Raw genomic sequence first — 55,934 nt, 5'->3', positions numbered from 1 at the left:
TCGCTCGTCGAAGCCATGCGCTGGACCGTCGCGCTGGTCGTGCTCGCGCTCGCCTTCGGCGCGCCGCTGGCCCTTGGCCTCGCCATGGGCCGCATCAGCCGCTTTGCCGGCCTGCGCTGGACCATGGCAGCGCTGATCCAGACCATCCAGAGCGTGCCGCTGCTCGGGCTATTGTTCTTCTTCTATTTCGGCATGCCGGTTTTCCTCGGCATCCAGGTGCCCGCGATCATCGCCGTCACCGTCGCCTACACGCTCTACACCGCCGCCTTCCTCGGCGAGATCTGGCGCGGCGGCCTGGAAGCCGTGAAGCAGGCGCAATGGGAGGCCGGTGCCTGCCTCGGCCTCTCCGCCTGGCAGCAGTTCCGCCACATCATCGCGCCGCAGGCGCTACGGCTGTCGCTGCCGCCGACCGTCGGCTTCCTGGTGCAGCTCATCAAGGGCACCTCGCTCGCCTCAATCCTCGGCTTCGTCGAGCTAGCCCGCGCCGGGCAGGTGGTGAGCGCGGCGACGTTCCAGCCGCTGCTCACCTACGCGCTGGTCGCTGCGATCTATTTCGCGCTGTGCCTGCCGCTCACGCTCTGGTCCCGTACTCTGGAGGCCCGCCTCGATGGCTCTCGTTGAAATCCGCGACGTGCACAAGACATTCGGCAAGACCGAGGTGCTCAAGGGCGTCTCGCTCGATGTCGAGGAAGGCGAGATCGTCACCATCATCGGCCGCTCCGGCTCGGGCAAGTCGACGCTGCTTCGCTGCATCAACGCGCTGGAGAGCGTCGACACCGGCGAGATCCGCGTCGAGGGCCAGAAGGTCCACGCCAGGATGCCTGACCTGAAGAAATTCCGTCAGCGCGTCGGCATTGTGTTCCAGGCCTTCAACCTGTTTCCGCATCTGAAAGTCGAGCGCAACATCACGCTGGCCCCGCTCCTTACCGGCCGCATCGACAAAGCGAAAGCACGTGCGCTGGCCGAGGATGTGCTCACCCGTGTCGGCCTTGCCGACAAGATCGATGCCTGGCCGGAGCAGCTCTCCGGCGGCCAGCAGCAGCGCGTCGCGATCGCGCGATGCCTCGCCATGGCCCCTCACCTGATGCTGTTCGACGAGGTGACCTCCGCGCTCGACCCCGAGCTCGTCGGCGAAGTGCTGAAGGTGATGGAGGCGATGGCCAAGCAAGGCATGACCATGATCCTCGTCACTCACGAGATGGGCTTTGCCCGCAACGTCGCCAATCGCATCGTCTTCATGCATCAGGGCCGCGTCTGGGAACAGGGCCCGCCGGCAAAGCTGTTCGCCAACCCTGAAACCCCCGAGCTCGCCAGCTTCATCGCCTCCGCGAAATGATCAACCAGCCATCCGTCACCAGGAGAGAGTCATGAGACAACTGAAGTCCCTCTTTGCGATCGCAGCCACCGCACTCGCCGTCATTGCTGCGCCTAACCTTGCTCACGCCGACAAGCTCCAGGACGTGCTCGGCTCCGGCAAGCTGCGCATCGGCATCCTGACCGACGCCGCGCCCTGGGGCTTCAAGGACGACAAGGGCGAGATCGCAGGTCTCGACGCCGACCTCGCCAAGCTGATCGCCGCCGACATGGGCGTGAAGCTCGAACTGGTCCCAGTCACCGGCGCCGCGCGTATCCCGAGCCTGCTCTCGGACAAGATCGACATTCTTATCGCGGGTCTCGGCGCCACGCCCGAGCGCGCCCAGCAGGTGATGTTCTCGCAGCCATATGCGGTGGTGAATCTCGGCGTCTACGGCGCCAAATCGATTCCGGCCGCCACCGGCAAGAAGCCCGACAATCTCGACGGCCGCAGCGTTGCGGTCGCCAAGGGTTCGACCCTCGACGTCTGGCTCACCGACAACGCGCCGAAGGTGAAGCTGGTGCGCTTCGAGGACACGCCGGCCGCGCTCGCCGCCTACCTCGCGGGACAGGCAGATACGTTCGCGGAGAACAGCGCCATCGCGCTGAAGGTGCAGGACCAGAACCCGACCAAGGAGGTCGAGCTGAAATTCCTCATCCGCCAGTCGCCGGCCCATGTCGGCGTGCGTCAGGGCGAGCAGAACCTGCTCAACTGGATCAACACCGACATCTTCTTCAACAAGCTCAACGGCAAGCTCGGCGCACTTCAGCTGAAATGGTTCAAGGAAGAGCAGACGCTGCCGACCCTGTAAGCTCGCACACGGCTCCCGCATCATACGGGAGCCGACCTTCACGAGGAGAATTGAGATGATCAAACGTTACGTCGTGGGTTCACGCATGAGCCAGGCCGTCGCCGCCGGCGGCATGGTGCACATCGCAGGCCAGGTCGCGGACGACCGCAAGGCCGGCATCGTGTCCCAGACCCAACAGGTGCTCGGCAAGATCGACGCCCTCCTGAAGGAGGCCGGCTCCGACCGCTCCAAGCTGATCGCGGTCAACGTCTTCCTGCCGCACATCACCGATTTCGACACCATGAACTCGGTCTACGACGCGTGGATCGATCCGGCCAATCCGCCGGCGCGCGCCTGCGTCGAGGCCCGCCTCGCCGATCCCGACCTGCGTGTCGAGATGACCGCGGTCGCCTTGCTCTAAAGACTCCGCTCTTCTTCCAACCTTCGGCCGGCGCCGGCGACGGCGCGGCCCCGAGGCAAGCCATGCATACCGGACTTTTCCACGAGATCGATTTCGGGAAGGACCAGAAATGGTCCGGCCATCTCGGCATTCCCTTCTCGATCGATCGCTCGCCCTACTTCCAGCTCAAGATCCCGATCTTCCGGATCAAGAACGGCGCGGGCCCAAAACTTCTCCTGATGGCCGGCAATCACGGCGACGAATATGAGGGCGAGATCACGCTGACGCGGCTGTATCGCAGACTCGATGCCGCCGCCGTGACGGGCGAGATCACCATCCTGCCCTTCGCCAATCTGCCGGCGGTGATGGCGGCGCGGCGCCGCTCGCCGCTCGACGAGGGCAATCTCAACCGCGCCTTTCCGGGCGATGCCTCGGGAACGCCGACGTTCCGCCTGGCGCACTTCCTGGAGCACGAGCTGTTCCCGCGGCACGATGTCGTCTTCGACATCCATTCCGGCGGCACCTCGATGGCGCATGTGCCTTGCGCGTTGATCGAGCGGCAGGGGCCGCCCGAGATGTTCGGCCACGCGCTGCGCCTGATGGAAGGGTTAGGAATGCCCTTCGCCTTCGTCGCCGAGAACGGCGCCACTGCGCCGACCTCGATGGCGGCGGCCGCACGTGCCGGCGCGATCGGACTCTCCGGCGAGTTTGGCGGCGGCGGTACCGTCACGCCGCAGACGATGGCGCTCACCGCACGCGCCGTCGACCGCCTGTTGCTGGCGCTCGGTCTCGTCCAGGCGCCCGTGCTGGGGCCGCATGCGCCGGTCGAGCGCGCCACCGAGCTGCTGGCGTTGCAAAGCCATGCCCAGGCGGTGTTCGCGACCCGTCGCGGCTGGTTCGAGCCTGCGGTCATGGTCGGCGCGCGCGTTGCGGCCGGCGACATCGCCGGCTGGTATCATGATTTCGAGCGCCCGGAGCTGGCCGAAGAGGTGCTGCGCTTCCCCGCCGACGGCATCGTGATCTCGCAGCGGCTGCACACCGACAGCCAGAGCGGCGACTGCCTGGTCCAGGTCGGCCGCGCGCTGTCGCGCGACGAGGTGCCGGCGCGCTGAACTTTGGAGGGCTGACCGACTTCGATTACTCTCGGGATTCGATGACCGATCCGGCAAAGCCGACCTATGACGACGTGGTGCGCATTCCGGCGCCGCCCGGCCGCAGCAGCGCGACCGGGCGTCCGCCGCGCATCGAGGAAGTGGCGGAGCGCGCCGGCGTCGCGCCGATCACGGTGTCGCGGGTGCTGCGCCATCCCGAGAAGGTCAATCGCGAGACGCGCGAGCGCATCCTCGAGGTGATTGAGGCGACCGGCTACGCCTCCAACCCACATGCGCGCGCGCTGCGCTCGGGCCGCTCCAACGTGGTGATGGCCTTCGTCTCCAACATCCTCAGCCAGCAGTTTGGGCTGGCGGTGCGCAGCTTCGCCGCCACGCTGGAGCCTGAGGGCTTCGAGGTGCTGGTCGGCCAGACCTCCTACTCCTATGCCAAGGAAGTGGCGATGATCCAGTCGCTGCGCGGCATCCGGCCGGCGGCCGTGATGTTTACGGGCGTGATCGAGCTCGAGGAGAATCGCGCCGCGCTTGCCGAGCTCGGCATTCCCGTGATCGAGACCTGGGCGTTTCCGCGCGATCCCATCGACATGCTGGTCGGCCTTCCGAATGCGGATGCCGGTGCGATGGCGGCGCGTCGGCTGGCCGAGGCCGGTCATCGCCGCGTCGCCTTCATCGGACGACGCAGCGGTCGTGGCGCGCTCCGCCGCGATGGCTTTCGTGCCGCAGCGGCGCAACTGGGTCTCGAGATCGTCCACGAGATCGGCCTCAGTGAGATCACGGGTCTCGTCGACGGCCGCGCCGCCTTCACTGCCCTGCTCGACCGCGGCGACAAGGTTGACGCCGTATTCTGCGCCAACGATCTGCTCGCAACCGGCGCATTGATCGAGGCCCGCGCTCGCGGCCTGTCGGTGCCGCGCGATCTTGCCCTGCTCGGCTTCGGCGACAATGATGTGGCCGATCAGATCACGCCGGGCCTCACCACCATCTCATTCGATGCGGCGGCTGTGGGGCGGATCGCGGGTGAATTGCTGCTGGCGCGCCTGTCCGGCACCCCGCTCGCCGAACAGCGGCTCGCGGTCGAGCTGTTCATGGTCGAGCGCGGCAGCGTCTGACCGTGCGGCTCAGGCAACGCCCTTCAAATCCTGCTGGATCGCAGCCAGCAACGATTCCAGCGCCGCGCTGTTGACCGGTTTGGCCTCGGTCTTCGCAGGCGGAACACTGGCATGCGAACCACCGGGCTGCGCAGCCCTGACCGGACGCTTCGGAAACGGCGGCGGAGGCGTCGGCATCAAGGGCTGGGTGAAAGCGCCCTCGTCTTCGCTATGCACGAATTTGCCGTGGATCACGTCGTCATGGCGACCCATGACGAACATCGCCGCCCAATAGCCGGCAGCCAAAAGGATTACGCAGAAAATACCGATCTCTAACATCGCAGCACCTAAAATATGCGCGATGATTCAATGCCTTCGCCCAGGCGTCAATGAACCGACGGTCACACCTGCGGGTTTTGCGGGCAAGTGTGGCCGATCGGTGACTCTTTGTTAACCATCGGTGTCCGGGGTGTGACGCCCGTGCAACAAGGCCTCAATCAGGCCTGCAACTAGAGCCCCGTTCCGGGGCTCTAGATTCTCGTTTGGCGCGTTTTCTTCACGCGAACCGGTACCCACTTCGCTTGAAAACGCTTTACGCCTTGTCCGGCCCCACCCGCACCAGCTGCTTGCCGAAATTGGCGCCCTTCAGGAGCCCCATGAAGGCGCCCGGCGCGCTCTCGAGGCCCTCGGTGACGAACTCCTTGTACTTGACCTTGCCGTCCCGCACCCAGCCGGACATGTCGCGCAGGAAGTCGCCGTGACGCGAGGCGAAGTCGGAGACGATGAAGCCGCGGAAGGTCAGCCGCTTGGTCAGGGTCGCGCGCATCATGCTCGCCGCCCATTTCGGCGGCTTGGCCTCGGTGTCGTTGTAATGGGCGATCAGGCCGCAGACCGGCACGCGCGCGAAGGGATTGAGCAGCGGGAACACCGCCTCGAACACGGCGCCGCCGACATTCTCGAAATAGACATCGATGCCCTTCGGGCAAGCGAACTTCAGCTTGGCCGCGAAATCGGTTTCACGATGATCGAGACATTCGTCGAAGCCGAGCTCCTTCACGACGTAGTCGCACTTGTCCTTGCCGCCGGCGATGCCGACCGCGCGTGCGCCCTTGATCTTCGCGATCTGGCCGACGGCCGAGCCGACCGCACCGGAGGCGCCGGCAACGACGACCGTCTCGCCTTCCTGCGGCTTGCCGATGTCGAGCAGGCCGGTATAGGCAGTCATGCCGGGCATGCCGAGCACGCCGATGGAGGTCGAGATCGGCCCGAGCTTCGGATCGACCTTGATCAAGCCCTTGCCGTTCGAGATCGCGTGCGACTGCCAGCCCGAACGAATCCGCACGATGTCGCCCTTGGCGAAATCAGGATTGTTGGAGGCCGCAACCTCGCTGACGGCCTCGCCTTCCATCACGCCGCCGATCGGCACCGGCGCGGCGTAGGACGGTCCCTCGCTCATGCGCCCGCGCATATAGGGATCGAGCGACAGCCAGACCGTGCGCAGCAGAACTTCACCTGCGCCGGGCGTCGGAATCGCGAATTCCTCGATGCGGAAATCAGACGGCTTTGGCTCGCCAACGGGACGCGCGGCCAGAACGATGCGTTTTGCTTGGGACATGATGGCTTCCTCCAATTGTCTTTCGACGCGAACGGAAGCGGAGGGAGCGATGCGCGTCAATACAAAAGCGGTGGAGGCCTCACACTCGCTGTCATCGCCCGACTTGATCGGGCGATCCAGTATTCCAGAGACAGTCGTTATTGAGCCGAGAAGCCGCGGCGTACTGGATGCCCCGCCTTCGCGGGGCATGACGGCGGTGTGTGGAGCGAACTAACCCCCGCCCGGATAGTTCGGGGCTTCGCGCGTGATGGTGACGTCGTGGACGTGGCTTTCGCGAAGGCCTGCGCCCGTGATGCGGACGAACTGGGCCTTGGCGTGCAGATCCTTCATGTCCTTGGCGCCGACATAGCCCATCGCGGCGCGGAGGCCGCCGGCGAGCTGGTGCATGACGTTGCCGACCGGGCCCTTGTAAGGCACCTGGCCCTCGATGCCTTCAGGCACGAGCTTGAGCGTGTCCTTGATGTCCTGCTGGAAGTAGCGGTCGGCAGATCCCCGCGCCATCGCGCCGACCGAGCCCATGCCGCGATAGGCCTTGTAGGAGCGGCCCTGCCACAGGAACACTTCGCCGGGCGTCTCGTCGGTGCCGGCGAGCAGCGAGCCGACCATCGCGATGTCGGCGCCGGCGGCGAGCGCTTTCGCAAGGTCGCCGGAGAACTTGATGCCGCCGTCGGCAATGACGGGAATGTCGGACTTCTTTGCGGCCTCGACCGCATCCATGATCGCGGTGAGCTGGGGCACGCCGACGCCGGCGACGATGCGCGTGGTGCAGATCGAGCCCGGGCCGATGCCGACCTTGATGCAGTCCGCGCCCGCGTCGATCAGCGCCTGGGCGCCCTCGGTGGTGGCGACGTTGCCGGCAACGACCTGCACGGAGTTGGACAGGCGCTTGATGCGGTTCACAGCATGCAGCACGTGGCGGGAATGGCCATGCGCGGTGTCGACGACGACGAGATCGACGCCGGCATCGATCAGCCGCTCTGTGCGCTCGAAACCGGTATCACCCACGGTGGTGGCGGCGGCGACGCGGAGGCGCCCCTGGGCGTCCTTGCAGGCGAGCGGATGGGCGACTGCCTTCTCCATATCCTTGACGGTGATCAGGCCGACGCAGCGATACTCCTCGTCGACCACGAGCAGCTTCTCGATGCGATGCTGGTGCAGCATCCGCCGCGCCTCGTCCTGGCTGACATTCTCGCGCACGGTGACGAGACCTTCGTGCGTCATCAGCTCGGAGACTTTTTGCCGGCGATCGGTCGCAAACCGCACGTCGCGGTTGGTGAGGATGCCGACCAGCTTGCCGGGCGTATTCTTGCCGGCGCCGGTGACGACGGGAATGCCGGAGATGCCGTGATCGCTCATCAGCTTGAGCGCATCGTCGAGCGTGGCCTCGGGGCTGATGGTGAGCGGGTTCACCACCATGCCCGACTCGTAGCGCTTGACCTGCCGCACCTGGGCAGCCTGCCCTTCCGGATCGAAATTGCGGTGGATGACGCCGAGGCCGCCGGCCTGCGCCATGGCGATCGCCATGCGGGCTTCGGTGACGGTGTCCATGGCGGAGGCCATGATCGGGATGTTGAGCGGGATGGCGCGGGTGACGCGGGAGCGGATGTCGACCTCGCCCGGCATGACGTCCGACAGGCCCGGCTTCAACAGCACGTCGTCGAACGTAAAGGCTTCGCGAATGCCTTGAAGTTGCACCGTGGCCATCTGCCAACTCCTTCCTGCGGCCCTGCCGCAAATAGCTATGGATGAGCGCCGCCCTCGGCGTACCTTGCGGCAACGCCGGAGAATCGGAGCCCATCGGTGGGGTTGACGCGGGTCGATAGCACGGCTGCGTGACGAATCAAAGCAAATCGCACCGCTGGCCAGCCATGCACAGGCATTTTAGGCAAATTCGGCGGGGAATGCCCGGCGCGCCGTCGTTCCCGGACGCGACGAAGTCGCGAGCCCGGACTGACGAGGGAGCGAGAGGCCGTGTCCCCTCAGCGAGCGCAGCCGGGGGTCACACCGTTGTTACGCAGGATTTAGGTGCTATGCACCGATCCACAATGGCCCCGGCCGGGTGGCGGTGATAAGCCGCGTTCTCGCCCTTCCTTCTGATTTTCATTACCAATCCGTCATGGTCGACAAGCAACGCGTCATCCCGCTGATCGTGGCCACCGCTCTCTTCATGGAGAACATGGACTCGACGGTGATCGCCACCTCGCTGCCGGCCATCGCGGCCGACATCGGCACGAGCCCGCTGACGCTCAAGCTTGCCATCACCTCCTACCTGCTGTCGCTCGCGGTGTTCATCCCGGCGAGCGGCTGGACCGCGGACCGCTTCGGCGCGCGGATGGTGTTTGCAATCGCGGTCGGCGTGTTCATGGTCGGCTCGGTCGGCTGCGCGCTCTCGACCTCGGTCACCGATTTCGTGTTCGCGCGCATCCTGCAAGGCATGGGCGGCGCGATGATGACGCCGGTCGGGCGCCTGGTGCTGCTGCGCTCGGTCGACAAGAGCGCGCTGGTCAACGCGATGGCATGGGTGACGGTCCCTGCCCTCATAGGCCCGGTGATCGGGCCGCCGCTCGGTGGCTTCATCACGACCTACGCCTCATGGCACTGGATCTTCCTGATCAACATCCCGATCGGGCTGCTCGGCATCTTCATGGCCTTGCGCTTCATCGATCCCATCAAGAGCGAGACGCAGGAGCCGTTCGATCTCTACGGCATGGTGCTCGCGGGCATCGGCCTCGCGGGCATTGCGTTCGGTCTCTCCGTGGCCGGGCTCAACCTGCTGCCCTGGAGCACGGTTGCGGCCCTGGTCGGCGGCGGCGCGATCTCGATGACGCTCTATGTCATGCACGCGCGGCGGACGGGATCGCCGGTGCTGGACTTCTCGCTGCTGAAGCTGCCGACGCTGCGCGCGGCCGTGCTCGGCGGCTTTCTGTTCCGCCTCGGCATCGGCGCGCTGCCGTTCCTGCTGCCGCTGTTGATGCAGATCGGCTTCGGCCTGTCGCCGTTCCATTCCGGCCTCGTCACCTTCGCCTCCTCGCTCGGCGCGATGGGGATGAAGACGCTGGCCGCGCGCATCATCCGCACCTTCGGCTTCCGCAATCTGATGACGGTGAATGCGATCGTCAGCGCGTTCTTCCTCGGAATCTGCGCGCTGTTCACGGTGACGACGCCGCTGCTCATCATCATGGTCATTCTGGTCGTCGGCGGCTTCTTCCGCTCGCTGGAGTTCACCGCGATCAACACGGTGGCCTATGCCGACGTCGAGACCGCGCAAATGAGCCGGGCCACGACGCTGGTCAGCGTCAACCAGCAGCTCGCGGTCTCCGCCGGCGTCGCGGTCGGCGCGGCCACGGTGGAGACGACGATGTGGCTGAGCCATGTCAGCGAGCTCAACGCCACCGTGTTCGCGCCCGCCTTCGTCGTGGTGGCGCTGACCTCGGCGGCCTCGAGCTGGTTCTTCTGGCAGATGCCCGCTGACGCCGGCAGCGAGATCTCGGGCCGCAAGGCGGTGGACATTTCCAGCCGCAAGGGTGCCGCGAAGAGCGCGGCCAGCGCCGCCGTCAAGACGGCGACGGAAGATACCCAGGACGTGCGGGACCAGCGGCTCGGGTGAATACCCGCTCCGTCATTCCGGGGCGATGCGCAGCATCGAGCCCGGAATCCATCGTGCTATTAAGGAGCGGGCATGTCGCGGCTGGCGTCGACATGTCAGCATTCGGCCAATCAGCTGCTGAGGCGCCGACTACAGCGCAAGGGCCGGTCACCTTCTCTTGTTCTGTTGCAAGTCTTGCGTGAGTTGCTCCAGATTTTTAGACGCGTCTCCAACGGTGCTCGCCGCATCCTTGAGCGGACCTGCCAACCCGCGCAGGAAGTCCGCGCCCTTGTCGTCCTGCGGAGCGGAGGCCAAACGCGCGCTCACGCCCTGGGTGAGTTCTTGCGCTCTCCTCAGGTCCTGTGAAACGAAGATCAGCCTGGAAAGATTGTCATTGAGGGCCAACGATCTTTGCGTCAAACTGGCGATCAATTCCTGCTGTTCAGATATTCTCGCCAGCAGCGGCGCGTTCGAGAACTTGTTTGCTCCCCAGGCCAGAAAAGCCACCAAGAGAATCATGCAGACGCCGCCGCTCGCGAACGATATCGTGCGATATTCGGCGGACTTCCCACTTTGTAGCAGCCAGTTCTGCACATGCAGGCCCGCCGCCGCGATGACCCAGCTGGCCAACAGGGCAAATCCAAAATAGGTTGCGTAACCGAGCCAGGGACTTCCGTCGTAGAGAAAGAATCCGCCGATTATTAAGGTCAGCAGCACGAGCGCCTGGCCGACGATGCTGAGGTTCTGCAGGCGCCGAAGCCAAACGCGGCCCGACCATTCGGAGTGCACTTGCCGGTACAATTTGTGCCAAGCGTCAACGGCCTCCTTCTTCCAATTGGCCTCAGGAGCAACAAGCTGCTCTATGGTCCGGAAGGCATAGTAGGCGAAGTCGCTGGAAAGGTACTTTTCATTTGGTATTTCCTTCAGCTGATAGGCCCTGATGCAATCGTAATCGGCGGGGATTACGCCGATCGTGCGGCCGCCGAAAAGTCCTCTCAGTCCGTCGGAAAAGGTTGTGTTCTCTGGAGGGAACGTCACCTTGTTGACGATGAACCCACTGAATTTGGCGCTTAGGTTTTTTGACGAGGCGAATTCCAAAATCGCCTTTTGAAAGCCGTGAACCTGATCGACCGATACCTTGTCCGCCTCGAGCACTATGACGTAGCGGTCGGCGATGACAGCTGGGATCGCACTGCTGAAGTCGTATCCCCCACGCGAGTCGATGATCACGTAGTCATACCGGAGGCGGAACACGTCGCACAACTCACGAAAGCGCTGAAGATACTTATCGATCGACACGTCCGCCGACGTAAAATCGCCGTCGGGACGGCCGCCGCGCCAGAGATCCTGGTTGGACAAGATTAGGTTGATTTCGGACCCGCGCATAACGCGCCGAGGATCGATCTTTGACGTGGGAATGTTCTTAAGAACGATCTCGGCTAGACAGTTCTCATCCTGAACGTCGATATCATGCACAGAACCGAGCAGATATAGAGACAGACCGCGCGTCGAAAAATCGGCGTCGATCGCGATGATCTTTTGGCCGGCTCTCGCGAGAAGATAAGCGGCCGTAGCCGACATAACAGTTTTGCCCGTCCCTCCCTTGGGGCTCACGAAAGCAATGACGGTACCGCGATGCGAGGATTCTGTGCCGGGCGGCGGGCCGTCAGATGATGTTTGCATCATTTCCGTTCCCCAGCAGGTCTGTCACGTCCCGTGCAATCGCTTGCACGAGAGGTCTCGCCTCCAGTGGCACGCTTATGCCTGGGGCTGTGGCGGGTGGAACACGCGCGACGGCCTCAGCAACGAAAGATGTTTCGGCCCTGTCAAGAATCTGCAGGTTCGTTGTTTTCGTGTATAATACAGGAACCCACCAGTCGAACGCGCTATACGGTTGCGTCCGAGAGACCGGTATTGCCCGAACGTAATTTCTCGCCTCGGTAAGGGCGAGATCCAATGTTGAATCTGCTATGGTGCTGAGGGTGGTCCCCAACATGATTTGAGCCGCGTGCGCATCAATCGGGGTCTGTGCACCGATAATGTAGCCGACAGATTTGCTTCGTCGCAGCGTCGAGCCGACGACACTGTTCGAGAAGTCCGTACCTTCATTTACCCAAGCGCTTTCACATGCGCAAAAGAAGCCCAGGCGCAGTGCTCGCTCGACGCCTCCAACGACACTCCATCCAGGACGCGGGTTCTCTGCGTAATTGTGAAAAAAGATGTTCTCCCGTATGGGATCGATGAACACTATATGCCCGATCCTGTCAGCGGAGACCTGACCGTGTCCGATGAAAATGAATCCGAGATTGTCCCCCTTGGCTTTGCGTATCGTGGTTCGATATTTGTCAAACGAAGCCGGATCGACGATCACGAATTTGACATCACGGGTTGAATTCGGCGGTGCGACCGTCCCGAAAAATCTGCCGCTAGGATTAGAAAGCACGAATATGAAATGCAGCGGCGGCTGTAGTGCAGGATAGTCGATCACCCGTGGATTGGGGCCATCCCCATCACAACGAAATACGGACCCACCTTGCGTCGTCGCAATGAAATTGTTCTCAGGGCTCTCCGGATCGCGCAGAACCTCCCATGGAAGCTTGAAGAGACGCTGCGGTAGATGAAGCGCAACGCGCGGCCCGCCTGCGACTGCAATCTTTTTGAATTCCCGATAGACATTGGGAGCCGCCCCGATAAAAGATCGGAACAGCTGCTCGCCGAGCTCCGAACACAGCCTGTCATGGCTCGGCAAGTCGATCTGCAGCCGGCCTAGACCGCGCTCGTAGAGGCTAGCAAGCTTCTCTCTGAAGTCGGCATCGTCCGGACACGCTACGGGCTCCCCGACATCATCCGCTCGGTCGACCCCTACGGAGAAATTCGCCTCTCCAAGGTCTCTGACATACAGATGAAAGACCCCCGACATTTGATGTCACCGCCGCTAAGTGTAACTCACCGTGCACCACTGATTCAGTCCACGCTTGAGCAGCCAGACCGACAAATAAATGACGATGGTCGACACGAAGAACGCAGGGTTGATTGCGGCTACGATGTTGCCAATCACGGATGACAGGGCCGAAATTCCGTCCGTTGTAAGGGCATGGTCCAACAGGCCTTTATAATCGGCTTTGAGTTCCTTTTTTTTGTGGTCGCAAAGCTCCTTGTGAACGGCCAACTTTAGCTTATGGAGCGAGTCCTTAGCCCAATCCGCTGGCCCCAAGTCCTGTCCCGCGACCGCGGCACCAACGCCCTGCGCAGCGAGATCGAGCCGATGTTCGATGCGATCCGTATCTTCCTTCAGTATCCCCGCCTTAGTGATCCTGGAAAGGGTAGCGTCAAAATCAGTTGGCAGACCCATCTTGGCGACTCCTCAACAAATAAAAACAAGAACGGCCACCAAAGCGTGAATGATACCATCTCTTCGCGCTCACAGGGAAAATTTCTGCATTGCCTGCTCGGCAATGTGGCACTCCAGCCTCCCGGTCGAAAAGGTCAGCTTGCAGTACCCAATTGAAACGGCGCCGGGAGCCGAATCTCCGACACAGGGCTTTATCGCCAAGCTGGTCTGCTGCTTTGACTTGCGCCAACGCAATATTTCAGTCGCTTCCAAAGCAAAGGGGCCATCGATGGAGCTGCACTAGTTTAGGATGAATTTGTGTTCTCGGCTTGGACCGCGTCCGGGGACTGCGCGCCGGGCGCACAGGCAGAAACAAGAGTGCATACAGATTGAACGAAGAAGGCAGTGTGCAAAGAGATAGGTGCGCGGCGCGCGAGGCGCACTTTTTAAGAACCCCCTATTTTGAACGGCGAAATGGCGCAGGAGTGCACAGAGCAATGGATTCCGGGCTCGCCTCTTCGAGGAGTTCCGGAATGACGAGGCTACTGCTGCGCCTCGCCCCGAAACCCCGTCGCCAGCACGTAGCGCTCCGACGAGTCCTGCCGGCTCGCCGCGGGCTTGACGTGACGCACCGTTGCAAAATCGCGCTTGAGCTGGGCGAGCAGATCTGCGTCGGCGCCACTCTGGAACGTCTTTGCGAGAAACGTACCGCCGGGCTTGAGCACGTCGCAGGCGAACGCGGCCGCCGTTTCGACCAGGCCGACGATGCGGAGCTGGTCGGTCTTGCGGTGGCCCGTGGTATTCGCGGCCATGTCCGACATCACGACATCGGCGCCGCCCCCGAGCATCGCCGTCAGCTTGTCCGGCGCGTCATTGTCCATGAAATCGAGCTGCGCAAAATCGACGCCGGGAATCTCCGGCATCTCCAGCAGATCGATGGCGACGACCTTGCCCTTGCCTTCCGTGGAGCCGACGCGCCTGGCGGCGATCTGACTCCAGCCGCCGGGCGCGGCGCCGAGGTCGATCACGGCCATACCGGGCTTCAGAAACCGGTGCTTGTCGTCGATCTCGAGCAGCTTGAATGCCGCGCGCGAGCGATAGCCCGCCGCCTTGGCCTTGGCGACGTAGGGATCGTTGAGCTGCCGCTCCAGCCACAGCTTGGACGAGAGCTTGCGCTTGCCGCCGGTCTTGACCTGGACGTGCAAGCGGCCGGTGGTGTCTTTCGCCATCTCACCAGCTCCTGAGCGCGCCGTCTTCGCGCATCATCTCGACCAGCATGCCCTCCCGCAGGCCGCGGTCGGCGACGCGCAGGCGCGGCAGCGGAAAGGCGCGGCGGATAGCATCGAGGATGGCGCAGCCGGCGAGCACCAGATCGGCGCGCTCGACGCTGATGCAGCTGTTGCCGGCGCGCTCCTCGTAGCTCATGCCGAGCAGCTTGCTGATGGTCGCGGTGATGTCGGAATCGTTCATCCAGATGCTGTCGATGCGGCGGCGGTCGTAGCGCGCGAGGTTGAGATGGATGCCGGCGAGCGTCGTCACCGTGCCCGACGTGCCGAGCAGATGCATGTCGGCGAGATCGCGGCCATGTTCCTCGGCGAACGGCGCGACGTGGTTGGCGACCTCCTGCTCCATGGCGGCATAGATCTCCGGCGTGACGTCGCGGCCGCCGAACTGCTCGGCCAGCGTCACGACGCCGAGCGGGATCGACATCCAGGCTTTGATGCGCGGCTCCGGATTCGCGGGATCGCGCTCGATCCGCACCAGCTCGGTCGAGCCGCCGCCAATGTCGAACAGGATCGCGCCCCTGCCCCTGGGGTCCACCAGCGGCGAGCAGCCGAGCACGGCGAGCGCGGCCTCGGTCTCGCGGTTGATCACCTCGAGCTCGATGCCGGTCTCGGCCGCGACGCGGCTGCGGAAACCTTCCGCATTCGAGGCCGCGCGGCAGGCTTCGGTCGCGATCAGCCGCAGGCGCTTGGCTTTGCGCAAATTGATCTTGTCGCGGCAGATGCCCAGCGCCGCGATGGCGCGCTCGATCGCGGCCTCGCTGATGCAGCCCGTCGCCGAGACGCCCTCGCCGAGCCGGATGATGCGCGAGAAGGAATCGACCACGCGAAAGCCGTCGTGGGTCGGACAGGCGATCAGCAGCCTGCAATTGTTGGTGCCGAGGTCCAGCGCCGCATAGACGCCGGTTCCCGCTTGCGCGGGGACGGCCGGTTCGGGGGCCAACGCCACCGCCGCCATCGACCCCTCCAGCTCACCGTGCGGCATATGGCCGTCGCGGAGCCGCGTGTGGTCATTCATACAAACTGTCTTTCCGCGGCCGGTCGGGCCGGTCTGGAATTGATTTTTCGCCTGAAACATTAGCAGCGCGGCGGGTATGCGCAACAACGCATCACATGGGACCATGCCCATTCGTGCGTTGTCGTGAACGGGGTGGTGGGTTATCTCAATGGGGTCCGGTCCCCCGCTGCCGCGAAAATGCGCAAATGCCGGCTTTTCAGGTCATTTCCATGCAAGAACACACCAAATCCTCCACGCTCGAAAACGCTATTGCACTGCAAAAATATGGCGTCGGGCAACCGGTCCGCCGCAAGGAAGACGACACGCTGGTGCGCGGCAAGGGCCGCTACACCGATGATTTCAACCTGCCCGGCCAGGCCCACGCCGTGGTCGTCCGTTCCACCCATGCCCATGGCATCATCCGCGGCGTCGGCACCGATGCCGCCAGGGCGATGCCGGGCGTGCTGGGGGTGTGGACCGGCAAGGACCTCGATGCCGCCGGCTACGGCCCCTTCACCTGCGGCCTGCCGCTGAAGAACCGCGACGGCTCGCCCCTGCTCCAGACCAACCGCCAGCCGCTCGCGACCGACAAGGTCCGCTTCGTCGGCGATCCCGTGGCCTTCGTGGTCGCGGACACGCTGGCGCAGGCGCGCGATGCGGCCGAAGCGGTCGAGCTCGACATCGAACCGCTGCCGGCGGTGACCGATCCCGAGGACGCCACCAAGCCCGGCGCGCCGCAGCTTTACGACCACATCCCGAACAACGTCGCGCTCGACTACCATTATGGCGACGTGGACAAGGTGAACGCGGCCTTCGCCAGCGCCGCCCATGTGACCAAGGTCGACATCGAGAATACCCGCGTCGCCGTGGTCTCGATGGAGCCGCGCGTCGGGCTCGCCTCCTACGACAAGAAGACCGAGCGCTACACGATCCAGATGCCGACGCAGGGCGTTGCGGGCAACCGCGCCAACCTCGCCAAAAACCTGAAAGTGCCGAACGAGAAGGTGCGTATCCTCACCGCCAATGTCGGCGGCTCCTTCGGCATGAAGAACGTCAACTATCCCGAATACATGTGCATCCTGTACGCGGCCAGGGAACTGGGGCGCCCGGTGAAGTGGCTCGACGAGCGCTCGACCGCCTTCCTCTCCGACAGCCACGGCCGTGCGCAGAAAATCCATGCCGAGCTGGCGCTCGATGCCGAAGGGCACTTCCTCGCGGCGAAGCTGTCCGGCTATGGCAATCTCGGCGCCTACATCACCGGTGTTGCGCCGGGGCCGCTATCGCTCAACACCGGCAAGAATTTTTCAAGCGTCTACCGCACGCCGCTGATGGCGGTCGACATCAAGACGGTGCTCACCAACACCACGCTGATGGGCGCCTATCGCGGCGCCGGCCGGCCCGAGGCGAATTACTACATGGAGCGCCTGATCGACCGCGCCGCCGACGAGATGGGCATCAATCGGCTGACGATGCGCAAGCGCAACTTCATCAAGCAGAACCAGATGCCGTTCGCCGCCTCATCCGGCGTCACCTATGACAGCGGCGACTTCCAGGCCGTCTTCAACAAGGCGCTCGACATCTCCGACCACGAGAACTTCGCCAAGCGCAAGAAGGAGAGCAAGAAGGCCGGCAAGCTGCGCGGCATCGCCGTCGGCTCCTATCTCGAGGTCACCGCGCCGCCGAGCCCCGAGCTCGGCAAGATCGTGTTCGACGCTGACGGCTCCGTGCAGCTCATCACCGGCACGCTCGATTACGGCCAGGGCCATGCCACGCCGTTCGCGCAGGTGCTGTGCGAGCAGCTCGGCGTTCCCTTCGAGAGCGTCAAGCTGGTGCAGGGCGACAGCGACATCGTCCACACCGGCAACGGCACCGGCGGTTCGCGCTCGATCACCGCGAGCGGCATGGCGATCGTGGGCGCCGCCAAGCTGGTCATCGAGAAAGGCAAGCGCGCCGCCGCGCATATGCTCGAAGCCTCCGAGGCCGACATCGAGTTCGCCGACGGCAGCTTTACGATCGCCGGCACCGACCGCAGCATCGACATCATGGAGCTCGCCAAGAAGCTGCATGACGGCAAGGTGCCGGAGGGCGTGCCTGACAGCCTCGACGTCGACCATACCAGCGAGCCGGTGCCCTCGGCGTTCCCGAACGGCTGCCACGTCGCCGAGGTCGAGATCGACCCCGACACCGGCGTGGTGCAGATCGTGCGCTACAGCGCCGTCAACGATTTCGGCACGGTGATCAACCCGCTGCTGGTCGCGGGTCAGCTTCATGGCGGCGTCGTCCAGGGCATCGGCCAGGCGCTGATGGAGCACATCCGCTATGACGAGAGCGGCCAGCCGATCACGGGCTCGCTGATGGACTACGCGCTGCCGCGCGCCGAGGACGTGCCGAACATGACGGTCGGCGATCACCCGGTGCCCGCCACGACCAATCCGCTCGGCAGCAAGGGCTGCGGCGAAGCCGGCTGCGCCGGCAGCCTGTCGACGGTGGTGAACGCGGTGGTCGACGCCCTCTCCGACTACGGCATCAAGCACATCGACATGCCTCTGACCCCGGAAAAGGTCTGGCGCGCGATCCAGGACGCAAAGGGCAAGGCCGCGTAGGGGTACCGTTTCGAACGAGATTACCTGATCGCCGTCTCCGCGGCGATCAGCTCTTGTCCCTCCGTGGTCGTGATCGTCAGCCGTATCTTGTCTCCGCCGCGGCCGCCGGCAAGCGCCGTCGAAATGCGATTTCCGTGGTTCGGATCAGCGCGCACGAACTCGCTGAACAGGGCCGTATCGCCCTGTTTCAACGTGACAAGCAACGGGATGGCCGGCTCAGCGCTGAAGAACTCGAGACTAGCGCGAGACGCCTCGGCCGAGAGATTGACCAGGATTTTCTCGTTCGCGTGCGTCACGTTGCTCATGCCGACGGTCGGGCTGTAAGTTTCCGGAATCGACACCTCACCGCGTGCGGGAAAGTCTGCATCGTGGAAAAACTGGTCTGACACGCCCGCCCACAATTCGACATACGGCCGCCACTCGTTCGGATCCTTCCGGGCGTCGGTTTCGGCGGTGAACGAGGCAAACCCCCACGTCCACATTTTCAAGCCCCGAGTGAGGCTATTGTCCGCGATGCGAATGATTCCTTCTGCGTTGTCATGGTTGATGACGCCCCAGAAATTCCCGCCCTGCATATCCGGAGCGGCATAGGCGATGCCCATCTTTGGCCAGTTCTTGAAGTAGCGCAGGCTTTCGAAGCGCCGCCTGCCGATCCCCGCGCTCTCGTCACCGTCTGCCAGATTGGCCGACCAGGCAGGCGTGGTGTAGGTCCGGATCGGCGCGATGATCTCGGCGCCGCCGGTTGCCCTCGGATGGTTCGGCTCCGATCCCGGAGCGAGCGTCGTGCAGGTCCAGTACTCGTATGGAACAGCCTTGTTGTTCGGATTCTTCAGCACCACGCGGGTATCGAGTGCCGCACGATCAGCCTTCAGCGTGACGTAGTAGCTCGCCTCGATGCCGGTCGCGGCCCTGAACTTGCCGGGTCGCGCGGAATAGTCGAAGTCATCCCGGAACGACATCACGACCGTGACTTCGTCGGCGACCTGCTTCACCACCCGGAAAGCCCACGGCTTCAGCCACGTCTTGCCGTGCTCGGCATCGGGGAACGTTGGGAAGATTCCGCCGTACACCATCAGCCAGTCGTAGTAGAAATTTCCGGCCTTCATCCCGTAGGGCACCCCGACCTCCGTTCGATAAAGCTGCTCGTGGCCGGTCGGCTTGTAGATCATGGAGAGGATGCGTCCCCCGAATTCGGGCACGAGCGTCACTTTCAGGTATCGGTTCTCGAGTACGTAGGACCTGAAACGGCGCTCGACGATCGTGTTCTTGTCGAGCGATCCGCTGACAAGGCCATTCTCGGCATCGGTGATGAACTTGACGGTGCTCCATGTCGTCGTCTGCTCGCTAAGCGACACGCGGTCGGGTATTGGCGAAGCGGCATGCACGACGCAAGGCGCATGGAGCGACAAAAGGACTGCTATTCCGAAACAAACGAGGGCGCGCAAGGAAGCCTGAACTGGCATTCAGGCCGCCGCCTGCTCACGCGGCTGGTAGATCGCGGTGTGCTGGCAATGCGCCAATGGCGTCGTGCCGTTGGCGACGACGAGCGCGTCGAACTCGACGAAGCGGTGGCCCTTCTTCTCGTAATTCGCGGTGACCTTTGCCCGCGCGGTGATCTCGTCGCCGGCGCGCGCGGCCGACAGCAGCTGCATGCGGCTGCCGACATGGATCCATGGACCAAGAATCGTGTTGTCGACGAGGACACGGTTCATCACGCGTTGGATCAGGCCGGGATGGCCGAGCCCCTCGCGCGCGAAGATCGGATCGGTCTCCCTGACATCAGTGAGATAGTCGGTCGCGTCCTGCCCGGCCCAGCGGCGGGGCGTCGTGCCCAGCCATTTGCCCATTTCGAACGTCGCCGGGCTGACCGGCTTGCGCTCGGCGACCGCAGGCACCTCGACATAGTCGCTCAATGACACCGCGGGCGTGGTCGTCGGCAGCACAGCCGTCCCCGTGGCGCAGAGCTCGGTGCGGCTGAACACCTCGATCGTCAGCAGGCCGTTGTGCTCGGTCGCGTCGATATCGGCGGTCTCGCCGTCATAAACCGGCTTGATGAAGCGGGCCTCGACCAGCCCGCGGGACAGGAAATCGCGGCCCCAGCGCGCCAACGGCACGTGCATCATGTAGGCGAAGACGTCGACGCCCGGGACCAGCCCGCCGGAGAAGCCGAAGCGGCGCGCCACCGTGTCGTCATGCATCTTGTTTTCGGATTGTTTTGCGGTGTTGTAGGCCTCGACGCGCCAGGTTTCGAGCCGGTTCGGCATGGCTTGGCTTTCCCCAAATTCTTGTTGTTTCGGGCCGATCGTAGGCCCTGAGGAACCAGGGTCAATCCCCTCGCCTTTGCGGCCCGAATGGGGTACCACGCGGCGAATGACTGACACCCCCACCCGCATCTATGTCGACGCCGACGCCTGCCCGGTGAAGGACGAGATCTACCGCGTCGCGCTCCGGCACGGCGTGCCCGTGAGCGTGGTCGCCGGCAATTTCATCCGCGTGCCGCAGGATCCGATGATCGAGCGCATCGCCGCAGGCAGCGGCATGGACGCCGCTGACGACTGGATCGCCGAGCGCGCCCGGCCCGGCGACGTGGTCGTAACCTCCGACATTCCGCTGGCAAGCCGCTGCGTCAAAGCCGGCGCCGACGTGATCGCACCGAACGGCAAACCGTTCACCGAGGAGTCGATCGGGATGACGCTGGCGGTGCGCAACCTGATGACGGATCTGCGCTCGGCCGGCGAGGTCACCGGCGGCCCGCGATCGTTCGCCCCGCGCGACCGCTCGGCCTTCCTCTCGGCGCTCGACCAGACGCTGCGCCGGATCCAGCGCCGCCGCGCAGATCAGCCCGCAACGAACCAAGGCTGACCATGGCGCCGCCGCTGATCCAACTGAAAGACATCAAGCTGACCTTTGGCGGCACGCCGCTGCTGTCAGGCGTCGAGCTCAACGTTGCGCCATCCGAGCGCGTCTGCCTGATCGGCCGCAACGGCTCCGGCAAGTCGACGCTGCTGAAGATCGCGGCCGGCCTCGTCGAGCCCGACGGCGGCACGCGGTTCGTGCAGCCCGGCGCGACCGTCCGCTATCTGCCGCAGGAGCCGGATTTCGGCGAGCACAAGACCACGCTCGCCTACGTCGAAGCTGGACTGGCGCCGGGCGACGATCCGTACCAGGCGCGCTATCTGGTGGAGCAGCTCGGGCTCACCGGCAACGAGAACCCGGCCAATGTCTCCGGCGGCGAGGCCCGCCGTGCCGCGCTGGCACGGGTGCTGGCGCCCTCGCCCGACATTTTGCTGCTGGACGAGCCGACCAACCATCTCGATCTCTCCACCATTGAATGGCTGGAAAAGGAGCTCGACTCCAGGCGCAGTGCGCTCGTGATCATCAGCCACGACCGCCGCTTCCTGACCAATCTCTCGCGCTCGACCGCATGGCTCGACCGCGGCAAGATCAAGCAGATCGACCGCGGCTTTGCCTCGTTCGAGACCTGGCGCGATGAAGTGCTCGCGGAAGAAGAGCGCGACCAGCACAAGCTCGACCGCAAGATCGTCGACGAGGAGCACTGGCTGCGCCACGGCGTCTCCGGCCGTCGCAAGCGCAACGTCAAGCGGCTCGGCAATCTGCATGCGCTGCGCGACCAGCGGCGCAATTATCGCGGCACGGCCGGGACCGCCAGTCTCGCCGCCGCCGAAGCGGAGCAATCCGGCAAGCTGGTGATCGAGGCCAAGGGCGTCACCAAGGCCTATGGCGAGCGCAAGATCGTCGAGAATTTCTCGACCCGCATCCAGCGCGGCGACCGGCTCGGCATCGTCGGACCGAACGGTGCCGGCAAGACCACGCTGGTCAATCTGCTCACCGGCGGCGCGCAGCCCGATTCCGGCATTGTGCGGCTGGGGGCCAATCTGGAGATAGCGACCCTCGATCAGCACCGCGAAAGCCTCGATCCCAAATCGACGCTGGCCGAAGCGCTGACCGGCGGTCGCGGCGACCAGATCATGGTCGGCGGCAAGCCGAAGCATGTCGTCGGCTACATGAAGGACTTCCTGTTCGCGCAGGAGCAGCGCGGTACGCCGGTGGAAGTGCTCTCGGGCGGCGAGCGCGGCCGGCTGATGCTGGCGCGCGCGCTGGCAAAGCCCTCGAACCTCCTCGTGCTGGACGAACCGACCAACGATCTCGACCTCGAAACGCTCGACGTGCTCGAGGACATGCTCGGCGATTACGAGGGTACGGTCATCCTGATCAGCCATGACCGCGACTTCCTCGATCGTATCGTCACCTCGGTGATCGCGCCCGAGGGCAACGGCAAATGGACCGAATATGCCGGCGGCTACAGCGACATGCTGACCCAGCGCGGTGCCGACCTGAAGCGTGAGACGGCGAAGACGCAAGCCGCCCCGGCGGAGAAGAAAGAGGAGCGCGCCGCGGCGCCCGCGTCCGCTTCCAAGCGAAAGCTGAGCTTCAACGAGAAGCACGCGCTGGAAACGCTGCCGAAGAAGATGGAAACGTTGCATGCCGATATCGCCAAGCTGCAACGCGTGCTCGACGATCCCAACCTCTACGCCAAGGACCGCAAGACATTCGACGACACGTCCGCTGCCATCGCCAAGGCGCACGAGGAACTGTCCGCGTCCGAAGAGCGCTGGCTCGAACTTGAAATGCTCCGCGAAGAAATTGAACAGGCATAACCCATGACAACCACCCTCGCCGCAAAGATCGCCCGTGAGTACGGCACGCCCTGCGCCGTCATCGACATGGACAAGGTCGAACGCAACATCGCGCGCATACAGAAGGCCTGCGACGATGCCGGCGTCGCCAACCGTCCGCACATCAAGACGCACAAGAACCCGACCATCGCTAAGATGCAGGTCGCGGCGGGCGCCAAGGGCATCACCTGCCAGAAGCTCGGCGAAGCCGAGATCATGGCCAATGCCGGCATCGACGACATCCTCATCAGCTACAATCTCCTGGGCGAAGAGAAGATGGCGCGTCTCGGCGCGCTTCAGGCGAAGGCCAACATGACGGTGGCCGCCGACAATTCCACCGTCGTCGCCGGTCTGCCCAAGGCCGCCGCGGCGTCGGGCCGTCCGCTCTCGGTCGTCGTCGAATGCGACACCGGGCGCAAGCGCGCGGGCGTCGAGACGCCGGCCGAAGCGATTGCGCTGGCGCGTGAGATCGCCGGATCCAAGGGGCTCGAATTCGCGGGCTTCATGATGTACCCGACCGAAACCGGCTGGGCGGATGCACAGAAATTCTACGATGAAGCGCTGGCCGGCGTACGCGCGCACGGGCTCGATGCAAAGATCGTCTCGACCGGCGGCACGCCGAACCTGAAGAATCTCGGCAAGCTCAAGGGCGGCACCGAGCATCGCTTCGGCACCTATATCTACAACGACCGCATGCAGGTCGCGGCCGGCTCCGCCACCTGGGACGACTGCGCGCTCCACATCTATTCGACGGTGGTGAGCCGCGCCGCGCCCGAGCGCGGCATCCTCGATGCAGGCTCGAAGACGCTGACGACCGACACCGGCGGGCTCGACGGCCACGGCCTGATCCTGGAACATCCCGAAGCCAAGATCGCCAAATTCGCCGAGGAACACGGTTTTCTCGACCTCTCCCGCAGCAACACGCGGCCCAACGTCGGCGACGTGGTGCGGATCGTGCCCAACCACGTCTGCGTCGTCGTCAACATGATGGACGAGGTGGTGATGGTGCGCGGCGAGGAGATCATCGGCACGCTGCCGGTCGCGGCACGCGGGAAGTTGAGGTAGGGGCGCGGTGCTCCCACAGCCGTCATTGCGAGGAGCAAAGCGACGAAGCAATCCAGACTATCTCCGCGGAGGGATCTTGGATTGCTTCGCTGCGCTCGCAATGACGGTGTTTAGCGGTTGAGCCACTTCACCACACCCCGACCCGCGGCAGTCCCCGTCGCAAACGACGCCTGCAGCAGATAGCCGCCGGTCGGCGCTTCCCAGTCCAGCATCTCGCCCGCGGCGAACACGCCGGGCAGCTTGCGGATCATGAAGTCGGCGTCGAGCTCATCGAAGGCAATCCCGCCCGCGGTCGAGATGGCGCGATCGATCGGGGCGACGCCGGTGAGCTGAACCGGAATGGCGTTCACCAGCTGGGCGAGCTCTGCCGGCGAAAGCGCCGCCAGCGTGCGGCCGGATGCAATGGCCGCTTCCTGCATCAGGCCGATGCCGACCGGCGACAATTGCGCCGCCTTGCGCAGAAAATTCGCCAGCGATTGCTTGCCGCGCGTGCCCGACAGGCGCGTGGTCAGCGCGGCGGCATCGAGGTCGGGCCGCAACGCGATCGAAAGTCGCGCCTGCCCGATCCCCAGCACCGCCTCGCGCAGCTCCGCCGACAGCGCATAGATCGCGCCGCCTTCGATGCCGCTTCGGGTAATCATCGCCTCGCCGCGCACCGTGTGCGCGCCGACCGTCAGCGCCACGCCCTTGAGCGGCTGGCCCTCGAACCGATCGCGTAACACATCGGACCATGCGACCGTGAAGCCGGAATTGGCCGGCCGGAGCTTTGAGATGGCAACGCCCCTTGCGGCGAGATAATCGACCCACGCGCCATCCGAGCCGAGCCGCGGCCAGCTTGCGCCGCCAAGTGCGAGCACCGTCGCGCCGGCCGCGATGGCCCGCGCGCCATCTGGCGTTTGAAACTGAAGCCGCCCCTCGCCGTCCCAGCCGGTCCAGCGATGACGGAAGGCAAAGCGCACCCCGGCGGCATCGAGCCGGCGCAGCCAGGCGCGCAACAAGGGCGAGGCCTTGAATGCCTTTGGAAACACCCGCCCGCTGGTGCCGACGAAGGTCGGCTCGCCAAGGGCCTCGCTCCAGGCCCGCAAGCCGTCCGGCGAAAAGGCCTCGATCGCCGCCTGCAGCTTCGGTGCCGCCTCGCGATAGCGCGCCATGAATTGCGGCAGCGGCTCGCTGTGGGTGAGGTTGAGACCGCCGCGGCCGGCCATCAGGAACTTTCGGCCCGCGGACGGCATGGCGTCATACACGGTGACGCGGGCACCGCCCTGCGCCAGCACCTCCGCCGCCATCAGCCCGGCGGGACCGGCGCCGATGACGGCGACGGCTGTCAGAGCTTGATCCCCGCCCGTGCCGCGGCCTGGGCCACGTATTTCTGCGTCTGCTCGAACGCGCCTTGCAGCGCCTTGGCCTTCGACATGTCGCTGATCTCTTCGAAATGTGCAGCAACCGCGTCCGGCGTCCACTCAGCTTCCGGCAGGTTGATGCCTTCGCTCTCCAGGATCTTGATCACGGCAAACGATCCTGCACCGGCGCCCATGATGGTGCGGGTCGGCGCGTCCTCGCTCAGCATGTACTCGACCGCGGGCGTGATCGCGTTCGGCTTCATCAGCTGCAGCGCCTGCGGCGGCAGCAGCTCTTCGGTCATGCGGGTCGCCGCCGTCGGCGAGATGATGTTGACGCGGATGTTGTTCTTGCGGCCCTCCTCGGCCAGCACGTTCATCAGACCGACCATGCCGGATTTCGCCGCGCCGTAATTGGCCTGGCCGAAATTGCCGTAGAGGCCGGAGGACGACGTGGTCAGCACGATGCGACCGTAATTGCGATCGCGCATGCCGGCCCAGGCCGCCTTGCAGCAATAGAAGGTGCCGACGAGGTGCACGTCGAGCACCTTCTGGAAATCGGCCGCTTCCATCTTGCCGAACGACTTGTCGCGCAAAATGCCGGCATTGGCGCACATCAGATCGACGCTGCCCCATTCCTTGGTGGCGCGCGCGACCATGGCGGTGACCTGTTCGAAATTGGAGACGTCGGCGCCGTCGGCCATCGCGGTGCCACCGGCCTTGCGGATCTCCTCGACCACGGCTTCGGCCGGCGACAGCGAGCCGCCGCTGCCGTCACGCGCGCCTCCGAAATCGTTGACGACGACTTTTGCGCCGCGGCTGGCCAGCCCCAGCGCATGCGCGCGTCCGAGGCCATTACCCGCGCCGGTGACGATGGCGACGCGTCCGTCGAACCTGATTGCCATGAGTGAAATTCCTGCTTCTTCTTCCTGCTCCCATTGTGGGAGAAGGTGGCGCGAAGCGCCGGATGAGGGGTTGTCTCTGCGAGCGAGTCCGCGGAGAGAGACCCCTCACCCGGCTTCGCTCCGCGAAGCCACCCTCTCCCACAGGGGGAGAGGGTGAGAAGGCTCCGCGCGAGATTTGGACAGCTTTTGAGCAGTGCTGAACGGCCGGGTCAAGCCCGGCCATGACGGCCCTGTTCAGGCGAAATAGATCAGGCCCAGCCACTCCGCGACCAGCGCGGGCTTGTCCTCGCCTTCGATCTCCACGGTGACGTTGGTGCGGGACTGCAATTCGTTGGGCTTGCGCAGCTTGGCTTCCGCCAGCACGAAACGGCCGCGAACGCGTTTTCCCGAGCGCACCGGCGAGATGAAGCGCAGCTTGTCGAAACCGTAATTGACGCCCATCGTGGTGCCTGCGATCACCGGCATCACCTCGTAGGACATGATCGACAGCAGCGACATCGTGAGAAAGCCGTGCGCGATGGTGGTGCCGAACGCGGTCTCTTTCTTGGCGCGCTCGGGATCGACATGGATGAACTGGTGATCCTCGATCACGTCGGCATAGGTGTCGATGCGGGGCTGATCGACCAGGTGCCACGACGACACGCCGATCTCCTTGCCGACCATGGCCTGATAGGCTTCCAGGGAAATCGGCGGCTTCTTCCAGACTTCGTTCACTTAGGCCTCACTCCGTGTTTTCGGCAGCTCCGGAAAATCCTCCTCACGGAATTCCCGGCCGCGCAGCGGATCGTTGCGATCATCGTCGCGTTCGAGCCTGCGTAGCTGCACCCGGCGGATTTTTCCAGAGATCGTCTTCGGCAGTTCGGTGACGATTTCAAGGCGTCGGATCCGCTTGAACGGCGCAAGGCGCGTGTGCAGATGCTGGAAAATCGACAGCGCCGTCGCCGGCGAGCGCTCCGCGCCCGAAGTCAGCAGCACGAAGGCCTTGGGGATCGCGAGCCGGATCGGATCGGGGCTCGGCACCACGGCGGCCTCGGCGACGAGCTCGTGCTCCAGCAGCACGCTCTCCAGCTCGAACGGGCTGATGCGATAGTCGGAGGACTTGAAGACGTCGTCGGAACGGCCGACGAAGGTGAGATAGCCGTCCTCGTCCTCGAACACGACGTCGCCGCTGCGATAAAGCTCGCCTTCCGCGCCCGACAACTTGCCGTCGTCGCCCTGATAGCCCTGCATCAGGCCGGCGGGGCGGTCAGCGCCCAGCACCAGCGCGACCTCGCCCTCCTTCGCCGGATGGCCGTCGGCATCGCTGACCTGCACGCGATAGCCCGGCAGCGGGCGGCCCATCGAGCCGACCTTGATCTTCTGACCCGGCGAGTTGCCCGCGAGCGCGGTGGTTTCGGTCTGGCCGTAGCCGTCGCGGATGGTGAGGCCCCAGGCGGCCTGCACCTGGTCGATCACTTCAGGATTGAGCGGCTCGCCGGCGCCGCAGACCTCGCGCAAGGCCACCTTGAACGATGCAAGGTTCTCCTGGATGAACAGCCGCCACACCGTCGGCGGCGCGCACAGCGTGGTGACGCCGCAGCGGCCGATGGTGGCAAGCAGGCCCTTGGCATCGAAGCGCGGCTGGTTGACGACGAACACGGTCGCGCCGGCATTCCACGGCGCGAAGAAGCAGCTCCAGGCGTGCTTGGCCCAGCCGGGCGAAGAGATGTTGAGATGGACGTCGCCGGGCTTCAGCCCGATCCAGTACATGGTCGAGAGGTGGCCGACGGGATAGCTGCGCTGGCTGTGCCGCACCAGTTTTGGTTTGGCCGTCGTGCCCGAGGTGAAATAGAGCAGCATCGGGTCGTCGGCGTTGGTCGGGCCGTCGGCCGCAAAACTCTCAGGCGCCTTCGCCGCCTCGTCATAGGCAAGCCAGCCATCGGAGGCCGCGCCGACGACGATGCGGACGATGTTCCCGGCACCGAGGCTTGCGAATTTCGCGACCTGGTCTTCGGCAGCCACCACCACCTTCGCCTTGCCGCGATCGAGCCGATCGCGAAGTTCCTCGGCAGTGAGCAGCGTGGTCGCGGGGATCACGACGACGCCGAGCTTCATCGCAGCCAGCATCGTCTCCCACAGCGGAACCACGTTGCCGAGCAGCAGCAGGAGATGGTCGCCGCGCTTCAGGCCCTGTGCGCGGAGGAAGTTGGCGACCTGATTGGAGCGCTGCGACAGCGCCGCGAAGGACAGTTTTGTCTGCTTGTCCTGGGCGGCATCGACGATCCAGAGCGCGGGCTGGTCCTTAGTTTCCGCATTCGTCGCCAACTCGGCGTCGAACCAGTCAAGCGCCCAGTTGAAGGGAACCGGATCGGGCCAGCGGAAACCTTTGACCGCGGTCTCGTAGTCCGTGCGGTGATGAAGCAGAAACGCGCGCGCTTCCTGAAATGTCGTCATGGTCAGAGCCCGTCGAATTGACCTTCGAGCGTAGCCCGGATGGAGCGAAGCGCAATCCGAGCCGGCTACGCCCTTCGACGAAGCTGTCCCGGATTTCGCTTCGCTCCATCCGGGCTACGAAGCCTCGCTATTTTCCAGCGAGGCCGCGAACGTGCTTGATAATTCCGGAAAAATCCACCCCGCCCTGCCCGGCTGCGTCGAAAGACTGATAGATCTCCTGCGCATGCTTGCCGAGCGGCGTCGCCGCGCCAGCGGCCTTGGCAGCGTCCTGCGCCAGGGTCAGATCTTTCACCATCAGCGCCGAGGCAAAACCCGGCTTGTAGTCGTTGTTGGCCGGCGAGGTCGGCACCGGGCCCGGAACCGGGCAATAGGTCGTCAGCGACCAGCACTGGCCCGATGAGGTCGAGGCGACGTCGAACAGCGCCTGGTGCGAGAGGCCGAGCTTCTCGCCGAGCGCAAACGCCTCGCTCACCGCGATCATGGAGATGCCGAGGATCATGTTGTTGCAGATCTTTGCCGCCTGCCCCGCGCCGGCGCCGCCGCAATGGACGATCTTCTTGCCCATCTTCTCCAGCACGGGCTTGGCCGCCGCGAACGCGTTCTCCTCGCCGCCGCACATGAAGGTGAGCGTCGCGCCCTTGGCGCCGCCGGTGCCACCGGAGACCGGCGCGTCAACCGAGAGAATGCCGTTCTTGGCTGCGAGCGCGTGGGCCTGCCGCGCGCTCTCGACGTCGATGGTGGAGGAGTCGATGATCAGCGCGCCCTTGCTCATGGCGGGAACGACCTCGCTCCAGACGCCCAGCACATGCTTGCCTGCGGGGAGCATGGTGACGACGACATCGGCGCCCTTCACCGCGGCGGGCGCACTGTCGGCAATGCCGGCGCCGTCCGCCTTGGCTTGCGCGCGCGAGGCTTCGACGAGGTCGAAGGCGACGACCTTGTGGCCGGCCTTGACCAGGTTGGCGGCCATCGGGCCGCCCATGTTGCCGAGACCGATGAATGCGATCGTGGCCATCTTCGTTTCCTCCGCTTGGCGTTGTTAGTTGAACTTCAGCTCATCAGTACCGATCCCGGCGAGATACGGCGCAAGCATCTCCGGCGTGACATCCTCGATGCGTGGCGGCGACCAGGTCGGATTGCGGTCCTTGTCGATCACGGCCGCGCGGACGCCCTCGCGGAAATCGTCGCTGCGGAAGACTTCCCGCGCGGCGCGATATTCGCACACCAGACACTCTTCCAGGCTCGACGCCGTGCGCGCCAGCCGCAACAGCTTCAGCGTCACCACCATGCCGCGCGGAGATTTTTCGTTGAGTGTCTTCAGCGTGGCCAGCGCGAATTCGGAGCCGTCGCGCTTGAGCGCGGCGACGATATCCTCCATGCGGTCGAAGCCGAACAATGCGTCGATAGCAGGCTCATTTGCGGCGACGGGCCCCGCGGTCTCGCCCGTCGCATAGCCGTTGACGAGCTTGGTGACCTCGGCCGCAGTCACGTCGGGACGAACCTTGGTCAGCGCCTCGCGCAGCTCGGGCCATTTGGCCGCCGGCACCACGGCGTCCGCGAATTTCGCGTGGATCGCATCGGGGCCGTTCATGGTCTGGCCGGTCAGGCCAAAGTAAGTGCCGATCTCGCCGGGCGAGCGCGATAGCAGCCAGGTGCCGCCAACGTCAGGGAAAAAGCCCAGCCCGACCTCGGGCATCGCGAGCTTGGTTCGATCCGTCACGACACGATGGCTTGCGTGGCCTGATAGCCCTACGCCGCCCCCCATCACGAGACCATCCATGAATGCGACGTACGGCTTCGGGTACTTCGCGATCCGCGCATTCATGATGTATTCCTGGCGCCAGAACCGCGCGCCGAGATCACCGCCTTCGCGCGAGCTCTCCCAGAGGCCGCGGATATCGCCGCCAGCGCAAAGCCCGCGTTCGCCGGAGCCTTCCAGGATGATGACGGCCACTTCCGGATCGCTCTCGAACTTATCGAGCGCCGCGTCTATGCCGATGGACATCTCCAGCGTCATGGCATTGATCGCCTTGGGACGGTTGAGGCGGATTACGCCCGCCGCGCCCTCGCGGCGGACGATGAGATCGCCCTCTTCCACTGAACTCATCGCGCGCCCTCGATCAGTTTGCGCGCCACGATGAGCCGCATGATTTCATTGGTGCCTTCGAGGATCTGGTGCACGCGCAGGTCGCGCACGATCTTCTCGATGCCGTATTCACTGAGGTAACCGTAGCCGCCATGAAGCTGCAGCGCGTGGTTGGCGACCTCGAAACCGACATCGGTGCCGAAGCGTTTTGCCATCGCGCACAGCATGGTGGCGTCAGGATCCTTGCGGTCCAGCGCGGCGGCGGCACGCCACAGGAAGGTGCGCGCGGCCTCCAGCTCGATCGCCATGTCGGCCAGGCGGAATTGCAGCGCCTGGAATTCGTCGAGACGTTTTCCAAACGCCTTGCGTTCCTTCATGTAGGAACGCGCCTTGTCGAGCGCCGTCTGTGCGCCGCCGAGCGAGCACGCCGTGATGTTGAGACGGCCGCCGTCGAGGCCGGCCATCGCGATCTTGAAGCCGACGCCCTCCTCGCCGAGGCGGTTGGCGACCGGCACGCGGGCGTTCTCGAAGATCACGGCGCGGGTTGGCTGCGCGTTCCAGCCCATCTTGCGTTCATTGGCGCCGAACGACACGCCCGGCGTCTTGCCATCGATGACGAGGGTCGAAATGCCGCCCGGGCCATCGCCGCCGGTGCGCACCATCGCGACCAGAAGGTCGGTGCCGCCGGCGCCCGAGATGAACTGCTTCTGGCCGTTGAGCACGTAATGATCGCCGTCGCGCACGGCGCGGGTGCGCAGGGCTGCCGCGTCGGAGCCGGCACCCGGCTCGGTCAGGCAGTAGCTCGCGATCAGCTCCATGATGCAGAGCTTTGGCAGCCATGTGTGGCGCTGGGTGTCGCTGCCATAGGCATCGATCATCCAGCTCGCCATGTTGTGGATGGAGATGAAGGCCGAAGTCGTCGGGCAGCCCGTCGCCAGCGCTTCGAAGATCAGCGCCGCGTCGAACCGCGTCATGGCGGAGCCGCCGACATCCTCGCGGATGTAGATGCCGCCCATGCCGAGCGTCGCGGCTTCGCGCATCACGTCGACGGGGAAATGCTTTTCCTCGTCCCAGCGCAACGCGTGCGGCGCGATCTTTTCCGCCGCAAACGCCAACGCCATGTCGCGAACCGCGACCTGATCCTCGTTCAGAGCGAATTGCATCCCGGCCTCGCTCCTGAGAGGACTACTTCATCAGCGGGATCGAGAACTCCGCACCTTCCTTGACGCCGGACGGCCAGCGCGAGGTCACCGTCTTGGTCTTGGTGTAGAAGCGGACCGAGTCCGGGCCGTGCTGGTTGAGATCGCCGAAGCCCGACTTCTTCCAGCCGCCGAAGGTGTAATAGGCGATCGGCACCGGGATCGGCACGTTGACGCCGACCATGCCGACATTGACCTTGGCCGCGAAGTCGCGCGCGGCGTCGCCGTCGCGGGTGAAGATCGCAACACCGTTGCCATAGTCATGGTCGGACGGCAGCGCCAGCGCCTCCTTGTAGTCGTGCGCACGCACGACCGAGAGCACCGGGCCAAAGATCTCTTCCTTGTAGATCCGCATGTCCTTGGTGACGTTGTCGAACAGCGAACCGCCGAGATAGAAGCCGTTCTCGTAGCCCTGCATCTTGAAGCCGCGGCCGTCGACGGCGAGCGTCGCGCCTTCCTTGATGCCAATGTCGATGTAGCTCTTGACCTTCTCGACCGCCTCGCGGGTCACCAGCGGACCGTAATCGGCCGACGGATCGATCGAGGTGCCGATCTTGAGCGACTCGACGCGCGGGATCAGCTTTTCCATCAGCCGGTCGGCGGTGGACTTGCCGACGGGGACGGCGACGGAGACGGCCATGCAGCGCTCGCCGGCCGAGCCGTAGCCGGCACCGATCAGCGCGTCGACGGCCTGGTCCATGTCCGCGTCGGGCATGATGATGGCGTGGTTCTTGGCGCCGCCGAAACACTGGCAGCGTTTGCCGGTCTGTGCCGCGCGCTCATAGATGTATTGCGCGATCGGCGTGGAGCCGACGAAGCCCACGGCCTTGATATCGGGATCGTCGAGGATGGCGTCGACCGCTTCCTTGTCGCCGTTGACGACGTTGAGGATACCGGCCGGCAGGCCCGCCTCGATCATCAGCTCGGCGAGCAGCATCGGCACGCCGGGGTCGCGCTCGGACGGCTTCAGAATGAAGGCATTGCCGCAGGCGATGGCGGGGGCGAACTTCCACATCGGGATCATCGCCGGGAAGTTGAACGGCGTGATGCCGGCGACGACGCCGAGCGCCTGGCGCATGGAATAGATGTCGATGCCGGGGCCGGCGCCTTCGGTGTACTCGCCCTTCATCAGATGCGGGATGCCGCAGGCGAACTCCGCGACTTCGAGGCCGCGCTGAATGTCGCCCTTGGCGTCCGGCACGGTCTTGCCGTGCTCGCGGGCGAGCAGCTCGGCGAGCTTGTCGTAGTCACGCTGCACCAGCTCGACGAACTTCATCATCACGCGGGCGCGGCGCTGCGGGTTGGTCGCGGCCCATTCCGGCTGGGCGGCACGGGCGTTCTCGATGGCGGCCCGGACCTCGGCCTTGGACGCCAGTGCGACCTTGGCCTGGACGTCACCGGTCATCGGCTCGAAGACGTCCGCCGTCCGGCCCGACGTGCCCTTCACTTCCTTGCCACCGATGAAATGTCCGACTGAACGCATGGAATGATCTCCTTGAGGCCGAGCTTGAACGCTTTGACAAATCCTATCGACCTGCATTTATTGGGATTCAAGTCTGAGATAATGCACCATAGATGTGCGAAAATGCTGGATCAAGGTCACATCGATTGGGACGACTTCCGCTTCGTGCTGGCCATCGTTCGGGGCGGCTCGGTGTCGGCTGCGGCAAAACAGCTCGGGGTCGACCATGCCACGGTGATCCGCCGCGTGGACCGGCTGGAGAAGCACCTTTCGGCCAAGCTGTTTGACCGGCGCAAGACCGGCTATCTCCTCACGGAGGCCGGCCAGCGCGTCGCCGACAGCGCCGAAACGATGGAATCGACCATCGTCGCCAACCAGGAGCAGGTCGGCGGCTCCGTGGCACGGCTGACCGGCACGGTCCGGATCGGTGCGCCCGACGGGTTCGGCACCGCCTTCCTGGCGCCGCGGCTGGCGCCGTTCGCCGACCGCTACCCGGATCTCGACCTGCAACTTGTGGCCACCGCGCGGCTGTTCAGCCTCTCCAAGCGCGAGGCCGATATCGCCATCAGCCTGACCATGCCGAAGGAAGGCCGCATCGTCGGGCGCAAGCTGCTCGACTATCGGCTCGGGCTTTATGCGGCGCCGGCCTATCTCGAACGTTTCCCCGAGATCACGTCGCGCGAGGTGCTGCCGCAGCATCGCTTCGTCGGCTATATCGAGGAACTGCTGTTCACGCCGGAGCTCGACTATCTGCCGCAGGTGTCGCCGCGGATCTCTGCGCGCCTGCGCAGCGCCAATCTGATCGCGCAGCTCAACGCCACGCTCGCGGGCTTCGGCATCGCCGTGCTGCCGCATTTCATGGCGAGCGATTATCCGCAGCTCGTGGCGGTGCTGCCCGAGGAAATCTCGATCACGCGGACATTCTGGATGCTGATGCACGCAGACAGCAAAGACCTCGCGCGGATCAGGGCTGTCGCGGATTACATCTCGGAGATTGTCGAGCGCGAGCGGGCGTTGTTTGCGGGGCGGACTTCGTAGGGTGGGTTAGCCGAAGGCGTAACCCACCGCTTCTGCTTGCACGGAAACCAGCGAGGTGGATTACGCTTCGCTAATCCACCCTACGCATTCAACGGCATCTAGCTCTGCTTCGCCTTCTTCGCCGCTGCCACCTTCGGCTCACGTTTGGTGCCGTCGAGTGCGCTGTCCTTGCCCGCCTTCAGCACCTCGTCCGACAGTTCGCTCGAGCCGGCAATGCGGGCCAGCAGCATGGTACCGGCCATCGTGGCCAACGTCGCAATCGCCTGCTTGCGCGCGGCCTTGCGCGGCACGTCGGGGATAAAGTCCGCCATCATCTCGACCATCTCGTCGAGCTTGCCGGCGAACGCCTTGCGCGTCTTCGGGCTCTCGCGGGCGATCTCGGCGCCCAGCGCGGGGATCGAGCAGCCATGGCCGGGATTGTCCCGGTGCAGCGCCGAGAGATAGGTCTCGACGATCTGGCCAAGCTGCTTCTCGGGCGCGACCTGATCCGATTGCTTGCGCCAATGCTCCATCGAGCGGTCCATGGCGTAGGCGAAGGCCTCGATCACCAGCGCCTCGCGCGAGTCGAAATGCGCATAGAAGCCGCCATGGGTCAGGCCCGCCTCCTTCATGAGGTCGGCGACGCCGATGCCGTGGGCACCCTTTTCGCGCAGCCGCACCGAGGCTTTCTTCACGATGCGGTCGTGGGTTTCCTGCTTGTGTTCCCGGGAATAGCGCATACGGGTCCCATTGAATGTCGGAGATCATCTCATAACACAGAAATGGACCGGACGGTGTATTAATTCACGTTAAGTTATTGCCGATCATTGAAAAGGTTGCAGTTGCATGGACTGCGAGCGCGCCCTTGCCGTCGCGCACGAACCCCTCGGTGTAGCTGGTCTGCCGTCCCAGCTTGATGATCTTGCCCTCCGCTGAAATCAGGCCGGAACGAATCGACAGCGGCCGCAGGAACGTCATTTTCAGGTCGAGCGTCACGGACGATTGCCCCGCCTCCAGCCGCGTCGAAATCGCGCAGCCCATGGCGGTATCGATCAACGCCGCGGCGGTCGCCCCGTGCAGGAGCCCGATGGTATTTTCGAGATCCTCGCGCGGCTCCAGTTCCATGACGATCCGGCCCGGCTCGACCACCGCCATGGTGAAACCGATCAACTTTGCAAATGGTGGCGGCGGCAACCGGCCATCGCGGATGCCCAGCATCGCATCCATGCCTGAAAGGCCCATCGCCACTTTCGCAACCGGCGCAGGTACTTGCCAGTCCACCACGCGCTCGCGGCGTTGCGCCGGCGAAAACAGGTCGAGTTGATCGTTGTCGGTCATGGCCGCCTCTTTGAATGATATTCGTCATACTATGCTGCGGACTTCGTGCTGGCAACTCTGCCTCCCTCGCCCGCTTGACAAGCAATGCGTTTCGGCCCGGAAGTGATGCCGACCGGCGCGCCTCGCGCCTGTCCACGAAACCTTCGAGATGCCACGATGGAAATGCTCAACAATCACTGCGGCGTGGAGCGCGATGCGCGCGGCGTCGTTCATGTCGCGATCTGCAATGCGGGCTCGCTGAACATTCTGGGCTCGCCCGTGACCGACGCGGTGCGCGAGGGACTGCAGCAGCTCGCCTCCGACCGCAGCATCCGCGTCGTGGTGCTGCGCGGCCAGAGCGAAAAGAGCATGATCGGCGGTGCCGACATCAAGGAGATGGCGAAGCTCGACCAGAAATCAGCGGAGGCCTTCATCAGCCGCCTGCGCGATCTCTGCGAGGCCGTGCGCCAGTTCCCCGCCCCCGTGATCGCGCGCATGCCCGGCTGGTGCCTCGGCGGCGGGCTCGAAGTGGCGGCCGCCTGCGATTTCCGGGTTGCGGCGCATGATGCGCATTTCGGCATGCCGGAGGTGCGCGTCGGCATCCCCTCGGTGATCCATGCCGCGCTGCTGCCGCGCCTGATCGGCTGGGCCCGCGCGCGCTGGCTGGTGATGACGGCCGAGAACATCGACGCGCCGACGGCGCTGGCCTGGGGACTGGTCGACAAGGTCGCGCCGGACGGCGGACTGGATGCGGCGGTCGAGCATCTCGTGAACGCCCTGCTCGAATGCGGTCCCGAGGCGCTGCGGTCGCAGAAGGCGCTGCTGCGGCAGTGGGAGGAACTGCCGTTGACGGAGTCGGTCAACCTCAGCGTCAAGGTGTTCGGCGAGTCGTTTTTGACCGACGAGCCGACGCGGCTGATGGGCGCGTTTGTGAACAGGAAGCGGTAGTTTAGAGAGCAGCTCCCTCAAAGACGGTGTCATGCCCCGCCTAGTGCGCAATTGCGCACGGGGGGCGGGGCATCCAGTACGCCGCGGCGCTAGTAGCACGAGCGAGTTCGCCAACGCGGGTCTCTGGAATACTGGATCGCCCGCCCCAGTGCGCAAGTGCGCACAAGGCGGGCGATGACAGGGTTCTGTGTGGCGGCCCCCTCCTCCGATCGAACGACCAAATCTCATCCGAACCACGACATTTTCTCATGCCGGGCGCGGTTGCATTTTTTGCGCCGCATCATATGATGATCATAATCTTACAGATCATCGCAGGGAGTTCTTGTCATGGCCGAAGCCGCCGATCCCGTCGTCATCGTCTCCGCCGCCCGCACCCCGCTCGGCCGCTTCATGGGCGAGTTGTCGCCGCTCCCCGCGCACAAGCTCGGATCCCACGTGATCGGCGCGGCGCTGGAGCGCGCCAGGCTCGCGCCCGAAAGGGTGGACGAGGTGTTCATGGGCTGCGTGCTGCCGGCCGGACAGGGCCAGGCGCCGGCGCGCCAGGCCGCGCGCGCTGCGGGTCTGCCCGATGCCACCGGCGCGACCACCGTCAACAAGGTCTGCGGCTCCGGCATGAAGGCGACCATGCTGGCGCACGACATCATTCGCGCCGGCTCGGCCGAGATCGTCGTCTCCGGCGGCATGGAGAGCATGAGCAACGCGCCCTATCTGCTCGCGAAGGCACGCGGCGGCTATCGCGCTGGCCATGACCGCATCATCGATCACATGATGATGGACGGCCTCGAGGACGCCTACGAGACCGGCCGCTCCATGGGCGATTTCGGCGAGGCCACCGCGGAAGCCTATCAGTTCACGCGCAAGGATCAGGACGCCTATGCGATGGAGACGCTCAGCCGTGCGCGCAAGGCCGTCGAGGGCGGCGCGTTCAAGGCCGAAATCGCGCCGATCACGCTGACCGAGAAAGCGGGCTCGCGCATCGTCGCCAATGACGAGCATCCGCTGAAGGTCGATCCCGCAAAAATTCCCGGGCTGAAGCCGGCATTCCGCGCCAACGGCACCATCACGCCGGCCGCATCCTCCGCGAACGCCGACGGCGCCGCCGCGCTGGTACTGACGAAGCGCTCGCTCGCCGATCGCAATGGGCTACCCGCGATCGCCGAGATCAAGGGTCACGCCACCCACAGCCAGGAGCCGCAATGGTTCACGACGGCGCCGATCCCGGCCATCCGCAAGCTGCTCGACAAGGTCGGCTGGAGCGCCGGCGACGTCGACCTGTTCGAGATCAACGAAGCGTTTGCGGTCGTCGCCATGGCGGCGCAGCGTGACCTCGGCATTCCCCGCGACAAACTCAACATCAACGGCGGCGCCTGTGCGCTCGGCCACCCCATCGGCGCCACCGGCGCGCGGCTGATCGTGACGCTGCTGCATGCGCTCGAGGCCAACAACCTCAAGCGCGGCGTCGCGGCACTCTGCATCGGCGGCGGTGAAGCCACCGCGATCGCGGTGGAGCGGATCGCGCGCTGACACGAAAGTCCGGAAATGAGGGAACTCTGTCATTTCCGACAGACACGTCCCGTGCCATTGTGCAAACTCGCGCAGGTCTCTTGCGATCTGCCCATCAAGATTGAGGCCCAATGATCTCGAACTGGCTCGCGGCAGCGCTCTCCCGCCGCAATATCCACTACGGCTGGGTGATGGTCGGCGTGACCTTCCTCACCGCGCTGATCAGCGCCGGCACGGTCGGCGCCCCCGGCGTGTTCATCGTTCCGCTCCAGCAGGAGTTCGGCTGGAGCACGGCGGAGATCTCCTCCGCGCTGTCGATCCGCTTCATCCTGTTCGGACTGATGGCGCCGTTCGCGGCTGCGCTTCTGAACCGCTACGGCCTGCGCAACGTGACGCTCACCGCGCAGCTCATCGTCGTCTCGGCACTGGTGGCCTCGCTCGGCATGACGCAGGTCTGGCAGCTCGTCGCGCTGTGGGGCGTGGTGATCGGCATCGGCACCGGCATGACGGCGCTGGTGCTGGGCGCGACCATTGCGACGCGCTGGTTCGCGGCGCGGCGCGGCCTCGTCGTCGGCATCATGACGGCGAGCGTCGCCACCGGCCAGCTCGTGTTCCTGCCGCTGCTCGCAAGCCTCACCGAACGTTACGGCTGGCGGCTCGCGCTCGGCTTCGTCTGCATCGCGCTCTGTGTTTCCGCACTCGCCGTGCTGCTCGCGATGCGTGACCGGCCGAGCGACGTCGGCCTGCGCCCGTTCGGCGACGAAGGCACCGCCCCCCTGCCCGCCCCTCCGGTCAGCCACGGCTCGATCACCGGCGTTGCGCTCGGTACGCTGCGCGACGCCTCGAAGTCGCGCGCGTTCTGGATCCTGTTCGCGACCTTCTTCGTCTGCGGTGCCTCCACCAACGGCCTTGTCCAGGTGCACCTGATCCCGATGTGCCTCGATTTCGGCATCCCGCAGGTGCAGGCCGCGAGCCTGCTCGCCGCGATGGGCATCTTCGACTTCTTCGGCACCATCATGTCGGGCTGGCTCTCGGATCGCTACGACAACCGCTACCTCCTGTTCTGGTACTACGGCCTGCGCGGGCTCTCGCTGATCTTCCTGCCCTTCAGTGATTTCTCGTTCTACGGCCTGTCGATCTTCGCGATGTTCTACGGGCTCGACTGGATCGCCACGGTGCCGCCGACGGTGCGCCTGACCGCGCAGAAGTTCGGACCCGAGCGCGCCAATCTGGTGTTCGGCTGGATCTTTGCCGGCCATCAACTCGGCGCGGGCACCGCCGCGTTCGGCGCCGGTTTCTCGCGGACGGTCTATCAGAGCTATCTGCCCGCGTTCTTCATCGCCGGCGCGCTCTGCGTGTTCGCCTCGCTGATCGTGCTGGCGCTGTCGCGGCAGCCGAAGCCGCAATCGAAACCTGCGATGGCCTAGTACCTGATCGTGGTGGTGACGCCGAACACTGCGGCGTCACCGATCCGCGACACGCCGGTCGGATCGCTCGGATTCGGGATGCCGCCGGAAGGCCTGAACACGTATTGGAAGTAAGGCGCGATCAGCCAGCCCGGCTTGATGTGCGCCTCGTAGATCATCTCGATCAGCGTCTCGTTACTGCGCACCGGGCTCTGGATGCCGGTGAAGACCTGCGTGTCGACGTCGAGATTGCGCGCGGTGTTCGAGATCCGCATATAGGCCATCGCCACGCCGAAGCGGTCGAGCGGCCGCCCCGGCGTGAAGCCGACGAAGCCGATGCCGCCGTCGAGATAAAGGTCGATCAGGTTGCGATCCGGCGGACTGTAGGCGATGCGGCCGAAGGCGGTGACGCCAGGGAGCGAGGCCGAGGTCGAGTTGTCCTTGACCTCCGGCGGGCGATACAGCACCTGCTCGATCACGGCGAAGATGCCGTAATTGCCGCGAAGTTTTGCGGGAATACCGCTCCCGCCGGGATCGGCGATCGAGAGCCCCTCGGCCGTAAAACGCTGGCTGTCGAACGCGCCATAATGCTTCCAGGCGCCCGGCGTGAAATTGCCGGCGAGCGGACGTCCGAAATCGATGTCGTAGTTGAAGCGGACCTGCCCGATCAGCCACGGCGGATCGTTGACGCGGAAGGCCAGGCCATGATGGTCGCGCAGCTGCGGATCCTGATCGCCCGGGCCTGACGGATCGCCGTTGAACACCGCGCCGAACGCCGTGATGTTGTCCGTCAGCGCGGCCTTGATGCGGATGCCGGGCACTGCGATCGGCGGTGCCGGACCGCCGGCCGGAAGATTACTCGCCTTGATAGCGGGCCAGCCGAACGTGCCGTTGATGAAGAGGTCGTCGGTCTGGCTGTCGAAGAACTCGACATCGGCGGCCTGCTGGCCGGCCCGGATGTTCAGGCGATCATTGAAGAAGCTCTGCTCGAAATAGGCGTTGTAGAGCCGCTGGTCCGGCAGCGCCTCGATCTCGCTGATGGTCGCGAGATTCATGACGTAGTTGCGGGACAGCCCCTGGCCGTAGATCACGAACGCATTGGCGTAGAAGCGGCCGCCGGTCCAGCCGACCAGCTTGTCGAGATCGGCATCGACCGACAGATCGAGCCGGCCGAAATGGATGGCGCCGCGCTTCACGCCGCCTGAAACGTTGGCGATGTTGTCCGCGATATAGGTCGCGCCGAAATTCAGGCCCTTGTTGGCGAGGCCGTCATGCCACTCGTTGAACCATTTCGGAAACAGCCATTCGGCCGCGCTCTCGTCCTTAGCGCCGGCGAGCGCACGCGTGCTCGCTGTTGCCGAGGCGAGCGCAATCGCGATCGCCAGAGATTTATGGATACTCCAACTCACGATCAACGCACGCTATTTGAAGATGCCCGTGCGCCGCATGAACAGATAGGCCGCGGCGACCGACGAGGCCATCAAGAGCGCCGCCCAGAGAAATCCGCTCTCGACATCGGTCAGCGGCAAGCCCTTGGTGTTCATGCCGAAGATGCCGGTGATCAGGGTCGGCGGCAGCAACAGCGAGGTCACGATCGAGAGCGTGTGGAGGTGGCGGTTGCTCTCCTCCTCGTTCTTGAAGCGCAGCTCCTCCTCGAGCAGGCGGCTGCGTTCGCGGAGCTCGACGATGTCGTGGTCGAGCCCGTCCAGCCGCTGCGCCAGCTTGCCGGCGTGGATGCGCAAGGCCGGCGAGAGATGATCGGTGTTCTTCTGATCGAGGCGGTGGAACAGCACGCGCAGGCCGGTGAGCTGACGATGCAGCCTGACGCAGGTCCGGCGCAGCCGGCCGAGATTGCGGCGCATCTCCGGCTTGGCGTCGTCGGCCAAAATCCGTTCCTCGATGTCGTCGATCTCCTGGCCGAGCTTGTCCGCCATCCGGTCCAGCGTGTCGGCGACCTCGTCGACGATCTTTTCCAGGAGGTGGGCGACATTGTCGACGCGGTAGCCGCCTTCGAGCACCCGGCGCGTCGCATCCGCCGAGCACAGCGCCTGATGGCGGCCACTGACGAGAAGATGCTCGGTCATGGCGAAACGCAGGAACGCGGTCTCCTCCGTTGCGCTGTCGATATCGCGCACGAGATCGGAGAAGACGCCGTAGACGCAGTGGTCGATGACGTGAAGCTGCTGGAACGTGTCGTTGGACAGCAAGAGGTCGCGCGCAAGCGGTGGCAGGCTCGATTCCGCGATCCACGGCCGCACGCGCGCATCGGTCAGGTTGAAATGCAGCCAGAGCCGGCCGTCATGGCTGAACTCGACCGGCCGGTCGATCGGCAGCGGCTCGGCGCTGCCGTCACTGTGCAGGCGGAACGCCCAGACGAGGCCGGGAACGGCAGGCACGGAATCCGATATCGCGCTGACGAGCTTCGCCGGCTCAGCCATGGCCAACCCCAACCGTCAACAGATGCCCCGCTCCGGAAGCTGGCTGACGGCACCTTCCGGACCTCTCAGGTACTCAATTACGGCTTTGTTACAGTTTGATGATGGCGCCTACTCCGCCGCCAGCCCGGTCAAAGCCGCCGCCTCGGCCTCCTTGACATAGTCGTGCACGACACGGCCGAACGGCAGCGTCAGATCGGCGATGTAGTGATGCGCGCCGAGGCAACGGCGAACCGGGAAATCCGCGACCGGCGCATTCACATGCGGCACCAGATGCAGCCGGCCGGGACCCATCCAGGAGCCCTTCGGCACGATGTCGACGAGGTTGATCGCGACGAGCTGGCAGATCTCGAGCCGGCCATCGACGCCGGGGATCATCTTCAGATTGATCTGCGTCTTCGACAGCGTGGCGCGGGTGAGATCGCCGTTGCCGGCCATGCTCTCGTGCTTGTAGCCCATCGTGCCCATGGCGACGAGCTGGCCGGCATATTCCAGCGTGCCCGTCAGCGTGTCCTTGACGATCTCGAGCTTGGGATGAGCGTATTTCTTGGGGAAGCCCCAGATCTCGCGGCCCGCCGCGATCGGCGGATCATCGTCCAGATACATCTGCGAGACGAAATTGACCTCCTCGCCGTTGAGGCGCGCGGGGATGACGAGACCGGACTCGGTGTAGCTGCCGAAGCCGGAGGAATCCGGCATCTTGATCCACTCGTAATGCACGATCGGCTGGTCGATCGGCTCCAGCGGCTCAGGCAGGCCGGCGCGGATCAGCTCCGGATCGGTCTCGTAAGTGATGACGAGGAATTCGCGGTTGACGAAGCGATAAGGCCCGGCCGGATAGCTCGGCCCTGCCGCCGGCATGGACGGAAGTCTCAGCAAATCTTCCCTGCGCATCGCTGGTCTCCTGTGTGATGTCTGTGACGCTCGCTTCAGGCCCGATGCAAATTGCTAGCCGCGGTCATTGACTGCGATGTGAAGGATTTCCGTCAGGCCCGCGAACCCGCCACCATTCTTGCGGCGGTTGACCTGCATGCAGACGATGCATCGGCGCCAACCTTGTCATCACGCCGTCACCACGCGACGCAATCGTTTGGGGATAGGCAGGAGGCATCGCCATGGACGCCCGCACGTCGCAACCGACTTACCAGACCCATCAGCCTCCCGCGCGGGGCTGGCGGCCCGAGCGCTGCGACCGTGTTGCGCTGGTGCTGCAAGGCGGCGGCGCGCTCGGCGCCTACCAGGCCGGCGTCTACCAGGCGCTGCACGAGGCCGGCATCGAGCCCGACTGGGTCTGCGGCGTCTCGATCGGCGCGATCAACTCCGCCATCATCGCCGGCAACAAGCCGGAGAAGCGGCTGGATGCGCTGCGCATCTTCTGGGAGCGCATCACCAACCGCAAGATCTGGCACTACACGCCGGACGGCGACGTCTTCCGCCAGTGGCGCAATCTCTATAGCTCCTGGATGACGTCGGCGATGGGCCAGCCGGGCTTCTTCACGCCGCACCAGGTCAATCCCTGGTTCAGCCCGGTCGGCGCGCGGACCGCGACCAGCTATTACGACACGATGCCTTTGAAGGAGAGCCTGCTGGAGCTCGTCGACTTCGACCTCATCAACGAGAAGAAGGTCCGCTTCGCGGTCGGCGCCGTGAACGTGCTCTCCGGCAACTTCATCTATTTCGACAACGCCCACGACGAGATCGAGCCGGAGCACATCATGGCCTCCGGCGCCCTGCCCCCGGCGCTGCCGATGGTGCGGATCGGCACCGATCATTTCTGGGACGGTGGCATCGTCTCCAACACGCCGCTGCAGCATCTGCTCGACCAGGAGGACGCGCTCAATTCGCTGGTGTTCCAGGTCGACCTGTTCAGCGCGCGCGGCGTGCTGCCGCGCTCGATCCAGGACGTGATGGCCCGCCACAAGGACATCATGTATTCCTCGCGCACGCGCCACAACACCGACGTCTACCGCCGCACGCACAATCTCAAGGTCCTGCTCTACAAGGCCCTGGCGAAGCTGCCGGACGAGCAGCTCTCCGAGGAGGACCGCAAGCTGAAGGCGAGCCTGCGCCGCATGCCGGAGATCGCGATCCTGCATCTTATCTACCAGCAGAAGGCCTATGAGGGCGATGCCAAGGACCACGAATTCTCGGGCACTTCGATGCGCGAGCACTGGACAAGCGGCTACGAGGACACCAAGCGCACCCTGAAGCGCCGCGACTGGATCAAGATGCCCGACGAAGGCATGGGGCTCGTGGTGCACGACGTGCACCGGGAGACGGAGAGCGCGTAAGGCACGCCGCGGGAGGGTGCTCAGGACAAAAGCCGCGAAAACAACCCCATGCACAGTAGACGGGGCTTGGCCGATCAATGACTTAGGACGCGGACTCTTAACGCAGCAATCGTGGAGCCGCGTTCAATGCTCGTAGCGGAAAGTGATTTGCTAAGCTATTCTTGTCGGGTCGTGGGAGCACACGATGTCGAAAGCAATTGCTGTCCTGGGCTCCGCTCTGTTCTTCGTCATTGCACCGTTGGTGCTGGCAGGCTTCATCCCCTGGTGGGTCACGGAGTGGGAATTTCGGCCAGCTTTTTTCGGCGTCGATCTAACCCGCATCCTCGGCGGCATATTGATCATCGTCGGAGTGCCCGGACTTGTGGATTCATTTGCCCGTTTTGCGCTGCAGGGGCTGGGGACGCCCGCCCCGATCGCTCCGACACAAAAGCTCGTAGTGACTGGCCTTTATCGCTACGTGCGAAATCCGATCTACATCGCGGTCGTCGCGGTCATTTTTGGTCAGGCCATTTTGTTTGGTGACTGGCGTCTCCTCTGGTACGGCGCGCTACTCTGGCTCTTTTTTCATCTCTTTGTGGTGATGTACGAAGAACCGACGCTCGAGCAAACATTCGGCACGGAATACGAGAGCTTTCGGACCAATGTGCCGCGCTGGATTCCGCGGTTGACGCCATGGCGAGCCGCATAAAGGAATTTTCGCTGAAGCGAATTTCTCTCAAAATGCCGGACGCAGCAACCTAGCAGCATCCGGTTTGATCAACCGCGTTCCGCGGAGCTAACAGGTCTTCTGCTGCAAGTGCTGCACACAGGTGCAGGTCTTCGCCGCCGGATATTTCACGTCGTAATAGGGAGGAGACAACGTGGTCGGGCCGTTCGTCGAGCAGCGTGGAAACAGGTAATAGCTGTCGGACAGCTTCACCTTGCCGGCGATCGTAAAGCCGAGGTTGGGCGCGTAGTCGTAGGACACCTCGCTCAGGATGAGCGAGATATTGGCATTGCTGGTACCGCCCGGCGCGGTAAAGGACGACAGGGTCATCTGCTCACCGACGGTTCTCTCCCCCGACGTCTTCGTCGACTTGCTCCATTGCACCGTCGCGTTGCCACTGCTGTCGGTCGAGACCTCCGAGACTGTGATCGTCATCAAGGAGGTGGTGCCGTTCATGATGGGATACGGAGCCATGATGGCGGTCGCCGCAGCGAGAATACCGTCCATCTGGGTCGACGTGACGGCCGTGTTCTGCGAGATCATGTCGGCAACGCTGTGCGCGGTCGCGCTGACCTTGACGTTCATCGCCAGCCCGTTCCCGAGTTCGACGCCGCCGACATAGAGCACCAGCATGAATGGCGTCACGATGGCGAACTCCGTCGCTGCAACAGCGCGTACATCGGTCAACATCTGCCGAGCGCGAGACGACAGGGCGGAGATCATCAGGTAGCTCCTGGCTCGTTCTGGAACGCGGCGGATGACATCAGCAGCCGGTTGCCATTGGTAAGGTTCGAGAGATTGAAGCCGAGCGGCCCGAGCACGACCGGCCAGACGTACATGACGCGGAGAACGACGATATCGCCGGCGTCGCCCGGATTGTACTGCCAGGTATTGGTCACATTGCCCTTGCTGTCGAAGGTCAGCGTCGGCGTTGCCGTGTTCGTGGAAGACCAGGACGTCGCGACCTGCATGTCGATCATCAGGCCGTTGCAATTGAACAGGATCACGATCTGATCGCAGACCTTCTGCTTGAAGGTAGCCTGATTCATCTGCGCCGACTGAACCTGCCCCGTCAAGACGAGGCGCGCCGACTGGCGCACCACGGATTCGAGCATCTGCTGGGCAAAGAAAACCAGAAACGTCTGAATGAGCGCGATGATGAGGGCGAGGAACGGCGCAGCGACGAGCGCGAATTCGACGGCGGTGGCTCCGCTGTCATTGCCGGCGAACGCGGCGCAGCGGTTGCGGCGTCTTTTCGTTGTTGCGGCGGATCCGAGCATGGCCCCTTCCTTACTGCACGAGGCTGGCCGTGCTGGACGCAACCTTGATGAAGAGGTTGGTCAGCGCCGCGGAAATGTCGCCACCTGTCTGCACGCTCGCATAAAGGCCGGGCGATGCGCAGGATTGCAGCCGCGTCGCGATCGTGCCGGTCGACGAGGACGGGCTGTTGAATTGCGCGATGCGGGTGTTGTACCAGCTTTCGGTCGGCAGCGGCAGATACTCGGTGTAGAGGACCGCGATGCGAATGCCGCGGTTCTTGATCGTCGTGCAGATCGCCGTGTCGAGCGGCTGCTGGCATCGCAAGGTCGTCGAGTTGGCCGTCGGAAGCGCATAGGTGGCATTGGCGTCGCAGGTGCCGCCCGACTTCGGGATGAGCTTGTCCTCGACGCCGTCGGTGACGAGGAAGACCACTTCCTGCGGCGTATCGCCCGCCTGATTGGTGCCAGTGCCCGGCAGAGGCATCACGGCGTTGACGCCCGTCAGCCCCTTCGAGATATCCGTTCCGTAGTCGGTGGTGTAGGTACAGTTGCCCTTGCTGTCGACAATGGGGCAGTTCTGGTGGTCGACCGTCAGGAGCTGAATGTTGGCGATCTTCGTGGCGGCGGTGTCCGGGGTGGTCAGCGTCTGGATCGTGTTGAGGGCATAGTCGAAGGTGTAGATGGCGGCCTTGTAGGTGGTGTTGTTGAGCGCCGACATGCACTGCATGACGCCGCCCGTCACACCCGACTGCGGGCACGACGTCCAGGGTCCCTTCAGCAATTGCGTAACGGCGTTCGTCACGAGATCGATGCGCAGCACGATGTTGTTCGCGCGCGCGATGGTGAGATTGTCCTTGTTCGTCGAGCTTGCAGCTGCGTTGTTCGGACGCGTTTCATGACAGGCAAACGCGCAACCCTTCGCGTAGCTGGGCTGATTCTTCGTGGCGGCGATCATGTTGTCGATGTTGGTCTGGGTCGCCGCGATCGCCATCGACGGCGAATCGTCCAGCAGCAGATAAAAGTTCATGTTGGGCGCGCTCGAAGCTTTCGCCGTTGCAGAACCCGCGACATCCCAGTTCTGCTTGCCGAGAACGCTGGGGAAATTATTGACGGACTGCGCGGTGTAGGAAACCGTGATGCTTCGCGCGAGGCCGGAATCCGTGACTGTGATCGTCGGCGTCGGCACCGTCGCCAGACCGGGAAGATTCGCCTTCGCTGCAAAGACGGCTGCGGCGGTCGCCTGGACGACCGTCTTGTCGGTCTGGGTCAGCATCGCCGGCCTCACGGCTGCGATCGCGGCCGCGTCGGCAGCCGCATTCAGTTGCTCCCGCTTGCGGACGGCCTGCGTGTAGTCGAGCGTCATGCCCAGGAGAAAGACGATCGGGACCGTCATCAGGGCGAAGATGACGGCGATGTTGGCCTTCCGGTCTCTTGCGAAACGGAGCACTACCCGGCGGAGCATGACCTTCATCCTGAATGCCGTCGTGGCGGCAGAGAGCAATTCCTAAAGTCTTTTGATCGGGGCAACCGGTGGGATGACCGCTGCCGGTCGCCCGCCAATCGCAGGCTGGAATATGGATATGGCCTTCTTAATCAACACTTACGGGCAATCACCAAACACGGACTGCAACAGAGTGAGATGTTCCATATCGAGAAGACATCATTAATGTCGCTTAAACGCGATCGCAGAGATTGGGGGGTAAGCGGCCTTCGGAGGGGGGCGATACGGCCCTTACCCCGGCGCTGGTCGGCGCCGCCTCCGTCGCGTCCGGAGGTGGCCGTGAGCGGCCCCAGGCCGCGTCGATGTCCACTCGCGACCTTCGTCAACGGTGCTGACGGTAATTCCCCGGAATTGCTGTTGCGCCTACCCCGGCCTGGAATGGGCCATTCAACGCATCCACTTCGAGAGAAGACGACTGCCCCTGCATCCACATCGTACTTCGGGTCTGGAGATGATCATGCGCAACATGGCATCGGCGATTGCAATCGTGATCGCGTTGAGCGCGCCGGCCTTGGCTCAGAAGGCCGAGATTGAAGCAACCAATGCGAAATGGATCGAGATGTTCAACAAGGGAGATTTTTCCGGGATTGCGTCCCTCTACAGCGCCGATGCGATCGCGCTCCCGCCCGGCTCCGCGATGGTGAAGGGCCGACCAGCCATCGAGGTGATGTGGAAAAGCATGGCTGAACAGGTGACCGATCCGAAGCTCACGACGGTAGATGTCAAGCCGCTCGGCTCTTCCGCGGCACGCGAGATCGGCACGTTCGTCCTGAAGACCAAGGGACCGGCACCGCAGGACGTGACCGGAAAGTATGTGGTCGTCTGGGAGAAGGTCGGAGACGACTGGAAGCTCGCCACCGACATCTGGAACGACGGCAAGTAATCGTCTTACGTCCATAGCAGCGCTTGCGCCGGAAGCAGCAGGGATCAAACCGACGCGCGTGTTCATTCGCCGTTGTTATTCGATACGCAGGCGCTATCGTGTGCGTGCGGCGTAGCCGCGACATTCATCCGATAATTCTAGTCATAGGAGGATCGCATGAAATTCATAACCACCTGGAGCGTACCTCAAGGCACTTTCAATGCAGCCGTCGCCCGCTTTCTCGAGACCGGCGGCGCTCCGCCCGAGGGCGTCAAGATGTTGGGTCGCTGGCATGGCATGAACGGACAGGGATTTGCGATCTCTGAATCGAGCGATCCAAAAGCCATGTATCGCTGGCTCGCGCAATGGTCTGACCTGCTCCCGTTGACCGTCACGCCTTGCCTCGAGGACGGAGACGCGGGAGAGGTGATGGCGTCGCTCCCCAAGCGTTGAGCATCAAGCGTTGAGCATCAACGTCACTGCCGCCGCAGAAACCGGCGGCAGTGACATGCTCGCCCGTGGTGGCCATCATTTGGCATCCGCGTCATCGTCGCCTTCGACTTGCAGAATGGTCTCCGACAGCAGGGCGGCAGCCTTTTGAAGCGGCGCGATGAACCGGTCCAGCTCGGCGAAGCTCACGCGCGCCACCGGCACGGAGACACCCAGGCAGGCAATCAGTTCTCGATCCGGTGACAGAATGGGGACGGCGCACCCGACCACTCCCTTCACGTACTCTTCGTTTGTCTTGGCCCAGCCGCGTTGCCGCGTATCCTCGAGCACCTTCATCAGCGCGTGGACATCGGCGATCGTCGTTTCCGTGAATTTGGTCAGGGGTAGCGCGCGGCACAGCTTCGCCCGGATCCGCTCGGGCAGCCTGCTCATATAGATCTTGCCGGTCGACGTGCAGTGCAGCGGCGCCGCTTCCCCCGGATTGAACTGAAGACCTTGCGGCTCCGAAACGCGCACGCTGTCGACATAGGCCACGAAATTATCGCGCACGACGCCGATCTCGCACTGTTCGCCGATCTCTGCCGCGACCGCCCGCAGCACCGCGTGCCGCCGCGCCGTGCGAAATGCCGCTCCGATGACCGAGGCGGACAGTGTGACGAGCTGGTTTCCCACGACGTACCGCTTGGTCCCCAATGCCTTCTGAAGGAGTCCGCGGTCTTCGAGATTTCCGATCAGCCTGTGGGCTGTTGGAAGAGGCAGCGAGAGGGCCTTTGCGATCTCCGCCGCCGAGACGGCTTTGCGCTGGTCGGCAACATGCCGAACGATCGCGAAGGCCCGGTCCAGCGGCCCATCCTTCTCAACTGGCTTCGTCATGTCTCAACCGGCCAAAACTGGAAGCAAAATCAAGATCAACGCCAAGTATTATCATTTTTCGGAATTAAATCTATTGAAATTCGACAATTTCATTTGTCGAAATTCGGAAAGCTCATATTCTCGGCGTTGCCGGTGACTGACCAGAAATTGTGCAGCGCAGTCTCGCCGTTTCAAAAATCCCGCTCTGCCGCTTGGCCGAGAGCCAAGTCTCCGGCGGCGCGCCCAACAGGAGATGTGCATGTCTCGTCACTACGACGTGGACGCTGTGAGGAAGGAATTCCCCGTCGTCGAACGGATGGTCTACCTGGACTCCGGGTTTCAAACGCCGCTCGCGCGTCCCGTGAAGGCCGCGATCGAGCTCTTCCTTCGCGAGGGTTTCGAGACGGCCGGTCCGAAAAGCATCTGGCTCGATCGCGTCGAGCAGACCCGCGCCAAGATCGCTCGCTTTCTCGGTGTGGGCGCGGATGAAATTGCCTTCACCAAGAACACGTCGGAAAGCATGAACATTGCGGCAAACGCACTGCCGCTCCGGGCCGGCGACAACGTCCTGATGATCCACGGCGATCATCCGAACAACGCCTACGCGTTCCTCAATCTGCAACGCAAAGGCGTCGAGGTCCGCTTCATCCCGATGACCGAAGTCGTCGATGCCGACAGCTTCGCTCCCTTCATCGACGACAAGACGCGCGCGATCTCGATGTCGCACGTGACCTTCCACGCCGGTCACCGCTTCGACATCGAGAGCGTCGGCGCGATGTGCGCCAGCAGGAAGCTCTACTTCGTGGTGGACGTGATGCAGGCGATCGGCGTCGTACCCGTTGACGCCAAGGCGATTGGCGCAAGCTTCATCGGCTCCGGCAGCCACAAGGGATTGCTGGTTCCGCAAGGGCTCGGCCTGCTCACCTGGGACAAATCCCTCACGGAGCTCGAGCCGACGTATCTGGCCGCGGCGAGCCTCGCCGAGATCCCGGATGACCTCATCGCGCGGGCCGACAGGATGGCGCCCTCGCCGGCCGCCAGGCGATTTGAGCTGGGCAACTTCAATCTGCCCGCGGTCCATGCGCTCGGTGCTTCGCTCGACATGATCGAGCAGATCGGGGTGCAGAACATCCAGAACCACTGCTTCGATCTCGGCGATCACCTGATCGCGCGCCTGGACGAGCTGGGCGTCCGCCTCGTTGGGCCGCGCGAGCGCAAGCACCGCGCGCCGCACATCTACGTCATCGCCCTGCCCGCGACAGACTGGCTTGGCCATTTCGAGGAAAACGGCGTGCGCGTGTCGCCCGAACGGGATGGCATTCGCGTCTCACTCGGCATGTTCAACACCGCCACCGACATCGATCGCCTGATCGACGTCGTTCGCAAGCGAGGGCTCGGACGCCCCTCGGTCGCAGCTTGAATCCGGCAAACGATGGGAAGGTAAGAACCATGAAGCAGTTAGCGCAGATCCTGGCGATTCTCCCCGTAGTCGTGGCGGTCGGTGCAAGCCCATCCGTGGCAGCCGACAGCCCCACGCTGGACAAGATCAAATCCAGTGGCGCGATCACGATCGGCCATCGCGAGGCCTCGATACCGTTCTCGTATCTCGGGCCCGATCAGAAGCCCGTCGGCTTCTCGCTCGATCTCTGCGCGGCGATCGTCGATCGCATCAAGGAAGAGCTGAAGTTGCCAAATCTCAAGGTCAACTACACCCCGGTGAACTCCTCGAACCGGATTCCGCTGATCCAGAGCGGGACCGTCGACATCGAATGCGGCGGCACCGCGAACGACAAGAAGCGGCAGGAACAGGTCTCGTTTTCGGTCGCGACGTTCGTCAGCCAGCCGCGCTGGCTGGTCAAGGCCACCAGTGGCGTGAAGACCGCAGGCGAGCTGAAAGGCAAGACGGTTGTCGTCACGCAAGGCTCCAACGCGGTCGGTTTCGCCCAGAGCGTCAACGCCAAGGAGCAGCTCGGCCTCAACATCGTCCAGGCCAAGGACCATGCGGAATCCTTCCTGATGTTGAACACCGGCCGTGCCGTCGCCTTCATGGAGGACGATATCCTGCTTGCCGGGCTCAAGGCCGCGGCCCCGAATCCGGACGCGCTCCTGTTCCTTCCCGAAGGTTACGCGAAGATCTATTATGGGCTGATGTTCACGAAGGGCGATGCCGGCTTCAAGGCGCTCGTTGACGACGTTCTCTCCAAGCAAATGGCGTCCGGGCAATTCGAGAAGACCTACGCGAAATGGTTCACCAAGCCGATCCCGCCCAAGGGTGAGAACCTCGCATTCCCGCTCACCGACGAGTTGATGGCGCGGATCGCAAATCCCAGCGATGCCGTCGACTGAGCGACGGAGCCGATCGTCTCGCAAGGTCATCCTCGTCCGCACCTGCAACCCGGAGGCTCGCGATGTTCGGAGTGCTTTTTGAACAGGCGGCAGACGGCCAGCGCTATATCGACTGGCTTCTGTCGGGTCTCGGTTGGACCCTGGCTCTGGCCTTCTTCGGCTGGTGGATAGCCTTCGGCATCGGCGTCATCGTCGGCGTGGGGCGCACAGTCCAGAATCGTTTCTATTCGATCCCGGCCCGGCTCTATGTCGAGATATTCCGGAACATCCCCGTCCTGGTGCAGATGTTCCTCTGGTATTTTGTCTTCCCGGAGGTGGTGCCGAGCGCACTCGGGGATGCCATCAAGCAGATCCCGCCGCCCTGGGCCTCGTTCTTCCCGGCACTCCTTTGCCTGGGGCTCTACACGGCCTCCCGCATAGCCGAGCAGGTTCGGGCGGGGATCGAAGCGCTTCCAAGGGGGCAGATCGAGGCCGCCAGCGCTCTCGGCCTCAGCGGCTACCTCACCTATCGCTACGTCATCGTGCCGCAGGCTTTGCGCCTCATCGTGCCGAGCCTCACCAGCGAGGTGATGGGCATCTACAAGAACACCTCCGTCGCACTCACGATCGGCTTGATGGAGCTCACCGCCCAGGCGCGCCAGATCAGCGAGGCCACGTTTCAGACATTCTCGGCGTTTGGCGCGGCGACGATCATCTACCTGTGCCTGGCGCTGGTTGCGTACCAGGCCATGACGATCATCGACAGGGCAGTCCGCATTCCCGGGAGCGCTCCCGTCAAGCTCACAGACCAGGATCTGGCCACTGAGGTGCAGCAAGGCGGCGCCCTGCCCGGCGCCATGGAGGCCGTGAAATGAACACCCTCGATTTCTCGATTCTCGCGCAATCATGGCCTTATCTCTGGTCGGGCCTGCTGTTCTCGCTCTCGCTCACCGCGGCCGCATTCGCCATCGGCATGGTCCTCGGAACCTGCCTTGCGCTGGTACAGCACTTCGAGATTCCGGTGCTCGCCCAGATCATCCGCGGCTACGTCGCGATCATCCGGTCGATCCCGTTGATCCTCGTTCTGTTCTGGTTCTTCTTCCTGGTGCCGATCGTGCTCGGGCACCTCAGCGGCAACGGTCGCCCGATCCCGATCGGCGCCACCTACACGGCCTTCATCACCTTCGGCCTGTTCGAGGCCGCCTACTACTCCGAAATCATCCGTGTCGGGCTGCGGGCCGTGAACAAGGGCCAGTTCGAGGCCTGCCAGGCGCTCGCGCTGTCCACCTACCATACCTACCGCCATATCGTCCTGCCGCAGGTCTTGCGCGTGGCCAGCCCGATCATCCTGAGCCAGACGATCATCCTGTTTCAGGACACCTCTCTCGTCTACGTCCTTTCGCTGACGGACCTGCTGGGCGCGGCTTCCAAGCTTGCGCAGCTCAACGGCCGCCTCGTCGAAATGTACCCCGCCATCGCCGTGGTCTATCTGGTCATCAGCTCTGCGGCCTCCCAGTGCGTCACCACCCTTCGCAAGCGATACGCCCTAGCCACGGCACGATGAGCATTGCGACACATGCAGCCTCGTATTTGCAGCCTCGTATTTGGAGACGAACATGCCTCAAGAGACTGTCGGCCACGCCACGCAGCCTGGCGCAATCGTCATCGTTGAGAACGTGGTGAAGCGGTTCGGCGCGTTCACTGCGCTGAACGACGTCAATCTCGAGGTCGCCAAGGGCGAGAAAATCGTCTTGTGCGGACCTTCGGGCTCCGGCAAGTCGACGCTGATCCGGTGCATCAACCATATCGAGAAACACGACGGAGGCCGGATCGTCGTCGACGGCGTCGAGTTGAGCAACCGCATCGCCGACATCAACAGCGTGCGCTGTGAGGTCGGAATGGTGTTTCAGAGTTTCAACCTGTTTCCGCACCTCACGGTCGCCGAGAACTGCATGCTGGCTCCGATGAAGGTTCGCGGCATTTCGCAGGGCGAGGCGCGCGATCGCGCGCTCGGCTTGCTGCGGAAGGTCCGCATTCAGGATCAGGCGGACAAATATCCCGCACAATTGTCGGGCGGTCAGCAGCAACGCGTCGCCATCGCGCGGGCGCTGTGCATGCAGCCCAAGATCATGCTGTTCGACGAACCGACATCCGCGCTCGACCCCGAGATGGTCAAGGAGGTGTTGGACACCATGGTCGAGCTGGCGCGAGATGGCATGACGATGGTCTGCGTGACGCACGAGATGGGATTCGCCCGCGAGGTCGCCGATCGGGTCGTCTTCATGGATCGCGGAAGCATCGTGGAGGAAGCGGATCCGGAAACGTTCTTCCGGGCTCCTCGCACCGACCGGGCGAAGGGTTTTCTGAACCAGATCATCCACTAGGGCCGCGTCGGCAACGGGCGCCGGCGGGACGGGCCCGTCCCTGGTCCCCAGGTTCGAGACATATTGCCGTTAGACTCCACGGCGCAAACGTGGACAATACCCCTGAGCACGTCGCGTGCGCAGTACACACCAAGATGTACCCAGGGGAAACAAAATGCCGGCTGCCTTCCCGTCCTCCTTGCCTACCATCCCGACCGCTCCCTTGACCGCGCAGATGCGCGATGCGTTGCACGCGATCGTGGGCGAGAAAGGTCTCATCGAGGACGACCACGGCAAGCAGCCGTTCGTGACGGACTGGCGCGGATTGCTGGTTGGCGGTGCGGGTGCCGTCGTTCGTCCCGGGAGTACCGAGGAAGTCTCGAAAGTGGTCCGGCTTTGCCATGAGCACGGCGTCGCGATCGTGCCGCAGGGTGGCAACACCGGGCTGATGGGCGGGGCGACGCCCTGGCCCGCGCACACCGGCATCGTGCTGTCGCTCGGGCGCATGAACCGCGTGCTGGACGTCGATGCCGTCGGATACGCGATGACGGTCGAGGCCGGCTGCGTGCTGCAGACGCTTCAGGAGACCGCGGCCAAGCACGACAGGTTCTTGCCGCTCAGCCTTGGCGCCCAGGGCTCCTGCATGATCGGCGGCAATCTGTCGACGAATGCCGGCGGCGTGCAGGTGCTCCGCTATGGCAATGCCCGCAATCTCGTCTTGGGGCTCGAGGTCGTCCTGGCCAATGGCGATGTCTGGGACGGATTGCGCGCGCTCAAGAAGGACAACACGGGCTACGACCTCAAGCACCTCTTCATGGGCGCCGAGGGCACGCTCGGCATCATCACCAAGGCCGTCCTCAAGCTATGGCCGGCGCCGAAGGATTTGTGCACGGCGTGGCTGGCTGTCCGGGATCCACGCGCAGCCCTGGAGATCCTGTCCGAGGCGCATGCCGCGTCAGGGGACAATGTCGGCTCCTGCGAGCTGATGAGCCGCAGCGCCATCGACATGGTGTTGCGTCACGTTCCCGGCACCCAGGATCCGCTCAGGGCGGACACGCCATGGTACCTCTTGCTTGAATGGTCGTCCTCGCGGGCACGCCAGGACGGGACCGAGGGCATGTCCGAGAAGATGGAGCAGTTTCTCGCCGATCAGCTCGAGGCCGGCCGCGTGCTCGATGCGGTGATCGCGCAAACCGGACATCAATCGCGCAACATGTGGCACATCCGCGAAAGCGTCGCCGGGGCCTCCCGCGCCGAGGGGCCGGGACTGAGCTACGACGTGTCGGTGGCGATCTCCAGGATTCCGGAGTTCATCGACAAGGGGCTCAAGGCGGTGCTCGACATTCTCCCGACCATTCG

The 55,934-nt window shown here is 64.1% G+C and carries 51 protein-coding genes and 1 pseudogene (2 of these 52 cut by a window edge); 25 read left to right on the top strand and 27 right to left on the bottom strand.

The window, feature by feature from the left end:
- The 6 genes from NLM25_RS20480 to NLM25_RS20455 all read left to right on the top strand — a co-directional run.
- Positions 1 to 621, top strand: partial view of an amino acid ABC transporter permease gene (locus NLM25_RS20480; protein WP_254138153.1) — the 3' portion only. The gene continues 30 nt to the left of window position 1, outside the view; the window shows 621 of its 651 coding nt (coding positions 31–651); its start codon lies off the left edge, out of view; the stop codon is at positions 619 to 621.
- Positions 608 to 1,336 carry an amino acid ABC transporter ATP-binding protein gene (locus tag NLM25_RS20475; RefSeq protein WP_254138152.1) on the top strand — a complete coding sequence of 243 codons (729 nt, stop codon included), beginning with the start codon at positions 608 to 610 and terminating at the stop codon, positions 1,334 to 1,336. The genes NLM25_RS20480 and NLM25_RS20475 overlap by 14 nt, the downstream gene beginning before the upstream one ends.
- Positions 1,337 to 1,367: 31 nt before the next feature.
- Complete coding sequence (locus NLM25_RS20470; protein WP_254138151.1) at positions 1,368 to 2,165, top strand: transporter substrate-binding domain-containing protein; 798 nt, start codon at positions 1,368 to 1,370, stop codon at positions 2,163 to 2,165.
- A 55-nt stretch (positions 2,166 to 2,220) separates the two neighbouring features.
- Positions 2,221 to 2,565 (top strand): RidA family protein, encoded by a 345-nt coding sequence (locus tag NLM25_RS20465; protein WP_254118648.1) that lies wholly within the window; start codon positions 2,221 to 2,223, stop codon positions 2,563 to 2,565.
- A 62-nt stretch (positions 2,566 to 2,627) separates the two neighbouring features.
- Entirely contained in the window at positions 2,628 to 3,656 is a 1,029-nt protein-coding gene (locus NLM25_RS20460) for a succinylglutamate desuccinylase/aspartoacylase family protein (protein ID WP_254138150.1), read from the top strand.
- A 41-nt stretch (positions 3,657 to 3,697) separates the two neighbouring features.
- The gene (locus NLM25_RS20455) at positions 3,698 to 4,762 is read left to right on the top strand and encodes a LacI family DNA-binding transcriptional regulator (protein WP_254138149.1); all 1,065 of its coding nucleotides are present in this window, start codon (positions 3,698 to 3,700) and stop codon (positions 4,760 to 4,762) included.
- A gap of 9 nt (positions 4,763 to 4,771) precedes the next feature.
- Here the strand turns inward: NLM25_RS20455 and NLM25_RS20450 are convergent, their stop codons facing one another.
- The 3 genes from NLM25_RS20450 to guaB form a co-directional block, all read right to left on the bottom strand.
- Positions 4,772 to 5,080 carry a hypothetical protein gene (locus NLM25_RS20450; RefSeq protein WP_254118645.1) on the bottom strand — a complete coding sequence of 103 codons (309 nt, stop codon included), beginning with the start codon at positions 5,078 to 5,080 and terminating at the stop codon, positions 4,772 to 4,774.
- A 253-nt stretch (positions 5,081 to 5,333) separates the two neighbouring features.
- Positions 5,334 to 6,356, bottom strand: a complete 1,023-nt coding sequence (locus NLM25_RS20445; protein ID WP_254138148.1) for an NADP-dependent oxidoreductase — start codon at positions 6,354 to 6,356, stop codon at positions 5,334 to 5,336.
- Between the two features lie 210 nt (positions 6,357 to 6,566).
- Positions 6,567 to 8,060 carry an IMP dehydrogenase gene (gene guaB / locus NLM25_RS20440; RefSeq protein ID WP_254138147.1) on the bottom strand — a complete coding sequence of 498 codons (1,494 nt, stop codon included), beginning with the start codon at positions 8,058 to 8,060 and terminating at the stop codon, positions 6,567 to 6,569.
- 412 nt (positions 8,061 to 8,472) lie between these two features.
- Between guaB and NLM25_RS20435 the strand changes: the two genes are divergently transcribed.
- Positions 8,473 to 9,963: an MFS transporter gene (locus NLM25_RS20435; protein ID WP_254138146.1), complete on the top strand. Its 1,491-nt coding sequence runs from the start codon at positions 8,473 to 8,475 to the stop codon at positions 9,961 to 9,963.
- 147 nt (positions 9,964 to 10,110) lie between these two features.
- Here NLM25_RS20435 and NLM25_RS20430 read toward each other — a convergent pair whose 3' ends face one another.
- The 5 genes from NLM25_RS20430 to NLM25_RS20410 all read right to left on the bottom strand — a co-directional run bounded on the left by NLM25_RS20430 (position 10,111) and on the right by NLM25_RS20410 (position 15,574).
- Positions 10,111 to 11,628 carry a ParA family protein gene (locus NLM25_RS20430; RefSeq protein ID WP_254138145.1) on the bottom strand — a complete coding sequence of 506 codons (1,518 nt, stop codon included), beginning with the start codon at positions 11,626 to 11,628 and terminating at the stop codon, positions 10,111 to 10,113.
- Entirely contained in the window at positions 11,609 to 12,691 is a 1,083-nt protein-coding gene (locus NLM25_RS20425) for a hypothetical protein (RefSeq protein WP_254138144.1), read from the bottom strand. Before NLM25_RS20425 ends, NLM25_RS20430 begins: the two co-directional genes overlap by 20 nt.
- Positions 12,692 to 12,877: 186 nt before the next feature.
- The gene (locus NLM25_RS20420) at positions 12,878 to 13,294 is read right to left on the bottom strand and encodes a hypothetical protein (protein WP_254138143.1); all 417 of its coding nucleotides are present in this window, start codon (positions 13,292 to 13,294) and stop codon (positions 12,878 to 12,880) included.
- 521 nt (positions 13,295 to 13,815) lie between these two features.
- Entirely contained in the window at positions 13,816 to 14,502 is a 687-nt protein-coding gene (locus NLM25_RS20415; protein WP_254138142.1) for an RlmE family RNA methyltransferase, read from the bottom strand.
- A 1-nt stretch (position 14,503) separates the two neighbouring features.
- Positions 14,504 to 15,574: a Ppx/GppA phosphatase family protein gene (locus NLM25_RS20410; RefSeq protein WP_254138141.1), complete on the bottom strand. Its 1,071-nt coding sequence runs from the start codon at positions 15,572 to 15,574 to the stop codon at positions 14,504 to 14,506.
- A 209-nt stretch (positions 15,575 to 15,783) separates the two neighbouring features.
- On the opposite strand from NLM25_RS20410, the gene NLM25_RS20405 reads away from it, so the two are divergent.
- The gene (locus tag NLM25_RS20405; RefSeq protein WP_254138140.1) at positions 15,784 to 18,156 is read left to right on the top strand and encodes a xanthine dehydrogenase family protein molybdopterin-binding subunit; all 2,373 of its coding nucleotides are present in this window, start codon (positions 15,784 to 15,786) and stop codon (positions 18,154 to 18,156) included.
- A gap of 20 nt (positions 18,157 to 18,176) precedes the next feature.
- On the opposite strand, the gene NLM25_RS20400 is transcribed toward NLM25_RS20405, so the two are convergent.
- Entirely contained in the window at positions 18,177 to 19,511 is a 1,335-nt protein-coding gene (locus NLM25_RS20400; RefSeq protein ID WP_254138139.1) for a DUF5107 domain-containing protein, read from the bottom strand.
- A 108-nt stretch (positions 19,512 to 19,619) separates the two neighbouring features.
- Entirely contained in the window at positions 19,620 to 20,420 is an 801-nt protein-coding gene (locus tag NLM25_RS20395; RefSeq protein ID WP_254138138.1) for a hypothetical protein, read from the bottom strand.
- Between the two features lie 106 nt (positions 20,421 to 20,526).
- Here NLM25_RS20395 and NLM25_RS20390 point away from each other — a divergent pair, with 106 nt between their 5' ends.
- The 3 genes from NLM25_RS20390 to NLM25_RS20380 are packed head-to-tail and all read left to right on the top strand — an operon-like array spanning position 20,527 to position 23,918.
- Complete coding sequence (locus NLM25_RS20390; protein WP_254118632.1) at positions 20,527 to 21,018, top strand: YaiI/YqxD family protein; 492 nt, start codon at positions 20,527 to 20,529, stop codon at positions 21,016 to 21,018.
- A gap of 2 nt (positions 21,019 to 21,020) precedes the next feature.
- Complete coding sequence (locus tag NLM25_RS20385) at positions 21,021 to 22,835, top strand: ABC-F family ATP-binding cassette domain-containing protein (RefSeq protein WP_254138137.1); 1,815 nt, start codon at positions 21,021 to 21,023, stop codon at positions 22,833 to 22,835.
- A 3-nt stretch (positions 22,836 to 22,838) separates the two neighbouring features.
- Positions 22,839 to 23,918: a D-TA family PLP-dependent enzyme gene (locus NLM25_RS20380; protein ID WP_254138136.1), complete on the top strand. Its 1,080-nt coding sequence runs from the start codon at positions 22,839 to 22,841 to the stop codon at positions 23,916 to 23,918.
- A 110-nt stretch (positions 23,919 to 24,028) separates the two neighbouring features.
- Here the strand turns inward: NLM25_RS20380 and NLM25_RS20375 are convergent, their stop codons facing one another.
- The 8 genes and pseudogenes from NLM25_RS20375 to NLM25_RS20340 form a co-directional block, all read right to left on the bottom strand.
- Positions 24,029 to 25,246 carry a TIGR03862 family flavoprotein gene (locus NLM25_RS20375; protein WP_256570975.1) on the bottom strand — a complete coding sequence of 406 codons (1,218 nt, stop codon included), beginning with the start codon at positions 25,244 to 25,246 and terminating at the stop codon, positions 24,029 to 24,031.
- Positions 25,243 to 26,160, bottom strand: a complete 918-nt coding sequence (locus tag NLM25_RS20370) for an SDR family NAD(P)-dependent oxidoreductase (protein ID WP_254138134.1) — start codon at positions 26,158 to 26,160, stop codon at positions 25,243 to 25,245. The genes NLM25_RS20375 and NLM25_RS20370 overlap by 4 nt, the downstream gene beginning before the upstream one ends.
- A gap of 234 nt (positions 26,161 to 26,394) precedes the next feature.
- Entirely contained in the window at positions 26,395 to 26,874 is a 480-nt protein-coding gene (locus NLM25_RS20365; protein WP_254118627.1) for a MaoC family dehydratase, read from the bottom strand.
- Complete coding sequence (locus NLM25_RS20360) at positions 26,875 to 28,593, bottom strand: AMP-binding protein (RefSeq protein ID WP_254138133.1); 1,719 nt, start codon at positions 28,591 to 28,593, stop codon at positions 26,875 to 26,877. It abuts the gene before it with no gap.
- A gap of 127 nt (positions 28,594 to 28,720) precedes the next feature.
- Positions 28,721 to 29,611 (bottom strand): annotated as a pseudogene (gene mmsB, locus NLM25_RS20355) (3-hydroxyisobutyrate dehydrogenase); the annotation flags it as partial.
- 21 nt (positions 29,612 to 29,632) lie between these two features.
- A complete protein-coding gene (locus NLM25_RS20350) occupies positions 29,633 to 30,700 on the bottom strand; it encodes an enoyl-CoA hydratase/isomerase family protein (RefSeq protein WP_254138131.1) in 1,068 nt (355 codons plus the stop codon).
- Entirely contained in the window at positions 30,697 to 31,842 is a 1,146-nt protein-coding gene (locus tag NLM25_RS20345) for an isobutyryl-CoA dehydrogenase (RefSeq protein ID WP_254138130.1), read from the bottom strand. Before NLM25_RS20345 ends, NLM25_RS20350 begins: the two co-directional genes overlap by 4 nt.
- Before the next feature lie 22 nt (positions 31,843 to 31,864).
- The gene (locus tag NLM25_RS20340) at positions 31,865 to 33,361 is read right to left on the bottom strand and encodes a CoA-acylating methylmalonate-semialdehyde dehydrogenase (protein ID WP_254138129.1); all 1,497 of its coding nucleotides are present in this window, start codon (positions 33,359 to 33,361) and stop codon (positions 31,865 to 31,867) included.
- Between the two features lie 102 nt (positions 33,362 to 33,463).
- Here NLM25_RS20340 and NLM25_RS20335 point away from each other — a divergent pair, with 102 nt between their 5' ends.
- Positions 33,464 to 34,378 carry a LysR family transcriptional regulator gene (locus NLM25_RS20335; RefSeq protein WP_254138128.1) on the top strand — a complete coding sequence of 305 codons (915 nt, stop codon included), beginning with the start codon at positions 33,464 to 33,466 and terminating at the stop codon, positions 34,376 to 34,378.
- Between the two features lie 98 nt (positions 34,379 to 34,476).
- Here NLM25_RS20335 and NLM25_RS20330 read toward each other — a convergent pair whose 3' ends face one another.
- Together NLM25_RS20330 and NLM25_RS20325 are read right to left on the bottom strand one after the other, a co-directional pair.
- A complete protein-coding gene (locus NLM25_RS20330; protein WP_254138127.1) occupies positions 34,477 to 35,097 on the bottom strand; it encodes a TetR/AcrR family transcriptional regulator in 621 nt (206 codons plus the stop codon).
- Between the two features lie 64 nt (positions 35,098 to 35,161).
- A complete protein-coding gene (locus tag NLM25_RS20325) occupies positions 35,162 to 35,695 on the bottom strand; it encodes a PaaI family thioesterase (protein WP_254138126.1) in 534 nt (177 codons plus the stop codon).
- Positions 35,696 to 35,851: 156 nt separating this feature from the next.
- On the opposite strand from NLM25_RS20325, the gene NLM25_RS20320 reads away from it, so the two are divergent.
- From NLM25_RS20320 to NLM25_RS20310, 3 genes are all read left to right on the top strand, one after another.
- Positions 35,852 to 36,622, top strand: coding sequence for an enoyl-CoA hydratase (locus NLM25_RS20320; protein WP_254138125.1), 771 nt, complete (start codon positions 35,852 to 35,854; stop codon positions 36,620 to 36,622).
- Positions 36,623 to 36,949: 327 nt separating this feature from the next.
- On the top strand, positions 36,950 to 38,146 hold the full coding sequence (locus NLM25_RS20315; RefSeq protein ID WP_254138124.1) for an acetyl-CoA C-acyltransferase: 1,197 nt from the start codon (positions 36,950 to 36,952) through the stop codon (positions 38,144 to 38,146).
- A gap of 110 nt (positions 38,147 to 38,256) precedes the next feature.
- A complete protein-coding gene (locus NLM25_RS20310; RefSeq protein WP_254138123.1) occupies positions 38,257 to 39,552 on the top strand; it encodes an MFS transporter in 1,296 nt (431 codons plus the stop codon).
- Here the strand turns inward: NLM25_RS20310 and NLM25_RS20305 are convergent.
- From NLM25_RS20305 to NLM25_RS20295, 3 genes are all read right to left on the bottom strand, one after another.
- Positions 39,549 to 40,940 carry a carbohydrate porin gene (locus NLM25_RS20305; protein WP_254138122.1) on the bottom strand — a complete coding sequence of 464 codons (1,392 nt, stop codon included), beginning with the start codon at positions 40,938 to 40,940 and terminating at the stop codon, positions 39,549 to 39,551. The genes NLM25_RS20310 and NLM25_RS20305 overlap by 4 nt on opposite strands.
- A 12-nt stretch (positions 40,941 to 40,952) precedes the next feature.
- A complete protein-coding gene (locus tag NLM25_RS20300; protein ID WP_254138121.1) occupies positions 40,953 to 41,969 on the bottom strand; it encodes a transporter in 1,017 nt (338 codons plus the stop codon).
- A 108-nt stretch (positions 41,970 to 42,077) separates the two neighbouring features.
- Entirely contained in the window at positions 42,078 to 42,860 is a 783-nt protein-coding gene (locus tag NLM25_RS20295; RefSeq protein ID WP_254118613.1) for an acetoacetate decarboxylase, read from the bottom strand.
- Between the two features lie 221 nt (positions 42,861 to 43,081).
- On the opposite strand from NLM25_RS20295, the gene NLM25_RS20290 reads away from it, so the two are divergent.
- Together NLM25_RS20290 and NLM25_RS20285 are read left to right on the top strand one after the other, a co-directional pair.
- On the top strand, positions 43,082 to 44,257 hold the full coding sequence (locus tag NLM25_RS20290; RefSeq protein WP_254138120.1) for a patatin-like phospholipase family protein: 1,176 nt from the start codon (positions 43,082 to 43,084) through the stop codon (positions 44,255 to 44,257).
- A 184-nt stretch (positions 44,258 to 44,441) separates the two neighbouring features.
- On the top strand, positions 44,442 to 44,945 hold the full coding sequence (locus NLM25_RS20285; protein ID WP_254118611.1) for an isoprenylcysteine carboxylmethyltransferase family protein: 504 nt from the start codon (positions 44,442 to 44,444) through the stop codon (positions 44,943 to 44,945).
- 87 nt (positions 44,946 to 45,032) lie between these two features.
- Here the strand turns inward: NLM25_RS20285 and NLM25_RS20280 are convergent, their stop codons facing one another.
- The 3 genes from NLM25_RS20280 to NLM25_RS20270 are packed head-to-tail and all read right to left on the bottom strand — an operon-like array spanning position 45,033 to position 47,684.
- Positions 45,033 to 45,686 carry a TadE/TadG family type IV pilus assembly protein gene (locus NLM25_RS20280; protein ID WP_254118610.1) on the bottom strand — a complete coding sequence of 218 codons (654 nt, stop codon included), beginning with the start codon at positions 45,684 to 45,686 and terminating at the stop codon, positions 45,033 to 45,035.
- On the bottom strand, positions 45,686 to 46,243 hold the full coding sequence (locus tag NLM25_RS20275) for a TadE/TadG family type IV pilus assembly protein (protein ID WP_254118609.1): 558 nt from the start codon (positions 46,241 to 46,243) through the stop codon (positions 45,686 to 45,688). Before NLM25_RS20275 ends, NLM25_RS20280 begins: the two co-directional genes overlap by 1 nt.
- Positions 46,244 to 46,253: 10 nt before the next feature.
- Complete coding sequence (locus NLM25_RS20270; protein ID WP_254138119.1) at positions 46,254 to 47,684, bottom strand: TadE/TadG family type IV pilus assembly protein; 1,431 nt, start codon at positions 47,682 to 47,684, stop codon at positions 46,254 to 46,256.
- Between the two features lie 496 nt (positions 47,685 to 48,180).
- Between NLM25_RS20270 and NLM25_RS20265 the strand changes: the two genes are divergently transcribed.
- Both NLM25_RS20265 and NLM25_RS20260 read left to right on the top strand, forming a co-directional pair.
- Entirely contained in the window at positions 48,181 to 48,606 is a 426-nt protein-coding gene (locus NLM25_RS20265) for a DUF4440 domain-containing protein (RefSeq protein WP_254138118.1), read from the top strand.
- A gap of 156 nt (positions 48,607 to 48,762) precedes the next feature.
- Positions 48,763 to 49,038, top strand: a complete 276-nt coding sequence (locus NLM25_RS20260; RefSeq protein WP_018319867.1) for a DUF3303 domain-containing protein — start codon at positions 48,763 to 48,765, stop codon at positions 49,036 to 49,038.
- A 75-nt stretch (positions 49,039 to 49,113) separates the two neighbouring features.
- Here NLM25_RS20260 and NLM25_RS20255 read toward each other — a convergent pair whose 3' ends face one another.
- Positions 49,114 to 49,908, bottom strand: a complete 795-nt coding sequence (locus NLM25_RS20255) for an IclR family transcriptional regulator (RefSeq protein WP_254118606.1) — start codon at positions 49,906 to 49,908, stop codon at positions 49,114 to 49,116.
- 238 nt (positions 49,909 to 50,146) lie between these two features.
- Between NLM25_RS20255 and NLM25_RS20250 the strand changes: the two genes are divergently transcribed.
- From NLM25_RS20250 to NLM25_RS20225, 6 genes are all read left to right on the top strand, one after another.
- Positions 50,147 to 51,307, top strand: a complete 1,161-nt coding sequence (locus NLM25_RS20250) for an aminotransferase class V-fold PLP-dependent enzyme (RefSeq protein ID WP_254138117.1) — start codon at positions 50,147 to 50,149, stop codon at positions 51,305 to 51,307.
- A 29-nt stretch (positions 51,308 to 51,336) separates the two neighbouring features.
- Positions 51,337 to 52,233, top strand: coding sequence for an amino acid ABC transporter substrate-binding protein (locus NLM25_RS20245; protein WP_254138116.1), 897 nt, complete (start codon positions 51,337 to 51,339; stop codon positions 52,231 to 52,233).
- Positions 52,234 to 52,295: 62 nt separating this feature from the next.
- Positions 52,296 to 53,087, top strand: coding sequence for an amino acid ABC transporter permease (locus tag NLM25_RS20240; RefSeq protein ID WP_254138115.1), 792 nt, complete (start codon positions 52,296 to 52,298; stop codon positions 53,085 to 53,087).
- Positions 53,084 to 53,776: an amino acid ABC transporter permease gene (locus tag NLM25_RS20235; RefSeq protein WP_254138114.1), complete on the top strand. Its 693-nt coding sequence runs from the start codon at positions 53,084 to 53,086 to the stop codon at positions 53,774 to 53,776. The genes NLM25_RS20240 and NLM25_RS20235 overlap by 4 nt, the downstream gene beginning before the upstream one ends.
- Positions 53,777 to 53,828: 52 nt before the next feature.
- Entirely contained in the window at positions 53,829 to 54,596 is a 768-nt protein-coding gene (locus NLM25_RS20230; RefSeq protein ID WP_256570715.1) for an amino acid ABC transporter ATP-binding protein, read from the top strand.
- A gap of 154 nt (positions 54,597 to 54,750) precedes the next feature.
- A protein-coding gene (locus NLM25_RS20225; protein ID WP_254138113.1) for an FAD-binding oxidoreductase crosses the window boundary here: on the top strand, positions 54,751 to 55,934 show its 5' portion. It continues 292 nt past the right edge of the window; 1,184 of the gene's 1,476 nt are visible here — the first part of the coding sequence; its start codon is at positions 54,751 to 54,753; the stop codon falls past the right edge of the window.

Origin of the sequence: Bradyrhizobium sp. CCGB01, assembly GCF_024199795.1 — a bacterium.
GTDB lineage: Bacteria > Pseudomonadota > Alphaproteobacteria > Rhizobiales > Xanthobacteraceae > Bradyrhizobium.
The sequence above is the reverse complement of the archived record's forward strand: the minus strand, read 5'-3'. Positions and strand labels throughout refer to the sequence as shown.

Excerpts from the sequence above, each read along its gene's own strand:
- NLM25_RS20475 (WP_254138152.1), top strand. The coding sequence starts at position 608 with ATGGCTCTCGTTGAAATCCGCGACGTGCACAAGACATTCGGCAAGACC.
- NLM25_RS20470 (WP_254138151.1), top strand. The coding sequence starts at position 1,368 with ATGAGACAACTGAAGTCCCTCTTTGCGATCGCAGCCACCGCACTCGCC.
- NLM25_RS20465 (WP_254118648.1), top strand. The coding sequence starts at position 2,221 with ATGATCAAACGTTACGTCGTGGGTTCACGCATGAGCCAGGCCGTCGCC.
- NLM25_RS20460 (WP_254138150.1), top strand. The coding sequence starts at position 2,628 with ATGCATACCGGACTTTTCCACGAGATCGATTTCGGGAAGGACCAGAAA.
- NLM25_RS20455 (WP_254138149.1), top strand. The coding sequence starts at position 3,698 with ATGACCGATCCGGCAAAGCCGACCTATGACGACGTGGTGCGCATTCCG.
- NLM25_RS20450 (WP_254118645.1), bottom strand. The coding sequence starts at position 5,080 with ATGTTAGAGATCGGTATTTTCTGCGTAATCCTTTTGGCTGCCGGCTAT.
- NLM25_RS20445 (WP_254138148.1), bottom strand. The coding sequence starts at position 6,356 with ATGTCCCAAGCAAAACGCATCGTTCTGGCCGCGCGTCCCGTTGGCGAG.
- guaB (WP_254138147.1), bottom strand. The coding sequence starts at position 8,060 with ATGGCCACGGTGCAACTTCAAGGCATTCGCGAAGCCTTTACGTTCGAC.
- NLM25_RS20435 (WP_254138146.1), top strand. The coding sequence starts at position 8,473 with ATGGTCGACAAGCAACGCGTCATCCCGCTGATCGTGGCCACCGCTCTC.
- NLM25_RS20430 (WP_254138145.1), bottom strand. The coding sequence starts at position 11,628 with ATGATGCAAACATCATCTGACGGCCCGCCGCCCGGCACAGAATCCTCG.
- NLM25_RS20420 (WP_254138143.1), bottom strand. The coding sequence starts at position 13,294 with ATGGGTCTGCCAACTGATTTTGACGCTACCCTTTCCAGGATCACTAAG.
- NLM25_RS20415 (WP_254138142.1), bottom strand. The coding sequence starts at position 14,502 with ATGGCGAAAGACACCACCGGCCGCTTGCACGTCCAGGTCAAGACCGGC.
- NLM25_RS20410 (WP_254138141.1), bottom strand. The coding sequence starts at position 15,574 with ATGAATGACCACACGCGGCTCCGCGACGGCCATATGCCGCACGGTGAG.
- NLM25_RS20405 (WP_254138140.1), top strand. The coding sequence starts at position 15,784 with ATGCAAGAACACACCAAATCCTCCACGCTCGAAAACGCTATTGCACTG.
- NLM25_RS20395 (WP_254138138.1), bottom strand. The coding sequence starts at position 20,420 with ATGCCGAACCGGCTCGAAACCTGGCGCGTCGAGGCCTACAACACCGCA.
- NLM25_RS20390 (WP_254118632.1), top strand. The coding sequence starts at position 20,527 with ATGACTGACACCCCCACCCGCATCTATGTCGACGCCGACGCCTGCCCG.
- NLM25_RS20385 (WP_254138137.1), top strand. The coding sequence starts at position 21,021 with ATGGCGCCGCCGCTGATCCAACTGAAAGACATCAAGCTGACCTTTGGC.
- NLM25_RS20380 (WP_254138136.1), top strand. The coding sequence starts at position 22,839 with ATGACAACCACCCTCGCCGCAAAGATCGCCCGTGAGTACGGCACGCCC.
- NLM25_RS20370 (WP_254138134.1), bottom strand. The coding sequence starts at position 26,160 with ATGGCAATCAGGTTCGACGGACGCGTCGCCATCGTCACCGGCGCGGGT.
- NLM25_RS20360 (WP_254138133.1), bottom strand. The coding sequence starts at position 28,593 with ATGACGACATTTCAGGAAGCGCGCGCGTTTCTGCTTCATCACCGCACG.
- NLM25_RS20350 (WP_254138131.1), bottom strand. The coding sequence starts at position 30,700 with ATGAGTTCAGTGGAAGAGGGCGATCTCATCGTCCGCCGCGAGGGCGCG.
- NLM25_RS20345 (WP_254138130.1), bottom strand. The coding sequence starts at position 31,842 with ATGCAATTCGCTCTGAACGAGGATCAGGTCGCGGTTCGCGACATGGCG.
- NLM25_RS20340 (WP_254138129.1), bottom strand. The coding sequence starts at position 33,361 with ATGCGTTCAGTCGGACATTTCATCGGTGGCAAGGAAGTGAAGGGCACG.
- NLM25_RS20335 (WP_254138128.1), top strand. The coding sequence starts at position 33,464 with ATGCTGGATCAAGGTCACATCGATTGGGACGACTTCCGCTTCGTGCTG.
- NLM25_RS20330 (WP_254138127.1), bottom strand. The coding sequence starts at position 35,097 with ATGCGCTATTCCCGGGAACACAAGCAGGAAACCCACGACCGCATCGTG.
- NLM25_RS20325 (WP_254138126.1), bottom strand. The coding sequence starts at position 35,695 with ATGACCGACAACGATCAACTCGACCTGTTTTCGCCGGCGCAACGCCGC.
- NLM25_RS20320 (WP_254138125.1), top strand. The coding sequence starts at position 35,852 with ATGGAAATGCTCAACAATCACTGCGGCGTGGAGCGCGATGCGCGCGGC.
- NLM25_RS20315 (WP_254138124.1), top strand. The coding sequence starts at position 36,950 with ATGGCCGAAGCCGCCGATCCCGTCGTCATCGTCTCCGCCGCCCGCACC.
- NLM25_RS20310 (WP_254138123.1), top strand. The coding sequence starts at position 38,257 with ATGATCTCGAACTGGCTCGCGGCAGCGCTCTCCCGCCGCAATATCCAC.
- NLM25_RS20300 (WP_254138121.1), bottom strand. The coding sequence starts at position 41,969 with ATGGCTGAGCCGGCGAAGCTCGTCAGCGCGATATCGGATTCCGTGCCT.
- NLM25_RS20295 (WP_254118613.1), bottom strand. The coding sequence starts at position 42,860 with ATGCGCAGGGAAGATTTGCTGAGACTTCCGTCCATGCCGGCGGCAGGG.
- NLM25_RS20290 (WP_254138120.1), top strand. The coding sequence starts at position 43,082 with ATGGACGCCCGCACGTCGCAACCGACTTACCAGACCCATCAGCCTCCC.
- NLM25_RS20285 (WP_254118611.1), top strand. The coding sequence starts at position 44,442 with ATGTCGAAAGCAATTGCTGTCCTGGGCTCCGCTCTGTTCTTCGTCATT.
- NLM25_RS20280 (WP_254118610.1), bottom strand. The coding sequence starts at position 45,686 with ATGATCTCCGCCCTGTCGTCTCGCGCTCGGCAGATGTTGACCGATGTA.
- NLM25_RS20275 (WP_254118609.1), bottom strand. The coding sequence starts at position 46,243 with ATGCTCGGATCCGCCGCAACAACGAAAAGACGCCGCAACCGCTGCGCC.
- NLM25_RS20270 (WP_254138119.1), bottom strand. The coding sequence starts at position 47,684 with ATGCTCCGCCGGGTAGTGCTCCGTTTCGCAAGAGACCGGAAGGCCAAC.
- NLM25_RS20265 (WP_254138118.1), top strand. The coding sequence starts at position 48,181 with ATGCGCAACATGGCATCGGCGATTGCAATCGTGATCGCGTTGAGCGCG.
- NLM25_RS20260 (WP_018319867.1), top strand. The coding sequence starts at position 48,763 with ATGAAATTCATAACCACCTGGAGCGTACCTCAAGGCACTTTCAATGCA.
- NLM25_RS20255 (WP_254118606.1), bottom strand. The coding sequence starts at position 49,908 with ATGACGAAGCCAGTTGAGAAGGATGGGCCGCTGGACCGGGCCTTCGCG.
- NLM25_RS20250 (WP_254138117.1), top strand. The coding sequence starts at position 50,147 with ATGTCTCGTCACTACGACGTGGACGCTGTGAGGAAGGAATTCCCCGTC.
- NLM25_RS20245 (WP_254138116.1), top strand. The coding sequence starts at position 51,337 with ATGAAGCAGTTAGCGCAGATCCTGGCGATTCTCCCCGTAGTCGTGGCG.
- NLM25_RS20240 (WP_254138115.1), top strand. The coding sequence starts at position 52,296 with ATGTTCGGAGTGCTTTTTGAACAGGCGGCAGACGGCCAGCGCTATATC.
- NLM25_RS20235 (WP_254138114.1), top strand. The coding sequence starts at position 53,084 with ATGAACACCCTCGATTTCTCGATTCTCGCGCAATCATGGCCTTATCTC.
- NLM25_RS20230 (WP_256570715.1), top strand. The coding sequence starts at position 53,829 with ATGCCTCAAGAGACTGTCGGCCACGCCACGCAGCCTGGCGCAATCGTC.